This window comes from Nostoc sp. DedQUE07, assembly GCF_034530975.2.
Classification (GTDB): Bacteria; Cyanobacteriota; Cyanobacteriia; order Cyanobacteriales; family Nostocaceae; genus Nostoc.
On sequence record NZ_JAVRCC020000036.1, the window covers coordinates 1 to 57,671 of the forward strand.

At 41.4% G+C, this 57,671-nt stretch carries 43 protein-coding genes and 3 pseudogenes (1 of these 46 running past the window's edge); 37 read left to right on the forward strand and 9 right to left on the reverse strand.

The window, feature by feature from the left end; translation table 11 throughout:
* The 7 genes and pseudogenes from RMZ95_RS23635 to RMZ95_RS23665 form a co-directional block, all read left to right on the forward strand.
* Positions 1-141: pseudogene (locus tag RMZ95_RS23635) on the forward strand (photosystem II q(b) protein); the annotation flags it as partial.
* Between the two features lie 168 nt (positions 142-309).
* Entirely contained in the window at positions 310-1,398 is a 1,089-nt protein-coding gene (gene aroC, locus RMZ95_RS23640) for a chorismate synthase (RefSeq protein ID WP_322682493.1), read from the forward strand.
* A gap of 287 nt (positions 1,399-1,685) precedes the next feature.
* A complete protein-coding gene (locus tag RMZ95_RS23645; protein WP_409883618.1) occupies positions 1,686-3,389 on the forward strand; it encodes a hypothetical protein in 1,704 nt (567 codons plus the stop codon).
* 108 nt (positions 3,390-3,497) lie between these two features.
* The gene (locus RMZ95_RS23650; RefSeq protein WP_322682495.1) at positions 3,498-3,752 is read left to right on the forward strand and encodes a SemiSWEET transporter; all 255 of its coding nucleotides are present in this window, start codon (positions 3,498-3,500) and stop codon (positions 3,750-3,752) included.
* Between the two features lie 21 nt (positions 3,753-3,773).
* Positions 3,774-5,420, forward strand: coding sequence for a radical SAM protein (locus RMZ95_RS23655; RefSeq protein WP_322682496.1), 1,647 nt, complete (start codon positions 3,774-3,776; stop codon positions 5,418-5,420).
* Positions 5,421-5,431: 11 nt separating this feature from the next.
* Positions 5,432-5,620 (forward strand): CPXCG motif-containing cysteine-rich protein, encoded by a 189-nt coding sequence (locus RMZ95_RS23660; protein ID WP_012411100.1) that lies wholly within the window; start codon positions 5,432-5,434, stop codon positions 5,618-5,620.
* Between the two features lie 19 nt (positions 5,621-5,639).
* On the forward strand, positions 5,640-6,083 hold the full coding sequence (locus tag RMZ95_RS23665) for an SRPBCC family protein (RefSeq protein WP_322682497.1): 444 nt from the start codon (positions 5,640-5,642) through the stop codon (positions 6,081-6,083).
* Between the two features lie 28 nt (positions 6,084-6,111).
* Here RMZ95_RS23665 and RMZ95_RS23670 read toward each other — a convergent pair whose 3' ends face one another.
* Positions 6,112-6,930 carry an SDR family oxidoreductase gene (locus RMZ95_RS23670; RefSeq protein WP_322682498.1) on the reverse strand — a complete coding sequence of 273 codons (819 nt, stop codon included), beginning with the start codon at positions 6,928-6,930 and terminating at the stop codon, positions 6,112-6,114.
* 350 nt (positions 6,931-7,280) lie between these two features.
* On the opposite strand from RMZ95_RS23670, the gene RMZ95_RS23675 reads away from it, so the two are divergent.
* The 10 genes and pseudogenes from RMZ95_RS23675 to gshB all read left to right on the forward strand — a co-directional run bounded on the left by RMZ95_RS23675 (position 7,281) and on the right by gshB (position 19,938).
* Positions 7,281-7,472: a chlorophyll a/b-binding protein gene (locus tag RMZ95_RS23675; protein ID WP_322682499.1), complete on the forward strand. Its 192-nt coding sequence runs from the start codon at positions 7,281-7,283 to the stop codon at positions 7,470-7,472.
* Positions 7,473-7,801: 329 nt separating this feature from the next.
* Positions 7,802-8,563 (forward strand): beta-carotene ketolase CrtW, encoded by a 762-nt coding sequence (crtW, locus tag RMZ95_RS23680; RefSeq protein ID WP_322674389.1) that lies wholly within the window; start codon positions 7,802-7,804, stop codon positions 8,561-8,563.
* 112 nt (positions 8,564-8,675) lie between these two features.
* Positions 8,676-9,656, forward strand: coding sequence for a 7,8-didemethyl-8-hydroxy-5-deazariboflavin synthase subunit CofG (gene cofG, locus RMZ95_RS23685; protein WP_322682500.1), 981 nt, complete (start codon positions 8,676-8,678; stop codon positions 9,654-9,656).
* Between the two features lie 310 nt (positions 9,657-9,966).
* Positions 9,967-11,328: pseudogene (locus tag RMZ95_RS23690) on the forward strand (ATP-binding protein).
* A complete protein-coding gene (locus RMZ95_RS23695; RefSeq protein WP_322682501.1) occupies positions 11,309-12,778 on the forward strand; it encodes a tetratricopeptide repeat protein in 1,470 nt (489 codons plus the stop codon). Before RMZ95_RS23690 ends, RMZ95_RS23695 begins: the two are co-directional and overlap by 20 nt.
* A gap of 226 nt (positions 12,779-13,004) precedes the next feature.
* Positions 13,005-14,750, forward strand: coding sequence for a GTPase HflX (gene hflX, locus RMZ95_RS23700; protein WP_322682526.1), 1,746 nt, complete (start codon positions 13,005-13,007; stop codon positions 14,748-14,750).
* 434 nt (positions 14,751-15,184) lie between these two features.
* Positions 15,185-16,066: a 2OG-Fe(II) oxygenase gene (locus RMZ95_RS23705; protein ID WP_322682502.1), complete on the forward strand. Its 882-nt coding sequence runs from the start codon at positions 15,185-15,187 to the stop codon at positions 16,064-16,066.
* A gap of 447 nt (positions 16,067-16,513) precedes the next feature.
* Positions 16,514-17,938: an XDD4 family exosortase-dependent surface protein gene (locus RMZ95_RS23710; RefSeq protein ID WP_409883624.1), complete on the forward strand. Its 1,425-nt coding sequence runs from the start codon at positions 16,514-16,516 to the stop codon at positions 17,936-17,938.
* Positions 17,939-18,459: 521 nt separating this feature from the next.
* The gene (gene grxC / locus RMZ95_RS23715; RefSeq protein WP_190893995.1) at positions 18,460-18,732 is read left to right on the forward strand and encodes a glutaredoxin 3; all 273 of its coding nucleotides are present in this window, start codon (positions 18,460-18,462) and stop codon (positions 18,730-18,732) included.
* Positions 18,733-18,963: 231 nt separating this feature from the next.
* Positions 18,964-19,938, forward strand: coding sequence for a glutathione synthase (gshB, locus tag RMZ95_RS23720; protein WP_322682503.1), 975 nt, complete (start codon positions 18,964-18,966; stop codon positions 19,936-19,938).
* A gap of 524 nt (positions 19,939-20,462) precedes the next feature.
* Here the strand turns inward: gshB and ftsZ are convergent.
* The 3 genes from ftsZ to RMZ95_RS23735 all read right to left on the reverse strand — a co-directional run bounded on the left by ftsZ (position 20,463) and on the right by RMZ95_RS23735 (position 23,689).
* A complete protein-coding gene (gene ftsZ / locus RMZ95_RS23725) occupies positions 20,463-21,779 on the reverse strand; it encodes a cell division protein FtsZ (RefSeq protein WP_322674396.1) in 1,317 nt (438 codons plus the stop codon).
* Positions 21,780-21,839: 60 nt separating this feature from the next.
* Positions 21,840-22,127 carry a hypothetical protein gene (locus tag RMZ95_RS23730; protein WP_322682504.1) on the reverse strand — a complete coding sequence of 96 codons (288 nt, stop codon included), beginning with the start codon at positions 22,125-22,127 and terminating at the stop codon, positions 21,840-21,842.
* A 728-nt stretch (positions 22,128-22,855) separates the two neighbouring features.
* Positions 22,856-23,689, reverse strand: a complete 834-nt coding sequence (locus RMZ95_RS23735; RefSeq protein WP_322682505.1) for a cell division protein FtsQ/DivIB — start codon at positions 23,687-23,689, stop codon at positions 22,856-22,858.
* A gap of 881 nt (positions 23,690-24,570) precedes the next feature.
* Between RMZ95_RS23735 and RMZ95_RS23740 the strand changes: the two genes are divergently transcribed.
* Together RMZ95_RS23740 and RMZ95_RS23745 are read left to right on the forward strand one after the other, a co-directional pair.
* On the forward strand, positions 24,571-25,902 hold the full coding sequence (locus RMZ95_RS23740; protein ID WP_322674399.1) for a P-loop NTPase fold protein: 1,332 nt from the start codon (positions 24,571-24,573) through the stop codon (positions 25,900-25,902).
* Between the two features lie 91 nt (positions 25,903-25,993).
* Complete coding sequence (locus RMZ95_RS23745; protein WP_322682506.1) at positions 25,994-31,042, forward strand: hypothetical protein; 5,049 nt, start codon at positions 25,994-25,996, stop codon at positions 31,040-31,042.
* Positions 31,043-31,152: 110 nt separating this feature from the next.
* Here the strand turns inward: RMZ95_RS23745 and RMZ95_RS23750 are convergent, their stop codons facing one another.
* Entirely contained in the window at positions 31,153-31,500 is a 348-nt protein-coding gene (locus RMZ95_RS23750; protein ID WP_322682507.1) for a hypothetical protein, read from the reverse strand.
* A gap of 787 nt (positions 31,501-32,287) precedes the next feature.
* Between RMZ95_RS23750 and RMZ95_RS23755 the strand changes: the two genes are divergently transcribed.
* From RMZ95_RS23755 to RMZ95_RS23820, 14 genes and pseudogenes are all read left to right on the forward strand, one after another.
* Positions 32,288-33,124: a photosystem II manganese-stabilizing polypeptide gene (locus RMZ95_RS23755; RefSeq protein ID WP_322674402.1), complete on the forward strand. Its 837-nt coding sequence runs from the start codon at positions 32,288-32,290 to the stop codon at positions 33,122-33,124.
* A gap of 768 nt (positions 33,125-33,892) precedes the next feature.
* Positions 33,893-34,669: an RNA polymerase sigma factor SigF gene (locus RMZ95_RS23760; protein ID WP_322674403.1), complete on the forward strand. Its 777-nt coding sequence runs from the start codon at positions 33,893-33,895 to the stop codon at positions 34,667-34,669.
* A 163-nt stretch (positions 34,670-34,832) separates the two neighbouring features.
* The gene (locus RMZ95_RS23765; RefSeq protein WP_322682508.1) at positions 34,833-35,720 is read left to right on the forward strand and encodes a hypothetical protein; all 888 of its coding nucleotides are present in this window, start codon (positions 34,833-34,835) and stop codon (positions 35,718-35,720) included.
* Between the two features lie 2 nt (positions 35,721-35,722).
* Complete coding sequence (locus RMZ95_RS23770; RefSeq protein ID WP_322682509.1) at positions 35,723-35,971, forward strand: hypothetical protein; 249 nt, start codon at positions 35,723-35,725, stop codon at positions 35,969-35,971.
* A gap of 396 nt (positions 35,972-36,367) precedes the next feature.
* Positions 36,368-37,651 (forward strand): serine hydroxymethyltransferase, encoded by a 1,284-nt coding sequence (gene glyA, locus RMZ95_RS23775; RefSeq protein WP_322682510.1) that lies wholly within the window; start codon positions 36,368-36,370, stop codon positions 37,649-37,651.
* Positions 37,652-37,768: 117 nt separating this feature from the next.
* Entirely contained in the window at positions 37,769-39,019 is a 1,251-nt protein-coding gene (locus tag RMZ95_RS23780) for a competence/damage-inducible protein A (RefSeq protein WP_322682511.1), read from the forward strand.
* Between the two features lie 49 nt (positions 39,020-39,068).
* The gene (locus RMZ95_RS23785; RefSeq protein ID WP_322682512.1) at positions 39,069-39,317 is read left to right on the forward strand and encodes a CopG family transcriptional regulator; all 249 of its coding nucleotides are present in this window, start codon (positions 39,069-39,071) and stop codon (positions 39,315-39,317) included.
* Between the two features lie 386 nt (positions 39,318-39,703).
* Positions 39,704-40,147 carry a hypothetical protein gene (locus RMZ95_RS23790; RefSeq protein WP_322674408.1) on the forward strand — a complete coding sequence of 148 codons (444 nt, stop codon included), beginning with the start codon at positions 39,704-39,706 and terminating at the stop codon, positions 40,145-40,147.
* Between the two features lie 737 nt (positions 40,148-40,884).
* Positions 40,885-42,792, forward strand: a complete 1,908-nt coding sequence (dxs, locus tag RMZ95_RS23795) for a 1-deoxy-D-xylulose-5-phosphate synthase (RefSeq protein WP_322682513.1) — start codon at positions 40,885-40,887, stop codon at positions 42,790-42,792.
* Positions 42,793-44,208: 1,416 nt separating this feature from the next.
* Positions 44,209-44,741: pseudogene (locus tag RMZ95_RS23800) on the forward strand (GAF domain-containing protein).
* An 82-nt stretch (positions 44,742-44,823) separates the two neighbouring features.
* Positions 44,824-45,213 carry a VOC family protein gene (locus RMZ95_RS23805; protein WP_322682514.1) on the forward strand — a complete coding sequence of 130 codons (390 nt, stop codon included), beginning with the start codon at positions 44,824-44,826 and terminating at the stop codon, positions 45,211-45,213.
* Between the two features lie 83 nt (positions 45,214-45,296).
* Positions 45,297-45,611, forward strand: a complete 315-nt coding sequence (locus RMZ95_RS23810; RefSeq protein ID WP_322682515.1) for a DUF5615 family PIN-like protein — start codon at positions 45,297-45,299, stop codon at positions 45,609-45,611.
* Positions 45,612-45,749: 138 nt separating this feature from the next.
* Positions 45,750-46,958 carry a class I SAM-dependent methyltransferase gene (locus tag RMZ95_RS23815; protein WP_322682516.1) on the forward strand — a complete coding sequence of 403 codons (1,209 nt, stop codon included), beginning with the start codon at positions 45,750-45,752 and terminating at the stop codon, positions 46,956-46,958.
* A 424-nt stretch (positions 46,959-47,382) separates the two neighbouring features.
* Positions 47,383-48,261 carry an NAD(P)-dependent oxidoreductase gene (locus RMZ95_RS23820; protein ID WP_322674413.1) on the forward strand — a complete coding sequence of 293 codons (879 nt, stop codon included), beginning with the start codon at positions 47,383-47,385 and terminating at the stop codon, positions 48,259-48,261.
* Between the two features lie 356 nt (positions 48,262-48,617).
* Here RMZ95_RS23820 and RMZ95_RS23825 read toward each other — a convergent pair whose 3' ends face one another.
* Together RMZ95_RS23825 and hslO are read right to left on the reverse strand one after the other, a co-directional pair.
* Positions 48,618-50,693: a chromosome segregation ATPase gene (locus tag RMZ95_RS23825; protein ID WP_322682517.1), complete on the reverse strand. Its 2,076-nt coding sequence runs from the start codon at positions 50,691-50,693 to the stop codon at positions 48,618-48,620.
* Positions 50,694-50,853: 160 nt separating this feature from the next.
* Entirely contained in the window at positions 50,854-51,753 is a 900-nt protein-coding gene (hslO, locus tag RMZ95_RS23830; RefSeq protein WP_322682518.1) for an Hsp33 family molecular chaperone HslO, read from the reverse strand.
* A 240-nt stretch (positions 51,754-51,993) separates the two neighbouring features.
* On the opposite strand from hslO, the gene RMZ95_RS23835 reads away from it, so the two are divergent.
* Positions 51,994-52,389, forward strand: coding sequence for a hypothetical protein (locus tag RMZ95_RS23835; RefSeq protein ID WP_322682527.1), 396 nt, complete (start codon positions 51,994-51,996; stop codon positions 52,387-52,389).
* A 341-nt stretch (positions 52,390-52,730) separates the two neighbouring features.
* On the opposite strand, the gene RMZ95_RS23840 is transcribed toward RMZ95_RS23835, so the two are convergent.
* Both RMZ95_RS23840 and hisD read right to left on the reverse strand, forming a co-directional pair.
* Positions 52,731-53,156, reverse strand: coding sequence for a universal stress protein (locus tag RMZ95_RS23840; RefSeq protein WP_322674420.1), 426 nt, complete (start codon positions 53,154-53,156; stop codon positions 52,731-52,733).
* 365 nt (positions 53,157-53,521) lie between these two features.
* On the reverse strand, positions 53,522-54,820 hold the full coding sequence (hisD, locus tag RMZ95_RS23845; protein ID WP_322682519.1) for a histidinol dehydrogenase: 1,299 nt from the start codon (positions 54,818-54,820) through the stop codon (positions 53,522-53,524).
* A 745-nt stretch (positions 54,821-55,565) separates the two neighbouring features.
* Here hisD and rpsT point away from each other — a divergent pair.
* The 3 genes from rpsT to rpoB all read left to right on the forward strand — a co-directional run.
* Entirely contained in the window at positions 55,566-55,862 is a 297-nt protein-coding gene (rpsT, locus tag RMZ95_RS23850) for a 30S ribosomal protein S20 (RefSeq protein WP_322666272.1), read from the forward strand.
* Between the two features lie 111 nt (positions 55,863-55,973).
* Complete coding sequence (locus RMZ95_RS23855; protein WP_322682520.1) at positions 55,974-56,771, forward strand: TatD family hydrolase; 798 nt, start codon at positions 55,974-55,976, stop codon at positions 56,769-56,771.
* 889 nt (positions 56,772-57,660) lie between these two features.
* A protein-coding gene (gene rpoB / locus RMZ95_RS23860; protein WP_322674423.1) for a DNA-directed RNA polymerase subunit beta crosses the window boundary here: on the forward strand, positions 57,661-57,671 show its beginning. The gene runs 3,289 nt beyond the window's last position; 11 of the gene's 3,300 nt are visible here — the first part of the coding sequence; it begins with the start codon at positions 57,661-57,663; the stop codon falls past the right edge of the window.

The window sequence follows — 57,671 nt, forward strand, 5'->3', positions numbered from 1 at the left end:
TCAACTTGGGCGGATGTAATCAACCGCGCTAACCTGGGTATGGAAGTAATGCACGAGCGTAACGCTCACAACTTCCCGCTTGATTTGGCTGCTGGCGATTCTGCTCCTGTAGCAATAAGCGCTCCTGCTATCAACGGTTAATTCTGAAGTTTAGTTAAATAAGAAAGCGCCCTCTGGTAACGGAGGGCGCTTTCTTATTTGTATAGGTAAAGGCTATACGTCAAACATTCCAAGTGCCAAAGCATAAAAATTAACTTTTGCACAAACTCTAGGTAAAATACATAAGCCTCATCCTTTTTCTTTAAGATCATGGGCAACACTTTTGGTCATCTATTTCGTATAACTACTTTTGGTGAATCTCACGGTGGCGGTGTGGGGGTTGTGATTGATGGTTGTCCTCCACAACTAGAAATTTCGGCAGAAGAAATCCAAGTAGAATTAGATAGAAGGCGTCCAGGACAAAGTAAAATTACGACACCTCGCAAAGAAGCCGATACCTGCGAGATTTTATCGGGTGTATTTGAAGGCAAAACACTAGGAACGCCTATAGGGATTTTGGTACGGAACAAGGACACTCGATCGCAAGACTACGACGAAATGGCCGAGAAGTATCGCCCTTCTCATGCGGATGCAACTTATGATGCAAAATATGGCATTCGCAATTGGCAAGGCGGGGGCAGGTCGTCAGCGCGTGAGACAATTGGCAGAGTAGCAGCAGGTGCGATCGCTAAAAAAATTCTCCGTCAAGTTGCCAATGTCGAAGTTATCGCTTACGTCAAGCGCATCAAAGACTTGGAAGGTATAGTCGATCCAAATACTGTCACCTTAGAACAAGTGGAAAGCAACATCGTGCGCTGTCCCGATGCTGAATGTAGCGATCGCATGATTGAATTAATTGAGCAAGTTGGGAGGCTTGGTGATTCTATCGGCGGTGTCGTAGAATGTGTAGCTCGTAATGTGCCGAAAGGTTTGGGCGAACCAGTATTTGATAAATTGGAAGCTGATATCGCTAAAGGTGTGATGTCTCTCCCTGCTAGCAAAGGCTTTGAAATCGGTTCCGGTTTTGGCGGGACGCTGTTAACCGGAATTGAGCATAACGACGAATATTATATTGATGAAAATGGTGAAATTCGCACTATAACTAACCGTTCTGGTGGTATTCAGGGGGGAATTTCCAATGGTGAAAATCTCATTTTACGAGTTGCATTTAAGCCAACGGCGACAATTAGAAAAGAGCAAAAAACAGTAACTCGTGAAGGAGAAGAAACCTTATTAGCGGCAAAAGGACGACACGATCCTTGTGTGTTACCGCGTGCAGTTCCAATGGTGGAGGCAATGGTGGCGCTGGTGTTGTGTGACCATTTGTTGCGGCATCATGGACAGTGTAAGGTGTTGTAGGGATTATACTTGGACTTTCATAAAATATTTATGCTTCGGGGGTGAGTGTCTGACTCGCCCTTTTTTATCTGTATTGTTATAGTAGCGGATAACACATTTAAGTACGTGCGATCGCATCTACTCTCAATATGGATAAAGAGTCTCCAAATCGCTTAGAACACTTTGCTGCTTTAAAGTCCAAATACCAAGCGACTCAATATGAAGATTCATTACCTGCTAGTTTGCTGTATCTCATACTACGAAAACTTGACTTAGGAATTGAACTCCTTGACTTAGAATCTACTTGGTTGGGAGAATCTAAGCTTGAGGAGACTTTAGAAGCTATCAAGCAAGAGCAGAAATTTAAAGTACAAGAATTCAGAAATCTAGAATCTGAATTCTCTAAATTAAAGTCTAAGTACAAAGCCACAAATTATAACGTTTCCTGGCAATCTAGTCATCTCTATTTCATTCTTTTGAAACTTGAATCAGGAAATTTACTCACTGATTTAGAAGTTCAATGGCTGAGAAGAACTGGTTTATATGAAACAAATCAAATTGCTCAAGAAGTAAAGCGATTTACTCAACTTAAATCTCAGTACAAAGCTAGTCAATATCAAGACTCATATCCTGATAGTTTACTGTATCAAATACTAAAAAAGTTAGAGGTTACAGAACGTTTAAGTGATTCTGAATATAATTGGCTGCTCAATAACCAACTTTTGGAAACAGCAGAAATTTTTAAGCAACAGGAATTAGAAAAAGAAGCTCAATTTGCTAAGTTAAGAGATAAATATCAAGCGAATATACACTCTGATTTATCATTATCAAGTCCACTATATCCAATACTGCAAAATATTGATGCCAAAAATAATTTGAGTGATTCCGAGATTAACTGGTTGAAACAGCAAGAACTTAGCGAAACAATTGCCATTGCTCAAGAGTTGCAACAAACACGAGAATTTGCCGCTTTGAGACTTAAGTATAAAGTAACTGAGTATCAGGATTCATCGCCCAAGAGTCACCTGTATAAAATTCTTAAAAGACTCGAGTTGTCCAATCAGTTAGGTGAACAGGATATTAACTTCCTCAAAAAACGCAAACTGACTAATATTATAGAAGTTGCAAATGAAAAATATGTCTCCAGCCTAAAATCTAAAATAGATTCAGGAGAACTACTTAATGAGTCAGAAATTGAGTGGTTGAAAAATAATAAACGTGAAGATATCATTATCTTTGCTAAACAGAAGCACTTCGCAGCTTTGAAATCAAAATATGATGTTTTACGCTATCAAGATAAATCACACACCAGTCTTTTATACACAATTTTGCAAAAGCTGGAGTTAAAAGAGCGACTTGAAGCAACAGATGTTGCTTGGCTTCAAGAGACTAAAATTGAAGTGCCTCAAGCAACATATAGTTATGATAGGTGGCAACAAGAACTTCAGCATCAAGGGACTAAATTATTTTCTGGTAAGATTTGGATTACTTACCACACAATTGAAGCAAATTTTTATGAGCAGGAGTTTCAGCGCACTGATAACAAATGGAACTTAGCAAATGCCAGCAGTCATTGGCGCAAAGCAGATGAACCAGAACAGGCATTGCAACTGACGAATAATTTACAACTCGACAAAATTAAAGAAAATAAACTCAAATCAGCTTTGCTAACTACCAGAGGTGGAGCTTTTCGAGATTTTGGAAAATTAGATGAAGCAGAAAATTGCGCCCGTCAAGCTATTAAATATCAACCAAAAAGCCATCATCCGTACACCTTAATGGGAGCTATTTGTTTTGAACGACATCAATATTCAGATGGTGAGTATTGGTTTCAGGAAGCAATTAAACGTGGTGCTAATCCTAGAGATATGGATTCTGAAATAAAGCGAGTAGTGAAAAATGCTAAGGATGAAAATAAGCGTCGGCAAGTGATAAACTACCTACTAAACAAAGATCCACAACGGTATGCTTGGGCGAAGTCTTATATCAAAAAGCCAAAGGATAATATCTGAATTAAAAAAATCACATCATAAAACTAAAAGAGAAACTAGGTAAAATTTAATGTAATGCAAGTGTTTCTCTAGCGTTACACTACAAATAAATTGCTCTGGTTACATCGCATGGATTTTCTGACAATTATAGGATTAGCTGCCGCCACAATAACCACAATCTCTTTTTTGCCACAGATGTTTAAAACTTGGCAAACAAAATCAGCAAAAGATGTTTCTTTAGTTACCCTGATTACATTCATAAGTGGTGTTTTTTTGTGGCTAATCTATGGAATTTATTTACAATCCTTGCCAATTATTCTTGCTAACGCCATAACATTGGTTTTTAACTTAATTATTCTATGGCTTAAAATTAAATATAGATAAACTTGCCTCTAAGAAACACCTGTGACATCATCTGTATTTGACTCTGAACGCCTTCTCTTTACACCTACTACCCCAGACACCAACGCTATTCCCATAATCTTCGCCTTTCCCAACGAGTACAGCGTAGGTATCACTAGCCTTGGCTATCAGGTAGTGTGGGCAACCTTGGCAATGCGTGATGATGTGCAGGTGAGTCGCCTGTTTACAGATACTCACGAACAACTCCCTAGAACGCCAGAAATTGTGGGATTTTCTATTTCGTGGGAACTGGATTATGTAAATATTCTAAATTTGCTGGAATCTTTAGAAATTCCGATTTGGGCAACCTCTCGTGATGATTCTCATCCGATAATTTTTGGTGGTGGCCCAGTTCTCACTGCTAATCCCGAACCTTTTGCAGATTTTTTTGATGTCATTTTACTGGGAGATGGCGAAACCCTGTTAGGGAATTTTATTGAGGCTTATAAAGAAGTCAGAAATGCCTCAAGACAAACTCAACTAAAAAGACTTGCACAAATACCAGGAATTTATGTACCCAGTTTGTACGAGGTGGAATATCACACAAGAGATGGTGAAGTAAAGTCTATTAAACCAATTTCTCCCGAAATTCCCGCAGTGGTGCAAAAGCAAACTTATAGAGGAAATACCCTATCGGCTTCTACTGTAGTCACCGAAAAAGCGGCATGGGAAAATATTTATATGGTGGAAGTGGTGAGAAGCTGTCCAGAAATGTGCCGCTTTTGTTTGGCGAGTTATCTCACACTGCCTTTTAGAACAGCCAGTCTGGAAGATTCATTAATTCCAGCGATCGCCAAAGGTTTAGAAGTCACAAATCGGCTAGGATTATTAGGGGCTTCAGTAACTCAACATCCAGAATTTGAGGCGTTGCTAGATTATATCAGTCAGCCAAAGTACGATGATGTCCGTCTCAGTATTGCCTCAGTGCGAACCAATACTGTGACAGTCCAATTAGCAGAAACTTTGACTAAACGAGACACGCGATCGCTTACCATTGCTGTAGAAAGTGGTTCCGAAAAAATTCGGCAAATCGTCAACAAAAAGCTGCATAACGACGAAATTATCCAAGCAGCGATAAATGCCAAAGCAGGCGGCTTAAAAAGCTTGAAACTCTACGGAATGGCAGGAATTCCTGGTGAAGAAGCAGAAGATTTAGAGCAAACCGTGGCAATGATGCGTAATATCAAAAAAGCTGCGCCGGGATTGCGGTTAACATACGGATGCAGCACCTTTGTACCCAAAGCACACACACCGTTTCAATGGTTTGGGGTGAATCGTCAAGCAGAAAAACGGTTGCAGTTTTTGCAAAAACAGTTAAAACCGCAGGGGATAGAATTTCGCCCAGAAAGCTATAATTGGTCGATTATACAGGCTTTGTTATCGAGAGGCGATCGCAGACTCTCCCAACTCCTAGAACTTACTCGTGACTTTGGCGATTCCTTGGGTAGTTACAAACGTGCTTTCAAGAAACTCAAAGGACAAATCCCCGACTTAGATTTCTACGTCCATACCGAGTGGTCAACAGAACAAGTATTACCCTGGAGCCACTTGCAAGGGCCTCTGCCACAGTCTACACTACTAAAGCATTTGGCTGATGCTAAAAGTTATATCAATCCATCTCCAAAAGAATTACAGCCATTGAATTCATAGCTGAAAACTTGATGCAAAACACAGCTGAGTATTACTGCGCCTATTGCGGCGAACCGAACTTAACTTTTATTGATTTGAGTGCTGGAGGACAGCAATCTTATGTAGAAGATTGTCAAGTTTGCTGTAACCCAAATATTTTGTATGTGCGGGTTGATGAAGATACCCTAGATATCGAGATAGATACTGAATCTGAAAGCTGAATTTTAGGTTTTTCTTTCCATGCTGCACTTTAAACATTCTTCAATCATTAATGCCTCACCAGAAGTAGTTTGGAAATTTCACGAAAGGCCAGATATTTTGCAACTGTTGAATCCACCTTGGCAGCCAGTCCAAGTGGTTCGTCGTGAAGGAGGGCTGAACGTGAATGCTATCACCGAATTTCGCTTGTTTCTCGGCCCATTACCCTTAACTTGGTTAGCCCGTCATACTGAATGTGAAAAATATCGCCTGTTTACTGACGAACAAATATCTGGCCCCTTTGAATCTTGGGTACATCGACATGAATTTGAACCGGAAAATGGCAAAACCAGATTAACTGACGCTATTTCCTTCTCTATGCCTGGTGGAGGAACAGTTGAATTTATCAGTGGTTGGTTAGTGCAAGTGCAACTAGAAGCTATGTTTCGCTATCGCCACTATGTAACGAAACGAGAATGTGAGTAACAATAGCAGAATGTGCTGGCAGCAAAAATTAATTATCCTGATTTTTCAACCCTTGCCGCGAAACCCACTTTATCAAACCAGGAAACAAGCGATACAAAGCTTGCGAGAAATTCGCCGAACCAACCATCACTTCCGATTTATTATTCTTGACTGCATCCCAGATAGCATTTGCCACATCTTCAGGCTTCTCCACTACCGGATTTTTCAGCACAACCTCAAGCTGTCCACGACGAGTTTCAGCATCTTGCTTATCCTTGCCCCGAAAAACTGCCCGTTCCATTAAAGTACTCTTAATTAAATTCGGATAAATCCCACAAACATGAATCCCCTTTGGCTGTAGTTCTGCTTGTAACGCTTCTGTCAACCCTGTCACCCCAAACTTACTAGCGCAATAGGGTACTAAGTAAGCAGTTGGTACCTTACCGCCAATGGAACTTAAATTAACTATAGTTCCACTACCCCGCTGGAGGAAATGAGGTAGAAGGGCATTAATTGTGTGGATATATCCCCATAAATTAGTGTCTATAATTTGATGCCAATCACTGAGAGAAAACTGTTCTACGGGCCCTGATGCGAAGATGCCTGCATTGTTTATCAACACATCGATATAACCATAATGCTCCAATGCCTTTTGTACCAAGGTGTGTACTTGAGATGCGTCAGTGACATCACAAGTAACAGTCAATGGTGCTGCACGACCAAGGCTTTGTAACTCCTGCGCTACAGCTTCCAAACGGTCAGCATGACGAGCTGTAATTACAAGGTCATATCCTTGCCGAGAAAATAAAAGAGCTGTTGCTTTACCAATACCTTCAGAAGCACCTGTAATCAATACCGTAGGAGCCATACTATTATATATAAGTAGTAAATTTAAAAATATTATTTGCTCTTTCTTTATTATTATTTTGAGCAATAACATTCCAGAAACCTTCTAACTTTCGTTAGATTTTTTATGATATCCAAAATAGTTATTTAGCGAGATTATAAGTTTTTATTCGCAGTTGTTTGGTAAAAATACCTCTACTCTAAAGGGTAATAAAAACTATTATTGAACTTTTGCTAGATAAGTATTTCCTAAACATCTTCAAAATCTCATTCTTTAGAGTTGTTTCTACTTTAGGACTAGAGACAGATAGCGTCACATGGGTAATTTAAGTAATATGAACAATGTAATTAGCTTCTTAAGGAAACTTCACAATGGCACCTTATCCTAGCGATCAAACTGAAACTGCATACAATGGCAAAGACCGCAATGCTGGTGAACTTGGGCTAACTCCTCAGTCTGAACTTTGGAACGGTCGCTTGGCTATGATCGGTTTTCTAGCTTACCTACTTTGGGATCTAAATGGTTATAGCGTAGTCCGGGACGTACTTCACCTGATTTCTTAAACTCCCGTTAATTATTGAGTGTTTTTGTTGCAGGCTTAGATTCTGTCCAAAGTATCAAATACAAGGCACTGGTTATAATAAATACTAATCTTACCAGTGTCTTCACCCATAACACGCAACCTTTTAACCGAAAACGGTTTTTAAAATAGCATCTAGTTATGTAATAATAGTTCAAGTATCTTAATATTTCTATATATTTTTGTTTGTCGGCATTGTCCAGTGTAAAACATTTACCACTAACACAGTTTTCCGGCTAGTAGTTAGTAGTTTATGTAATTACTATATTTTATTTTTTGAATTTTCATCTGAATGTTAGGCGGAGTAAAAGTGTGATCGAGTTAGAACAACCACCCAGTCATCAAACAAAATTGACTTCAGTAGTGAAAAGTAAATCTCACTTTAAAGGACTTTTCATTGCTATTGTCATTGTTAGCGCATGGGTCATTAGCCTGAGTTTATTGCTTTCCCTTGATATCTCCAAGTTAAAATTTTGGATGCTATTGCCCGTTATACTATGGCAAACATTTTTATATACGGGATTATTTATTACATCTCATGATGCCATGCATGGGGTAGTGTTTTCCCAAAACAATAAGATTAATCATTTTATTGGGACATTAACTCTATCTCTTTATGGTCTTTTACCATATAAAAAATTATTAAAAAAGCATTGGTTACACCACCAAAATCCAGCAACTCAAATCGACCCAGATTTTCATAATGGTATACACAAAAACTTCTTTGCTTGGTATTTCCATTTTATGAAAGGTTACTGGAGTTGGGGACAAGTTATTGCTTTAACTCTTATATATCAGTTTGCTAATCGCATCCTTCATATACCCCATGCTAATCTAATAACTTTTTGGGTACTTCCTTCGCTTTTAAGTTCATTCCAATTATTTTATTTTGGTACTTTCCTTCCACATAGCGAACCAATTGCAGGGTATATTCAGCCTCATTGTGCCCAAACGATTAGCCGTCCAATTTGGTGGTCATTTCTCACGTGCTATCATTTCGGCTATCACGAAGAACATCACGAGTATCCTCATGTTTCTTGGTGGCAGTTACCAGAAATTTACAAAGCAAAATAGTTCTTGTTTATCTAATAAATAAGTGGGCGTGAATAATTAAAGGTTTGTAGTTAGCATCTCCAGCCCCTAAAATAAGTCTGGGGCTGCTTACTAGAGCAAATTTATTCTGCTTATGCCAATTAATAATTCTCGTCTTGTCACTTATAGCCCTGCTTATACAATCGTTCCCACTTACGAGTGCTTTAATCAGTGTAGTTACTGCAACTTTCGCAGCGAACCGGGTAAAAGTCCCTGGATGAGTATTTCAGATGCAGACAGTATTTTAAAACCACTTCAAAGCGAAAAAGTCTGTGAAATTCTTATACTCAGTGGTGAAGTGCATCCTCATTCGCCAAAGCGCCAGGCGTGGTTTACACGGATTTATGATTTGTGTAAATTAGCGCTTTCAATGGGGTTTTTACCTCATACAAACGCGGGGCCACTGAGTTTTGAAGAAATGCAAAAGCTCAAGCATGTGAATGTTTCGATGGGGCTGATGTTGGAACAGTTAACACCAACATTGTTAAATAGTGTACATCGGCACGCACCGAGTAAATTACCAGAAGTCCGTTTACAGCAATTGCAATGGGCGGGAGAGTTGCAGATCCCTTTTACAACTGGGTTACTGTTAGGAATTGGGGAAACAGTTGATGATTGGTGGGAAACATTAACAGCTATATCTGAACTGCATCAACGTTATCACCACATTCAAGAAGTTATTTTACAACCTCATAGTCCAGGACATCAGCAAACCTTTGATGCACCACCTTTTGACCCTCATCAGTTACCAGAAGTAATTGCTAAAGCACGTCAGATTTTACCGCCAGATATTACTATTCAAATTCCGCCGAATTTAGTTAAAGATGACCGATGGTTACTCGCTTGTATCGAAGCTGGTGCGCGAGATTTGGGCGGAATCGGGCCAAAAGATGAGGTAAATCCTAATTATCCTCATGTTCAGGAGCAAACATTGAGAGGAATTTTACAGCCTGCGGGGTGGGAGTTGATGGCGCGTTTACCAGTATATCCCCAGTTTGATGGCTGGTTGTCGGGGGAGTTGCAAAAATTGGTGAATCGGTGGCGAAAAACTTTAACTCCGGCTTTTCTTGTGTAATGACAAACAAGTAAAGATTTTTTCCTTCCCTGTTAAGCTGCTCTACATTTAAATTGCATATACTGGGCGGGCAAGATGCCCACCCCACAAGAGTTATACTTAACTCGATTATAGAAGTTAGATGTTTTTTAGCTTAGTGTTTTTGTTAATGAGTCTTTGATACTCGCCGACGAGTCTTTTTTACTCGTGAATGAGTCTTTGATACTCGCCGACGAGTCTTTGAGCTTCATTAATGAATTTTAGGGCTGCTGATTACCCAATCCCTATGTAAACTTGCGTTATTATCGCACTAATCTAGTAAATTCTACCTATGGCTCAGGATTTCGCAACTTTAAAAAAGATATACAACGCTTTTGACCCATTTCGACCTTTGCCCGCAGGAGATCCGGTTTATGTCGATTGTCAGGAAGTGCGAGGAGATGGCGACATTTTGGTAGAGGTGGGTAGAGAGATTTTGTACTCAGACAGAAAGACTTGTCAACTTTATGCAGGTCATCGTGGTGCAGGTAAATCAACAGAATTGCTGCGTCTTCAGAAATATTTAAACGAGGAAGGTTGTTTTGTTGTCTATTTTGCGGCTGATGAACAAGATATCGAGCCAGAAGATGCCCAATATACAGATATTCTCCTTGCTTGTACACGACGTTTATTAGAAGCATTAAAAGATAACGCTAATCCTGAACCTTTGGTGTCATGGTTGAAAAGCCGCTGGCATGATTTAAAAGATTTGCTACCTGACGTATCTTTAGAAGGTCTGGAGGTAGAGAAGGAAATTCCTCTTTTTGCCAAAATCACAGCCAAATTGAGAACTGAACCCAGTCTCCGCCACAAAATCCGCGAAAGAGTTAACCCGCACACCACAACTTTGATTTTGGCTTTGAATCAATTTATTGAAGATGCAAAAAAACGCTTACCTTCGGAATATTCTCAACTAGTAGTCATCGCTGATAATCTAGATCGGATTGTACCCATACCCCAAGAAGATGGACGCAGCAATCACGAACATATTTTTTTAGATCGTAGCGAACAACTCAAAGCTTTAAATTGCCATCTAATTTATACAGTACCGATTTCATTGGTGTTCTCTAACCGCGCTACAGATTTACGAGATATCTATGGTAGTGATGCTCAAGTTTTACCAATGATTATGGTGCAAACTCCTGAAAATAAAAGTTATGAACGAGGAATTAATAAAGTCCAGGAATTGTTGCAAAAGCGGGTGAGTCAGATTGACTCTAACCTTTCTATCAGAAATATGTTTGAGCAGCCAGAAGCTTTACAGCAACTATGCTTAATGAGTGGAGGTCATGTGCGGAATTTGCTATTATTAATGAAAGAAGCAATTAAATATACTAATAATCTACCGATTACGACTAGAGCTTTACAACGGTCAATTAGCGAAACTAGAATTACCTACCGCAATACAGTTTATGCAAATGAATGGTAAGCACTAGCCAAAGTTTATTATTCTAAACAAATAGTAAATGATGAACAACACCGTAACTTATTATTCAATCGCTGTATTTTGGAATATCGCCATCGCGATAAAGAAGAACAAATTCAATGTTGGTATGATATTCATCCTTTAATTAAAGGAATTAAAGAATTTCAAGATGCTTTTGCTAGTTTGAACCTTAGTGAGACACAGCTTGATGAAACTGGAACTGACTGATTGGGATAAAGATTTACCAACAGAACCAAATGAAGAATATCAAGCCTTAGTCCGTACTCTGAACTTTACAGAAGGCTTTGGCTTGTTATTTGCTCGTTGTTCTCCGGCTGAGGGTGAGCAGTTAATTGGCAAAGTTAAAGAAGAAATTACAAATAAAAATATTGAAGTTTTGCGATTAAAGCAAGCTGTTATTAATTTATATGAAATTCTAGACAAATTAGATAATAAAGAACAAATAGATATTTTATTTATTACAGGTTTAGAGTATTCATTTTATGAATATGAAGAGTCTAAAAGATTGACAGACTGGAATAGTAGAGATATTTATTCATATAGTTGGAAGAGTGTACCGCCTGTTTTAATTAATCTGAATCAACAGCGAGAACGTTTTAGAGATAGTTTTAATATTTGTTTTGTTTTCTTTTTACCTCTATTTGCTATTAAATATTTTATTCAACGCGCTCCAGACTTATTTGACTGGCGTTCGGGGTTGTTTGACTTTCCTATAGATGCAGAAACTCTCAAGCAGGAATCATCACGTATACTTCAGGATGGAGACTATGAAAAATATCTCACGCTAACACCAGAAGAAAGAACTCAAGAAATACTAGCAATTCAAGAATTAATTGCAGCAGATTATCAAAGAACTAGTAGCCAAGCAGAATTACTAATTAAACTGGGAGATTTGCAGCTTGCTGGACAAGATTACAAAGAAGCGATCGCATCCTACGACCAAGCACTGAAATTTAAACCTGATAAAGACAAAGCTTGGTACAATCGCGGCAATGCGCTAAGAAATTTAGGACGCACTGAAGAAGCGATCGCATCCTTCGACCAAGCACTGAAATTTAAACCAGATTTACACGAAGCTTGGTACAATCGCGGCATTGCGCTAGATGATTTAGGACGCACTGAAGAAGCGATCGCATCCTACGACCAAGCACTGAAATTTAAACCAGATTACCACGAAGCTTGGTACAATCGCGGCAATGCGCTAGATGATTTAGGACGCACTGAAGAAGCGATCGCATCCTACGATCAAGCACTGAAATTTAAACCAGATTTACACCAAGCTTGGTACAATCGCGGCTATGCGCTAGATGATTTAGAACGCACTGAAGAAGCGATCGCATCCTACGACCAAGCACTGAAATTTAAACCAGATTTACACCAAGCTTGGAACAATCGCGGCTATGCGCTAAGAAATTTAGGACGCACTGAAGAAGCGATCGCATCCTACGACCAAGCACTGAAATTTAAACCAGATTTACACCAAGCTTGGTACAACAAAGCTTGCTGTTATGCCGTTCAAGGTAATATTGAGCAGGCGCTGGAAAATCTACAACAAGCAATTAATCTAAGTCCTGATGAATGCCGTGAATGGGCAAAAACCAACTCAGATTTTGATAGTATCCGCGAAGATGAACGCTTTCAAGCTTTAATTCAATAACCGCTAGAAAGACTAAACTAATGTAGCGATTAATCTAGCGATCGCCTTCACACCTTCACTGAAAATACTAACTGAAATTAAAAGCGATGCCGATACATTACTAAATATATTCCCTCGCGAACTAATTACTAATGCATCCCTCAAAGGAGAGAGATAGGAGCCTAAACCCTGTTGTAAAATAGACTTATAAGAATTCGGGGGGCCATTTCACTGGTCATAAACGCCTATAGAAACTATTTTTGGAAATCTCCAAGGTCTGAAGTCCAGCCAGCTGAAACAACTACAGCGGCTGTATCACCAGCGCATACCAGGCGATCGCATCACCACGCCTGAGTTTTCCCAGCGTCTGGCAGCAATTAGCACAGAAGTCAATCAGCCTGTGTGCGCCTACATCAACCGTCGCGGACAAGTGATTCGCGTCGGGGTAGGCACACCACGCCAAACGCAAATACCACCGATGGAATTGCCCCGTTACGGTGCAGAACGACTCAGTGGTATTCGTTGTATTGCCACTCATCTAAAGCCAGAACCTCCCAACGAAGCGACACTCACGGCTATGGCACTGCAACGCTTAGATGCCCTAGTTGTCCTAAATATTACCGGAACCGGCTTTACACGGCGGGGAGGCGGTTCGACTGGATATGTCAAAGAAGCTTATCTAGCTCATCTGACACCGCAAGAGTCTCGCACCCTGATTACTAGTCCTGCGGCTCCCAAGATAGGCGAAAGCCAAATCCAATCCCCAAGTTGGAATATATCGCCACCTTTGGATTTAGACGATCTGGCAGACCAGGATTTAGTAGACTTGGTAGAAAATCTGGAAGCGGAATTCCAGCGTGAATTTATCGCCCAGGAAGTAGATGCTGACCACGATCGCGTGCTGATTGTGGGGCTGATGACTAGTGAAATGACTCCCCTACAATTCCAAGACACTCTAGTAGAATTGGCACGTTTAGTTGATACTGCTGGGGGAGATGTATTACAGACAATACAACAAAAGCGATCGCGCGTTCATCCCCAAACCGTAGTTGGCGAAGGTAAGGTGCAAGAAATTGCCCTAACTGCCCAAACACTAGGAGTCAATCTCGTTGTCTTTGACCGCGACCTCTCACCCTCCCAAGTCCGCAACTTAGAAATGCAAATTGGTATCCGGGTGGTTGACCGCACCGAAGTAATTTTGGATATTTTTGCCCAACGCGCTCAGTCCCGTGCCGGTAAGTTGCAAGTAGAACTAGCACAGTTAGAATACATGCAACCGCGACTAGCTGGTAGAGGTCGCACCATGTCCCGATTGGGTGGTGGTATTGGGACTCGTGGCCCTGGTGAAACCAAACTGGAAACTGAGCGCCGTGCAATTGGGCAGCGCATTTCTCGACTGCAAAAAGAAGTAACTCAGTTGCAAGCTCATCGTTCGCGGTTACGGCAACGAAGACAGCATCGAGAAGTTCCTTCAGTTGCTTTAGTTGGATATACCAACGCTGGTAAGTCCACTTTGCTGAATGCTCTCACTAATGCAGAAGTTTATACAGCCGACCAGTTATTTGCCACTCTCGATCCGACTACCCGCCGTTTGGCGATTCCTTATGGCGAAACTAATGAACATCAGGAAATTCTGATTACAGATACAGTAGGGTTTATACACGAACTGCCTGCATCGTTAATGGATGCCTTCCGTGCCACTTTAGAGGAAGTCACAGAAGCCGATGCCCTACTACATTTGGTGGACTTATCTCACCCTGCTTGGTTGCGTCATATTCGCTCAGTCAGGGAAATTTTGGCACAAATGCCAATAACTCCTGGTCCGGCGCTAGTGATTTTTAATAAGATCGATCAAGCCAATAGTGAGACACTAGCCCTAGCTAGAGAAGAATTCCCTCTCGCGGTATTTATTTCTGCGAGTCAGCGTTTGGGATTAGAAACCCTACGTCAACGCCTTGCCAAGCTCATTGAATACGCCGTTGATTCCCAGTAAATACTGAAATAAATTTTTAATTTCTAATTGAAAATGCCGTAGTTAATAGTAACTATGGCATTTTTTATTGAAATAATAGATATTTATACTTTACTAAAGCTTTATCGGTTTATGTGGAATTTGCTGAATGACAATATTATAAAAGACGTGCTAGAACAATTGATTAATGGTATTTTTCTGTTTCGTAGCTGATACAGTAATTGAATTTATCACTAAATAAACTCAATTACATATAAAGATTTAAGCATTGAACTTGTTCTTACTTAATTTTATACAGCAGAATTTAGAATTTAGGAGTAAAACATGCTTTATATCTGGGTAACAGATTTAGCTTGTCTATCTCACAACTTTAAATCTGCTATAAGTACTCTATTAACCTTTCAGTATGACTTTTAGAGTTATCTCATTTATCAACATTATAGAAAGAGAGGTATATGCAATTAGCTTCACAGCAATTTGAGTCAAAAGATGTCAAAGTACAGGTTCTTTTAACTGGAGGACATCAATACACCGTTTATTTAAAATCAGATGCACCTATACTGCATAGCCTTTTAACAACAGTTGTGGCTCGTGCTTACAAACAAGAATCTGAGTTACAGAATTTATTCCAAATTCCCATCAATGAAGGTCGCTCGGTTTTGTGTTTTCCTAGCGAACATCTTATAGGCGTGGTTACAGAACCCCCAATTTTTGTACAGCAATCAGATAAAATACAACTGCAAAATGATTATATTTTGGCTTCTGATTATATACAAATAGATAATTTTCTTAAACCAGAAGAACACAAGAATTTAGTTGAATACATCTTTAAAAAAGAGTCGGATTTTTTGCCAAGCAATACTTCTACCAACGACATTAATTATCGCCAATCAATGGTTATCTACTCATTCCCTGAATTTTCAGAACTGATATTAAAGAGAATTCAAGCAATGATTCCTGATATCTTGAGCAAATTAAACTTACCATCATTTTCTGTATCACAAATTGAAAGTCAACTCACTGCACATAATGATGGTAACTATTACAAACTTCATAATGATAATGGCAGTTCAGATACTGCTACTAGAGAGCTAACATACGTTTATTACTTTTATCAAGAACCAAAATCATTTTCTGGTGGAGAGTTGCTGATCTACGACAGCAAAATTGAAAATAACGTATATGTAAATGCTGAGACGTTCAAAACAGTTGAACCTCGCAACAACAGCATTGTATTCTTTCTCAGCCGTTATATGCACGAAGTACTGCCTGTGAATTGTCCCTCTCAAGCTTTTGGAGATAGTCGATTTACTATCAATGGCTGGTTGCGTCGATAAGCGAATTCAGTATAATCACTATACACTACCACAATGAATATTTAACTTTAGGGAAGGCGATCGCCTTCCCTAATTTCTTACAACCTCATAGCTAATCGATTTTCTAAGTAATATCTTTCATTGACTTATAAATAGTTTATCAATATTGATTAAGTAATTTATTTATTATTTTTAAATAAAGATTTAATTCTCTAATTAAAACTAGAATTATTACGTAATTATAATAAAATTTTTCTCGTAGTATAAATACTTAATAAGTATAATTAGTTAAAAATAAGTCATTTTTTGATCGTGTATTAAATTTTTGATAAAGCTTAAAAAAAGCAGTACTAAATCTTTTTTTTCTATGTCAATTTAGATAAGAAAATGATGTCCATGATGCTCGTATAAACATCATTATTAGGAAGCTTTTTCATATCTTGTTTAAGACAAAGAGGTTTAATTTACATGTCTCAAGCTTATTCAAAAAAAGTAATTGGTTATATAAGTTGTGGTCTATTATCATTCACCTTAGCTTTAGGGTCACAACTACCCCAAGCACAGGCTGGCAACGGTAACGGTAATGGTAACGGCAACGGCAACAAAAATACACCAGCACCTGCTCCAGCACCAGCACCTGCGCCAGCGCCAGCACCTGCTCCTGCGCCAGCACCTGCTCCAGCACCAGCGCCAGCGCCAGCGCCAGCACCTGCTCCAGCACCTGCTCCAGCACCTGCTCCAGCACCTGCACCCAAGAGTTTGGGTTCTATAAGTTTTTCAGCTACAGGAACCAATACCTACGACAAATCTAACGATCCTCTGGCAGCGTCGGTTCTTTTTAATTACCTAGACAATGGTTTATTGTCACTGACCCTGACTAACAAATCTTCTGTAGGAATCTCAAATCCTTCTGATGTTCTGACCTCAGTTTTCTGGGACTATGCTGGTTCTGCCCTAAACAACTTATCGCTAGTTTCGGCTCTAGCTCCGACAGTAACCTCAAGCGCAGGCTCTACCACTACAAAGAATGTTGATCTTCTAGCTCTAAAGGAATGGAAATTGCCAAACACGAGTAATACTGGAGGACTTCCTGGCATTGACCAACACTACGGTCTGGGTACAGCTGGCTTAGGCATTTTCCAAGGTGGCGGTGGACAGCAATTCAATTACGGCATCATCAGTGGTTACGCTAATGATGCAAATCCAGCCGTGAGTTCGGGGACTTTTGTTCAAAGTTCAGCTACTTTCCTGCTATCAGGGCTAGCCTCCGACTTTGACATCACTAAGATTGGCAACATCCGTTTTCAGTACGGTACATCACTAAGCGAAACTAGTATACAACCTGCCACAGCACCTGCTCCAGCACCTGCGCCAGCACCCGCGCCAGCACCTGCACCTGCTCCAGCACCTGCGCCTGCTCCTGCACCTGCTCCTGCACCTGCACCCGCTCCTGCCCCTGCACCCGCGCCCGCGCCTGCGCCAGCACCTGCTCCAGCACCCGCACCTGCTCCAGCACCTGCACCTGCTCCAGCACCTGCGCCAGCACCTGCACCCGCACCTGCACCTGCTCCAGCACCTGCTCCAGCACCTGCACCTGCACCCGCACCAGCACCTGCACCTGCACCCACACCAGCACCTGCACCTGCTCCAGCACCCGCACCTGCACCTGCTCCAGCACCCGCACCTGCACCTGCTCCAGCACCTGCACCTGCGCCAGCACCTGCACCCGCACCTGCTCCAACACCTGTACCATCAGTACCGCCTTACTATCAACCCCCTGCACCTCAACCGAAAAAAGTACCTGAACCCAGTACAACCGCAGCATTAGGATTATTTGCCTTGGGTGTTTTCAGACTCAAGAAGAAAAACAAAAAAAATATTTCCCAAAATTAAACCACACTGTTGAGTTTTAGTAGGAGAAAGCTTAAATATGGGTTTAGAAATGCTTATGCTCTTCTAGACCCATTTTTGTTAGAGGTAAGAAACGCTAAACTAGAACTCACCTCAATAATTCCTGCTTTTTAATTAGCGCTTAGTAGCGAAAAAATTTGAGCGACAGAAACAATCTAAATATAATTACTGCTATTGCTAGCATTTAAACTGAAATATTATTAGCTGGTTAGGTCAGATGCAAAATAAAAATAATCTACATAATAGTTGGCTAGCTTAACCTTGGAGTTTAAATAAAGCTGCGTAAATAATTCAAGGTTTGTAGACGCTACGTGTAGCTTGCTTTCCCAAAGAGATACACTACAAATTAATCTCAATATTTTTACATTACTTAACATTACTTTTATTTATTTTTGCCTACTTACATCAGCGCCTTCTGTAGATTAGGTTATGAATGAATAAAGCAGTCACAGTCAGTGGCAAAGCTCTAAAATTAAAAAGTATTAAATCAAGTTGAGGATATCATGGCTGCAAAAGTAGAAATTTACACTTGGAGGACTTGCCCGTTTTGCATTCGTGCTAAAAGTTTGCTGAAAAACAAGGGTGTTGAATTTATCGAATACAGCATTGATGGGGATGAAGCAGCCAGAAATAAAATGGCTCAAAGAGCAAATGGACGCCGTTCTTTACCGCAAATTTTCATCAATGACGATCATATTGGTGGTTGTGATGATATCCACGCTTTAGATAGTCAAGGCAAGCTGGATGAGCTACTAACTTCTAGCAATAGCGTATAGGTTCAGAAGGTATTGCGATAGCGACAAACCACTGCAATTACACGGTAGTCGCTACAATTCTAGAAAAATAACACGCTGCCTTGTCTACAGGTTTCCTCACAAAACCAATCTGTCCACAAGACTTTACCCTCCAGATTCTACTCAGCAGTACATATGTACGTCAATTGGTGAGAGCATCAAGAGATAATAATTGAATAACCATTTAATTTCTTGGTGATTGAGGTATAAAGGGTGAAACTGGCTTTTATCATTGATCCCATCCATCTACTTGACCCGTGTCATGATACTAGTGTTGCCCTAATTGAAGCAGCGCAAATCCTGGGACACGAAGTTTGGGTGACTCAAGCAAATTTGCTGAGTGTGGCGGAGGGCAAAGCTTTGGCTGTTCTACAGCGAGTTGAAGTTGTACCAGTACAGTTGGTAGAGGGACGCTGGGTAGCGGCGAATCTTTGGTATAAGTTAAGCGATTCCTCCTTAACTTCTTTAGAGACAATGGACGCCGTATTTATGCGGACAGATCCACCTGTCAATGATTCCTACCTCTATGCCACCTACATTCTGGATTATATCGATCAAAATAAAACCTTGGTGATTAACAGTGCCAGTGGCATCCGAGGGGCAAATGAAAAAATGTACGCCCTCCAGTTTACCAAAGCGATTCCTGAAACGATTGTCAGTGCTGATAAGCAATTTATCCGGCAATTCGTGGAAGCAAAGGGGGCAGCAGTTCTCAAACCGTTGGGTAATAAAGCTGGCGAAGGAATTTTGTTTTTGCAATCAGGCGATCGCAATTTTAACTCTATTGTTGAACTCAGTACCCTCCAAGGTAAAGTACCAGTAATGGTACAAACCTATTTACCAGAGGCGAAAGAAGGAGATAAGCGAATTATCTTGCTCAATGGTGAACCAATTGGTGCGCTCAATCGCCTCTCTAGTGGAACTGATTTTCGCAATAATATGGCAACTGGTGGTACAGTTGCTCAAACCGAAATTACCCCAAGAGAGTATGAAATTTGTACCCAAGTAGCCGAACGCTTACGTCAAGACGGCTTAATTTTTGTGGGTATTGACGTTATCGGTGGCTACCTAACTGAAGTTAACGTCACTAGTCCTACCGGAATTCGTGAGATTGACCGTCTAGATGGTACTCGCCTTGGTCATCAGGTTATTCAATGGATTGAACAGAGACTAAAAATCCAAAAATAATTTACATTTATTTTTTTGTTTCATGTCCTAACTTTCCAGCAAACAGACTTCTTTTGGACACTTGCGTGGGCTTGTTTCCTACGCTACTTGTTTTAAGTAAATATATTTACTTGTACGGAATATGAGTTTAGTAGATCGTAAAGGGTAGATGCATTCATGTCTACGATCGCCTGTAACGCTCGTGACGCTTAATGACTCGCTAACGCTGTGCTATCGCCTTTCTTTGGGAGAAGACTGAAGACTTGCTAACACTGCGCTATCAGTGATGCATCCATAGTTGGGCAGGTATTCCTATTGTTTTGTTCTGAAAGCATAGCTGGACATGCAAGCCAGTAGACTCCTGCCCAAATTCATTCTATAAAGTAGCCTTGACAAGTTTTTTTACCAATTGGCAAAATTGGGTATGGCAAAAGATTGCTTATCCCTGCCCTTGGTAAAACCCTGGTGGCAGTAGCAGATTTTATACAGCGTTCAGCCTGACCGGAGACTGCTAAGTTAATCTAAAATCCCAAATTCCAAATCTTTTAATTCCTTGGTGTACGTCGGTTTCTCAGAAAATCAGGGATATCTAATCCAGGTTTTTCCTTTGGTTCTGGAATTGGAGTTGGGGTTGGAGTTGAACTTGGAGTTGAGGTTGGGGTATTAACTGTCGGTTGCTGTGTTGTTGGACGCTTCGAGGTATTAGGTGCTACTCGAACGTTAGCCACGCTTTGTTGTACCGCAGCTTGCACTTCACCTGTAAATCCAGTGGCAATTACAGTAATTCTTACCTCACCTTGGAGCCTGTCATCAATTACAGCCCCAAAAATAATATTGGCGTTGGGATCGACTACTTCATAGATTGCTTCTGCCGCTGCATTAACTTCATGCAAAGTCAGGTCAGTACCACCTGTAATATTAAATACAACTCCTCTAGCGCCTTCAATAGAACACTCTAGTAATGGTGAAGAAATAGCTGCGATCGCAGCTTCTCTGGCTCTAGATTTTCCAGAACTAACGCCAATTCCCATCAATGCCGATCCCGCATCTGCCATAACTGCTCGGACATCAGCAAAATCAACGTTTACCAAACCGGGGATTGTGATGATATCAGAAATACCTTGCACCCCTTGCCGCAGTACATCATCTGCATAACGAAAAGCCTCTTGCACAGGCGTTTGTTCGGGGATCACTTCCAGCAGTTTGTTGTTGGGGATAATGATCAGTGTATCTACTCTACTTTTTAGTCCTTCAATACCTTGTTCTGCTTGACTAGTGCGGCGGCGTCCCTCAAAAACAAATGGACGTGTGACTACACCAACAGTGAGGGCACCCATTTCTTTGGCCACTTCTGCCACGATTGGTGCTGCACCCGTCCCAGTACCACCCCCCATACCAGCAGTGATAAATACTAAATCTGCACCCTCTAAAGCCGTAGCAATTTCGTCCCGTGATTCCTCAGCTGCCTTTTGACCAATAGCAGGATTACCACCTGCTCCTAAACCCCTCGTTAGCTTCTGCCCAATTTGCAATCGACTTGGAGCGCCAGCTAAGGTAAGAGCTTGGGCATCAGTATTAATTGACCAAAACTCTACGCCAGAGACATCAGACTCGATCATGCGGTTAACAGCATTGCCACCACCACCACCGACACCAATCACTTTGATGTTGGCGACCCGACCAGGAACAATCTCACCAATTCGGCTATTTTCCGGAGAAATTTTTTTATTATCGTGATTTTGCCCGAAGTTCAGCCCAGAGTTATTAAAGGGATTGGTCGAGTTAACTGCCAGAGAGAACCCCGGCTGTCCCGTAGATTGGGAATTTTTATAGTTAAGTCCTTGGTTATTATCAAGTGTCATTGGATTTGTGAAAGGGTAGATAAACGACTTTTTCAGGTGTTATTCACCTAAGAGTCAACTTTAGTTTGACAATGCCACAATAATATGGCGTTGTTCTTTATTGTTTTCACTACTGCCAAGCCTAACAGAATTGGCAGTGCGAAAATTTGCTATGGGATGAGCTTTTAACACAGCCGATCGCACAGCCAATTCTAGAGAAGTATACCTATATTTATCTAAAACTGACCTGTATAACTTCAACCAGACATTAATCTCTTGATTATTCTCAGCGGCGGGCATAACTGGTAAAGACACACTACAGCGTATCTTCTCTGTCTCAATAATAATATTGTTAATAAGTTTTACCATTGGGCATAATTGCAGCTTTAGACACAAAATTTACCTTCTACTTACTTATGCTTAAGTTAAACTAAGCAAGAATTTACTTGTCAGACTATACCTGATTAATTTGTTGTTTGGGTGGTCTCAATGGACACTTTGTTGAAGCAATAGTCTATCTTACAAGAACCCTCACTAGTGCGGCCAACAAATCAAGATTTCCTAAGAGATTTCGTCACCTAATAGGAATTACAGCACAGAACAGTCCAAACTTATTGCCCAGAAGCAATGCTTACGCAATTTTGGCTGGCATTTTTCGTTACAGATTGAAACTTCGGTAAACTGTCTTTGGAAGTGTCCTCAACAGACCAAAGCCAGAGCCTTTTTGCTTCTGCACTTGGATGGCGGCATAAACCGTTCCATCAGTGACTTCTGCTCACGAGTCTGAATCTGAATGAAAAGCTCAAGCAATGTTCTCTTTTTTGCACTGGGTTTAGTCAAGGAATGTATGGGCAGAAGGCGTTTTATACGCGATAGGCCATCATTAGACTGTCTGACATTTTGCACCCTACTATTAGATGTTAGGGTAACAATTGAGGGTCTGTTACTCGCAATAGAGATTTTATGATTGATTTTCTCATTTTAATTAGAAGTTAATGCCGATTTTCGGGCGATTTGCTGGAAAACTGAAAATAATAAATATATTTATCAGCATAAAGCTTCTTAATTTACTAGGAACTATCAAAATAATAAACACGCTAGATGTTTTTAGGAATTTTGGCAGTTAATTTTTGATCTTTTTGGTTCATTTGTACTAATGGAAGTTCAGGATTTTTCAGATCGATATACTCTATTTGACCAGAATTAAATTTTGTTGCTAAATGACGCATTTGGGCGAGTACCTTAAATTGTTCAGACAATTGGGGACTTGGTACACCGAGATGCACGTTTCCTAATTCTGTTTTCAAAATTAAATTTGTTGGATTTTGGCAATCAATTTCTATAACTTTCACGGGACTTTGACTCACAGCTTCATGGAGTTGAGTCCAGTAAAGGCAATATTGATTTGGCGAACCAATTACTCTGAGATTTGGTAATTTTTTAGTAGGATTCAGTGATGTATATTTTTCTAAAGGCATCCAGGCCCCACTTGCATCTAGTAAGCCGATTGTTACTTTTTTGTTGCCACGTGTTTGAGTTACCGCTACAGGTACTCGTTCTTGGATTTCAATGATTAATCCAGGAGGAAATAGGCGGCGTCTGACGATCGCTTGGGCAATAGTTGGCTGTTTTTTCAAAGAGTTAGCGATCGCTGACGGTTCAATCCGCCACAAAGACTGAGGGTAAGACAGCACCAACAATGACTGAGTTGTTTGATCTGACAGCAATTTATTGCCTGATTTCATCACTATTTGTTTGGGAGCCTTTAGCGTCCACATCGGTTGGACTGCCACCCACAACAATCCACCCGCTAAACCAGTAATGGCAAAGGTTCGCCAAATAGCTTGAATAATTTTCATCTGCCGCTGCCGACGCAATTTCTGGCGACGCTGGGCTAGATGCGTGCGGGAAACTGATATTATGCCAGCCATTCACACCCCTTTTTGGTTGCAATCTAAATTCCTTAACAAGCTCGTATCATTATTAATTTCAGTAAACACTGTTGGCATCTTTTAGCCGCTCTCCTCAAGACTTTTTTTATTTTTAGTAACACTTTACAGTAACTACACAATGATTATGGCGCTAGTAATTAGTTCTATTAAAGTTTCCGGTGTCCATTTTTAACTGACTGTAGTCTTTTTGACAAGTTATTTTTGAAGATTTTTCCTTAAAGATTACAAAATATTAATTGAGATGTGTGGAATTTGGCTTTCTTGACAAATAGAATGTGAAATGATACATGAGTATTCCTGGATCTCTGTATACCTTGCTATAATTCATACCAGTTACACCCATCAGCCATCCAAACTGAGAACCATGAAAATTTGTAGTTTTTTTTACTTGCTCCCTAAACCATATAATTTTGTGGCATGTCAAACACAAGGGAGAGATTGTCAAAACTTCAATAGCAGGTGTAAAAAGGACAGATATGCTTAAGACCTGACAGGTAGAGCGTCACCAATAAAAGATGAAATCCTTGCCAGGTAAGGGTATAGGAAATAGAGTGTAGGTTCTGAAAAATCAAGAAAAGTAAAAATAAGTGCGAACATAAATAAAGTTATTCGTCACTATACCCCACACCCTACACCCCACACCCAAAAGCTTTGTAGATAATGGGTTTGCATTATCTTAGTGCCATTTGCTATTAGGATCGATTAAATCTCTACCATACTACTGACAGTAATCTGGCGACAAGTACTGTCTTTTGCAAGACACTACCACCTTGCGAGTCAATCCTCTATCTACATCCTAGATAGGGATTAATTGTATAAAGAATTCAAACTAAACTGCATCTACATAAACCTCTACATACATGAAAACGACATTAAATTTGTCACGTTTTTATAAAGCATGTAACCCTAGCTACACGCTAAATATAAGTAACGTACTAGATCGGCAGTATTACATAGATTTTGCTGATGTACGTGGTTGCAAGATTGTCGAAGAATTGCAGCGAACTATTATTCGGATTTCTCCTGATGAGCCAACCTGCCAGTTATTTACGGGTCACATTGGCTGCGGTAAGTCAACGGAATTGCAGCGCCTCAAGACAGAACTAGAATTGGCGGGATTTCATGTGGTTTATTTTGAGTCCAGTCAAGACTTAGATATGGCGGATATTGATGTCAGCGATATTTTGCTGAGTGTAGCCCGTCAAGTCAGTGCCAGTTTAGAAGGGATTAGCATTAAACTCAAACCTGGTTACTTTACCAATTTGTTTAAAGAAGTAGGCGATTTTTTGCAAAGCCCTATAGAACTTTCTGGACAAGCAGAGTTGTCCTTGGGTATTGCCAAAATTACCGCCAAAACCAAAGATAGCACCCAGATGCGGAATCAACTGAGGCAATATCTGGAACCACGTACCAATAGTATTTTGCAGGCGATTAACGAAGAGATTTTAGAAAAGGCTGTTGAACAGCTAAAGCTAAGGGGTCAAAAAGGACTGGTAGTGATTGTAGATAATTTGGATCGAGTAGATATGCGTCCCTTAGCATCCGGGCGATCGCAACCAGAATATCTCTTCATTGACCGAGGCGAACAGTTACGCCGACTTAAATGCCACCTAGTTTACACAATTCCTCTAACGTTAATTTTCTCCAATGAGTATGAGACACTGAAAAATCGTCTGGGGGGAGGGATTGCACCAAAAGTACTACCGATGGTATTAGTGCGGCAAAGAGATGGCAGTGACTACGAACCAGGAATGTCACTAGTGCGCCAGTTAGTTCTAGCTAGAGCTTTTCCAGAAGTTCCTTTGAATAGCAGACTTTCATTAATTACAGAATTATTCGATCGCTCCGAAACCTTGGATCGTCTATGTCGCGTTAGTGGTGGTCACATTCGTAACTTATTAGGCTTACTTTATAGCTGCCTGCAACGACAAGATCCGCCTTTTTCTAGGGACTGCTTAGAAGCCGTGATTAAGGACTACCGCGACGATTTGCTATTAGCTATTGATGAATCCCAGTGGGAATTATTGTTTGAAGTAGTACAGCAGCAGAGAGTTAAAGGTGAGTCTGACTATCAGAGCTTACTAAGAAGTATGTATTTGTTTGAATATCGAGATCCTGTGGGGCGCTGGTTTGGCATCAGTCCAGCCTTGGCAGAAACAGAAAAAGTTTTGGCTTGGCAACAAAATAAGTAACAGTCAATTGTCATTTGTTATTGGTCATTAGTTCACTAACAAATGACCAATGCCTCATATCCAATGCCCCATATCCAATGCCCCATATCCAATGACTAATGACAAACAGCTACGCGTCTACACCAAAGAAAATCAGCATACTTTACAAAGATTGATTAGAGCGATCGCACTTTCCGAAGGTCAATTTGCTCTGATTTTAGTTCGATGCAACTATGGGCGATTACGCGAGCAAATGTTAGAGAATATTCGCTCGAACACTAAAGAAATTTATATCAGAGAAATCGTTCTCAATCCATCAACTACTTCTTTACACAGCACAATAATTTCAGAACTATCTTTAGATAATCCTGCCGTCCTTACAGACTCTTTACCGTCTGCTGTAATGATTTTCGGTATTGAATCAACTACCGACCTAGAAAACTTACTTACAGGTATCAACCAAGCACGAGATATCTATGCTGCTACTTTTCCATTTCCAGTCGTGTTGTGGCTACAGGATGAAGTAGCATCATTGCTTTCAAGATTAGCGCCTGATTTCAAAAGCTGGGCTGCAACCACTATCAAATTTGAAATGGCCAAAGCAGATTTAATTGCTTTGATATCTCAAGAGGAAGAATCTTTATTTGAAAAAGTTTTAGAAGCAGGTGCTGAAACGTTTTTATCTAATGCCTTCCTAGATTTAGATCCTAAGTCGCAACACCGCCACGAAATAGAATCAGCACGTAATGATTTACTACGCCTATATAACGTTAAATTAACACCAGGATTAGAAGCTAGTTTAGAATTTGTGTTGGGGCGAGATAAATACGCCAACGATCAAATTAATGGTGCTTTAGCCAATTATCAAAGAAGCCTAGCATTATGGCAGCAAGAAGCTAGGAGAATAGCAGAGTGGGAGAGTAATTCTTCTTTGCCCTTCTCATGTCCTCATCCTATGCCCCCCTCATCTTTACTCAAGCAAGCAATAGTACTATTCCACTTGGGGCTTTGTTATCACCGAATGGCAGATTTATATCAGAATACTAGTAGCTATTGCGAACATGCTCTGCTGTGGTTTAAACAATGCTTAGAGCTATTGGAGGAGGTACAAAGAGAAGACTTAGTTGCTAAATTCATTTTGCCTGCTTGTGAAATGCTGCAACGCTTACAAGCTTGGGATGACTTAAAAGAATTAGCTCAAAAGTCATTAAACCTACATAAAACTTATGGAACTCCCGCACAAGTTGCTCAAAATTATGGATTTTTGGCAAATGTGGCGGCTTCGGAATCGAATTGGGTACTGGCTCATGAATTAGCAAATACAGCACTTTCTATTTCCGAAGAAGTAACACAAGTCTCTCTGCGAGACGCTTTGCGAAGACGACGACAAGAAAGTTGGTATCTTCTGTTGCTAGCACGCACACAACGGCATTTGGGTGAGTGCGAGGAAGCTATCAATAACTTGGAATGGGCAAGGGTAGTTTGTGAGCTACAACATCAGCCATTACTATACTTAGAGATTTTAGAGGAACTGCGATCGCTTTACTTTTTTGAGTGTCATAACTATACAGAAGCCTTTAAGCTGAAGCAAGAAAAAATTAAAATAGAACATCAGTATGGCTTTCGTGCCTTTATCGGAGCAAGTCAATTACAGCCACAACGCCCTAGAATTAACCCAGTACTAGAACCTCACAAAATACCGTTTATTCCTGAAGAAATTGCTCAAGAAATATCTGCTTCTGGACGGCAACAAGATGTCAATCGCTTAATTGAAAGAATTGCCCGCGCTGACTACAAACTCACAGTTATTTATGGGCCATCTGGTGTAGGGAAAAGTTCAATTCTCAAAGCTGGTTTAGTCCCAGCACTCAAGGGAAAAGTTATTGGTGAACGTATTCCTATACCGATTGTTTTGTCTGTTTATACTGATTGGATAACAATCTTGAGTAGCAGTATCAACCAAGCATTAGCATACACAGGAATATCGGTTAATATTGACTCTACACCTACCATAATACTAGAAAGAATTCGGCTAGCATCTGAGCGCAATTATACAATAGTTATCATATTAGATCAGTTTGAAGAATTTTTCTTTGTTAATAATCCTCCTACACAAAGAATAGAATTTTATAAATTTTTTAGTGAATGTTTAAATATTTCTTATGTAAAAATTATTCTTTCATTACGAGAAGATTATTTACATCATTTGTTAGAGTTTGAACGTTTGAGTCAGAAAAATAGTACTGGCTTATATGATTTAGGAGTAATTAATAAAAATATCCTTGATAAGGATATTCGCTACTATTTAGGAAAATTCTCTAGCCGAGATGCCAAAGCCATAATTCACAGCCTTACTCAACGTTCACATTATGAACTAAGTGAAGAATTGATTAACCGATTAGTCCAGGATTTGACAGGAGAACTAGACGAAGTACATCCAATTGAATTACAAATAGTCGGCGCTCAACTACAAATAGAAAACATTACGACACTTGCAGAATATAAGCTTTGTGGTGGCTCGGCAAAATTAGTGGAACGCTGGTTAGGGGAAGTTATCAAAGACTGCGGTCAAGAGAACGAAGATTTAAGTTGGAAATTATTATTTGAATTAACAGATGAAAAGGGGACGCGACCTTTAAAAACTAAAGCTGATTTAGCAGCTGCATTAGTTAATAATTATGATATAGATACGATATCAAGCTTTGACAAAGTTGGAGAACTGATTTTAGAAATATTGGTGGGTTCAGGCTTGGTATTGCGAGTCAGAGAAGAGTTAGGCGATCGCTACCAGTTGGTTCACGATTATTTAGTTGAACCAATTCGCCAAAAGAACAACTATGGTATGCTCGCCGAATTAGAAAAAATAAAACTTGAAAAAACTAGAGCCGAAGCAGCCCAACAACTTAGTCAAAAGCAACTAAATTTGGTATTGCAACGACGACTGCGGGAAGCACGGATAGCAGGTGCAATCCTAGCAATTATGGGAGGAACAATAGCAGCGTTATGGTGGCAAGCCGACTTACAAAAAAGAGCAGCAATCCGCCAAACTCTACGAGCTGAACGTAGTGAAACCAACTTGAAAATTAGTGGAATCGCTGCTGCTAGCGAAGCTCTGTTTGCATCTAATAAAGAATTTGATGCCTTATTAGAAGGTTTGCGGGCTTGGAGAAAACTGAAACAAGCAGAGATCGTGCAGCCAGATACCCGAATGCGGGTGGTAACAGCCTTACAACAAGCAGTTTACGGGGTAACTGAGGTTAACCGTCTGGAAGGGCACACTGATGTTGTCTGGGGAGTAACTTTTAGCCCAGATGGTCAGTTGCTAGCATCAGGCAGTAAAGATAAAACAGTGAAACTTTGGCGTCCTGACGGTACCTTACTCCAAACCCTTAAAGGTCACACTGGTGCTGTTACCTGTGTAAGTTTCAGCCCTGATGGTCAAACTCTAGCATCCGCCAGCATTGACAAAACAGTGCAAATCTGGCAAAAAAACCCGGTTACAGATGAATTTGACCCTAAACCATATAAAACCCTGAAAGGATACGGAGATTCGGTTGACAGCGTTAATTTCAGTCCTGATGGTGAGTTGTTAGCTACTGGCGGTAAGGATACAACTGTAAAACTCTGGCACAAAGACGGTAGCCTAGTAAAAATACTGAGAGGACATCGAGGGTGGGTTAACTGGGTAAACTTTAGTCCCGATGGTCAATTCATCGCCTCGGCCAGCGACGATAAAACAGTAAAAATCTGGCGACGGGACGGTAGCCTTGTTACAACTTTGCAGGGACATCAACAAGCTGTGATGATAGCTGTTTTCAGCCCAGACGGTAAATTCTTGGCCTCAACAGGTCGAGATAAAACAGTGAAACTTTGGCTCAGGGAAAGTAACAGCACTAAACACAGTTTTGACTTTCGTCCTTACAAAACTTTACGGCAGCATCGCAGTACAGTGTGGAGTTTGAGCTTTAGTTCCGATAGTAAAAAGTTAGCTTCTGCAGGTGAAGATAAAACCATAAACCTCTGGAGTATTACTGGTACTTTACTCAAAACCTTCAAAGGACACAGCGATGATGTTGTCAGTTTAGCTTTCAGCCCAAAAAACAAATTGCTAGCTTCAGGAAGTTTCGACAAAAGTATAAAACTATGGAGTTTAGATGCTCCAAGACCGTCTATTCTTCAAGGGCATCGGAAGCGAGTTTTGAGCGTTGCTTGGAGTCCGGATGGCCGGATGCTAGCTTCTGGTAGTCGCGATCGCACTGTCAAACTTTGGCAACGATACACCAGCAGTGGCGAGGTCAAAACTCGACTTTACAAAACTTTGGTGGGGCACAAAAATGAAGTTACTAGTGTCAGTTTTGACCCCCAAGGTGAAATGCTGGCTTCAGGAAGTTTTGACAAAACAGTGAAACTTTGGCGGTTAGACGGTACTTTAATCATGACTCTCCACGGGCATAGTAATAGTGTGATGAGCGTGAATTTCAGTCCTGATGGTCAGTTTTTGGCTTCAGCTAGCAAAGATAAAACAGTGAAACTTTGGGACCGTGAGGGCAAGTTGCTCAAAACCTTAGTGGGGCATCAAGATGCTGTAAATAGTGTAAACTTCAGCCATAATAGTCAAGTTTTAGCCTCTGCCAGTGATGACCAAACTGTTAAACTTTGGCAACGGGATGGTACATTGTTAAAAACTTTCTCACCCCATAACAGCTGGGTGACAGGTGTCAGCTTTAGTCCCACTGACGAGTTACTGGCTTCTGCCAGCTGGGATAACACCGTAAAACTGTGGCGACGGGATGGGACGTTATTAAAAACCTTATTAAAAGGGTACAGCGATAGCGTCAATGCCGTGACTTTCAGCCCCAATGGTGAATTACTCGCCGCCGCCAATTGGGACAGTACAGTGAAACTCTGGAGTCCTGAAGGCAAGTTAATTAAAAGTCTTAATGGACATCGCGCTGGGGTATTAAGTGTCAGTTTTAGCCCAGATGGTCAAACACTAGCATCAGCAAGTACTGACAACACGATAATTCTGTGGAATTTAAATCTTGACGACCTGCTTGTTCGTGGTTGCGATTGGGTGGGTGATTACCTTAAGCACAACCGCAATCTTGAAGAGCGCGATCGCCTTCTTTGCGATGGGATAATCCGTACAAACCGTTTTTAATTACAAATTATGAATTAGGTTGAAGCCTCAATGAGCAACCGCTTTTAGTTTAGCGGTTGATGAGGCGATCGGAGTTATTAATTCAAAGCTAGAAATAAATTTCGAGCTAATCAGCTAAAAGAGCGATCGCTCTCCAAAACTTCATGGCTATTTTCTTCGGGAGCCTCTTGTGGCAAATTCATTAAAAAGGCTTGTAGCCTCATGCGCTCAATGTAGGGCCAGCCTCCCTCAGACTCAATATCTTTCAGCAGTGAGTAAAGTTGGCGGCGGTTAACAGGCAAACTCTCTTGAAAAATCCCATCCCGGATCTCTCGGTGTAACTGCTCTAATTGCCGCAGCAAAGCCAAAAGAGCTACAGTATCGCCTTCACAACCTGTAGCGGCATCATACACCACAGTTGCAATCGCTTGCAGTTTACCAGACAACTTCTCTGATTCAATATTTTTGCGATCGTTCATGCCACCTTTTCCGTATAAATGAGGCCAACTCAAATTTACCGGAGATTTTTAATTTTCCCTAGTTTGTCAGTTGTCTCCATGTTACCGCATCTCCTGAGTTGCCCTAATTAGGGGTGAATATAACTAGATTTGTATCTTTATCAAAAGCAATTGCGATCGCTCCAAAAAGAGCGTAGTAACCTTTAGCATAGGCTTTACAGAAGCTAGATGCGATCGAGACGAGACTTTCTTGGATTTTGAGAACTTTGATTTTGAGTTAAAAAAAATCGTATGATCTGGCTGATTTACCCATCCAACAATGGGCTGTATGTAGTGGCGTCACATACATGATACAAAAAGACTTGGGCGACGACGCTTTTGCAATAAGCAAGAGCAAAGTGCGAAGCAGACACCCCTGTTTGCACTTTTCAAGGCACAAGCATTTATGCTTCTCTGTGTGAGGCTTACTCATACACTCGCCCAACTCCAAACAAATGCCACCAACAGTAAAACTGCTGGTTTTTTGCTCCCCTAGTAACACACATCCAAAATGGATGCAGTGTTCTACTTAGTCTGGGGTTTACACTCCAAGCTCAAGAGAGCGACACGTTTAACTACGTTTAGCAGAGAAAAGTTTGAGCAGCGTCTGACAACTAGACACCCGAACACTTGCTTCAACTCTCTTAATCAGAGCAAAGCCGTGTCCGAACAAAAGTAGCTTTTTGCAGAGTAGCGGCTTCTCATCAGAGATCAAAGCTTCGATGCAGTTTTACAACTTAGATATTAATTTTTGAGATTGAGGTTGACCATGAGGTATCGCGCTTTAATTGTTGCATTCTTGGCTTTGTGCCTGGGGCTAATAACCGCTTGTAGTGATGCTCCTACTACCAGTAGTGGTAGAGATGTACTCACTTACGATCAAATTCGCGGCACTGGCTTGGCTAACAAATGCCCCCAACTAGGAGAAACACGCCGTGGCTCCATTCCCATTGATTCTAGCCAGTCTTATACCATCAAAGAACTTTGCTTGGAACCAACTAGCTTCTTCATCAAAGAAGAACCTGCTAATAAACGCCAAGAAGCAGAATTTGTTGCCGGCAAATTGTTGACCAGATACACTTCCACTATTGACCAGGTGCAAGGTAATCTAAAAGTTAACGCAGATAATAGCCTGACCTTTACGGAAACTGATGGTCTTGACTTCCAAGCCATCACTGTGCAACTTCCTGGTGGTGAGCGAGTACCTTTCCTCTTTACCATCAAAAATTTGGTTGCTCAAAGCCAACCCAGCTTGACCAGTATTAACACCTCTACGGACTTTGAAGGCAGCTTTAAAGTCCCTTCCTATCGTGGTGCTGCCTTCCTAGATCCTAAAGGTCGTGGTGTCGTCAGTGGCTACGATAATGCTGTTGCTCTCCCCGCCCAAGCAGATGATGAACAACTTACCCGCACTAACGTCAAGCGTGCTGAAAATCTCAATGGCAAGATTTCTCTGCAAATCGCTAAAATAGACGGTTCTAGCGGTGAAATTGCTGGCACTTTCGAGAGCGAACAGCCATCTGATACAGATTTAGGTGCTGGCGAACCTAAAGAAGTCAAGATTCGCGGTCTATTTTATGGACGGGTTGAATCGATTCGTGGCTAAATCCTTGAAAGTAAGGTAACTGACTGGCACTCAAAACGACAATTCTGTAACTATTCAGACTTGATCGCAAAAGTTAAACTATCCACCCTCTTGAAAAAAGAGGGTAGATAGATTTTAAAAAAAATGGGGATAAAGGTAAATCTGAGTAAAATTATGGGCAAAATAGCCCTGGCAATTGAAAAAATTTTTATTCCTCAGTCTTATGGGTCACTTGATTTATCCCTTTAACCTTTTTCCTTTCATTAAAACACTATAGACTTAAGTACAAAAAAGGGTGAGATGCCCTTTTTTTATTGGCTTGCGTAAATATACATAATTTTTTTTTAAATTATTAGTAATTTTTAATTATTGGATAAATTTTAGTGGAATGAGCACGTAATTTTACTGTGAATCCAACTTTTGCTTGTGAAATAAAAGCTGGACTACTGTTGTTTCGTTTATCTAAATTAACTTCATGATTAATTAACTCAAGTTAAGTACAATCTCGGTTTGATATTTAGTGATTAATTTTATATTTTATTTCTATGTGGTTCTAAAAAAGCTACAAGTCATATCAAAGATAAATAACCAACTAAATAATGATTTCGCCCATTTAAATTTTGCTCGATTGTCAAGTAACCTATGGAATTTTAATAGAAAGTCTTTATTATCTACCATAGTATTTGCTAGGAAATATATCGCAATATTTCATTTGATATCGTGCGATCGCAGCTGAATTTAAAAAGCGAATAATAATTGATTCTTTATTTGCTCAATAAACCCGGTGCTATGCCTACCACAGTCACCAATGAACTAAAGCACGAAATTTGGCAGTTGTTGCGAGAATATCAGCAATCTCCGTCAGAAAACATCCGCAATCAACTGGTAAAACTCAATTTTGGACTTGTGAGAAAAGAAGCTCACTATTGGACAAATCAATGTCATGAAACCTACGATGATTTGCTCCAGGTTGGATGTTTGGGTTTAATCAGAGCTATTGAAAGATTTGAAATTTCTAAGGGACATGCCTTCAGTTCCTACGCTCTTCCCTATATTCGGGGTGAAATTCAACACTATCTCCGAGATAAAGGTGTCACCGTGCGAATTCCTCGGAAATGGTTAGCGCTCCAACAGCAAGCAATAGGAGTATCACGTTCTTGGCGTGAAAAACACAATCGTCAACCAACCGACTCGGAATTAGCAGCAGCACTGGAAATTTCTCCAAACGAATGGCAAGAAATTAAATTAGCATGGGTCAATCGCGCTCCCTTGAGTCTTGATGTGCCAATCCAAGATGGAGAAGAAGGTTCTACCTGCTTAGGAGAATTGGTTCCAGATCCTCACTATCGCAGCTTTCAACTGGCACAAGAAGACCAACTTCGCTTACAACAAGCGTTGGTTCAGCTAGAAAAACGCACCCGCGATGTGTTGGAATGTGTGTTTTTGCAAGATTTGACCCAAAAACAAGTTGCAGAACATCTGGGCATCAGTGTAGTAACGGTTTCCCGTCGAGTCAAGAAAGGACTGGATTTGATGAAAGAGCTTATGGGTGTGACAGAAGATTGACTGCAAAAAACAAACCGCAGTTATACTGGGTATGCAGTGCTAAAAATAACCCTTGAAATGTAAAAAATTAGGTTATAAAGGGAACATACTTTGCCTTTGATCCAAATTTTAGGCATTGTTTATTTTCACTTTTCAATTTTCCAATGGCTTTTGAGAAAGGCTCATGGGCATAACTTCAAAAATTACAATTGCAGCTATTCTAACTTTGGCGCTCGCCGGATGTGCTTCTGAAGATACACCACAAGCCATCAATCCTGTGCCAGTTCCCAAAATAGCAAAAAAGTCGCCACCAGCGGCTCAATCCTTTAAGAATCCAGTGATACCGGCTAAACAGGTCTCACAAGTTAATCTTGCATCTGTTAACTTGATTCAATCCACGAATGCTACAGAGCGGACACGGGAACTTGTGGTATCAAAAGCTCGAAGCGATCCTTTTGCACAACTTTTCGGGCAGACTATTCCCGGAATGGCTAAAACATCTGGAAGACCAGTTCCCGTGGTTCCTAAACTACCTACTGCATCACTAGCAGTACGAAAACTTCCAACACGCAGAATCGCTTTAAATCCAAAGAAAAACAACGTTTCTTCTGTACCAAAAAAAATCAATCCTACTTTGACTTCAGTTGTACCAAAAAAAGTCAATCCAACTTTGACTTCAGTGTTGCCTAAAGTTTTGCCTCAAGTTGTTCCCAACCCCACTTTAGTCTCTGTATTACCACCACCAGCACAGCCTGAGTTAGCAAGGGCAGTAGTTGTGACTGGTGTAGTTCTAATTAGTAAAGAACCACAAGCAATTATCAAGGTACCGGATGAGCCGACAAGTCGGTATGTACAAGCGGGACAGCGATTAGCAAATGGCGTACTGATTAAACGTATTGAAATGAATCAGGGCTACAACCCCATCGTGATTTTGGAACAATATGGTATTGAAGTTGCCAAAATGGTAGGGGAAGGGACTGTCAAATCAACGTCGTCAGCTGCATCTGCTAGCGGCAACGCTATTTCAGTGACAACGCCCCCCCAAAATACGTTTAATGTGGGAGCTTCATAAAGATGGAGACTAAGGAAATTGAATTCGCTGGTTTGCCTTTAGCTGTTTATAGAGAAATAGCAGCTCATTTACGTCAAGTCGAAGGGGTGGAAGTGGATTTAATTCCCCAGTCATCCCAACAGTTTGATTACAATCAAAGTCAAATTGCTGGCTTGAGCCTCTCGTGGACAGCAAACTCTAGCTTAGAAAGTCGGCAACGAGTTAACCAGATTTTGGCTTACTATCAAAATCGCTATATGAATTCTATTTGATTTTTTGATTTGTGAGAATTGCAACCCGCGGAACCCCGACTTATTAAAGAAGTCGGGGTTCTTGTTGTTCATGAATCATGCTACAGAGCAGCGATGTCTCCGACGGGCTACGCCTACGCACTAAGCATTATTTAACATAGGTTCATAAACAATACTGTCTAACGACCTCACAACACCCAGCAAGGTGAGGATTTCAAAAAGCAACGTTATGATAATTAATGCATTAATCGAGCTTGGGTCTAATAATAAATAAGTTGGCACAAATAAACCTCCAGAGTACGGAGACGATTAATTGCCTCTGTACAGCAGTCAAAAACCATTGCTCTTGACTGTATATTTAGGGGCTGCGCCTAACCAAAATCAGCCGTTGTACAAATTTCCATAAGGATAATTCAAGTGACTAGGACTAATTCAGACTTTCTTTCTTCCAGCGATCCGGCGATCGCAGGGTTAATCAACGACGAACTACAGCGTCAGCAAGATCACTTGGAATTGATTGCTAGTGAAAACTTTACGTCTGCTGCTGTACTGGCGGCTCAAGGTTCGGTACTGACAAATAAATATGCTGAGGGATTACCTGGCAAACGCTACTATGGCGGTTGTGAGTTTATCGACAAAATCGAGCAACTAGCGATCGACCGTGCTAAACAGATATTTGGTGCGGCTCATGCGAATGTACAACCCCATTCTGGCGCACAAGCCAATTTTGCAGTATTTCTATCGCTGCTGGAACCAGGGGACAAAATTATGGGGATGGATTTGTCTCATGGGGGACATCTTACCCACGGTTCTCCTGTAAATTTTTCAGGTAAGTGGTTCCAAGTTAGCCACTACGGTGTCAGTCAACAAACAGAACAACTTGACTACGATCAAATTCGCGAGCTGGCGCTGAGGGAGCGTCCTAAGCTCTTGATTTGTGGTTATTCGGCTTATCCACGTGTAATTGACTTTGAAAAATTCCGTAGTATTGCTGATGAAATCGGCGCTTACTTACTTGCTGATATTGCTCACATTGCTGGTTTAGTTGCCACTGGTCTTCATCCCGACCCCATTCCTCACTGTCACGTGGTAACAACAACTACCCATAAGACTCTACGCGGCCCTAGAGGGGGTTTAATCTTGACTAGCGACGCAGAACTAGGTAAAAAGCTAGATAAATCTGTTTTTCCTGGCAGCCAAGGCGGGCCATTGGAACACGTGATTGCTGCCAAGGCAGTAGCTTTTGGAGAAGCCCTCAAACCTGAGTTTAAAACCTATTCTGCACAAGTGATTGAAAATGCTCGTGCTTTGGCCGAACAACTGCAAAACCGTGGTTTAAAGTTAGTATCTAACGGCACTGACAATCATTTAATTTTGGTAGATTTACGCTCTGTAAGTCTAACTGGTAAGCAGGCAGATCGGCTAGTCAGTAACGTGAATATTACTGCTAATAAGAATACTATTCCCTTCGATCCGCAGTCGCCATTTGTTACTAGCGGTCTGAGGTTAGGTTCGCCAGCAATGACCACACGGGGCTTAGGAGTAGCAGAATTTACCGAGATTGCCAATATTATTAGCGATCGCTTACTTTCTCCAGATTCCGACGTAGTAACCCAAGATTGTCGTCAACGGGTAGCGGCATTGTGCGATCGCTTCCCCTTATATCCTCATCTGGAAATTCCTGTACCAGCATTAGCCTGAGATGATAGTTAGGAGTTAAGAGTTAAGAGTGATGAGTTTTAAGTTTTGAACTTTTAACTCTAACTCCTAACTCCAAACTCCTAACTCCTAATTCCAAACTCCTAACTATTCCTTCCAATGAGTGCAGAAATTATTTGTGTTGGTACTGAACTATTGCTAGGAGATATCCTCAACGGCAATGCTCAATTTTTGGCGCAACAATTAGCGCAACTAGGTATTCCCCACTACTATCAAACAGTGGTTGGGGATAATCCAGAACGGTTGAAGCAAGTTATAGAAATTGCTATTTCCAGAGCGCAAATTCTCATGTTCACTGGTGGACTCGGTCCCACACCAGACGATCTCACCTGTGAAACCATCGCCGATTTTTTTAAAGTCCCTTTGATAGAACGTTCTGACATTATTGAAGACATAACGCAGAAATTTGCCCAACGTGGTCGGGTTATGTCACCAAGTAACCGCAAGCAGGCTTTGATTCCCCAAGGTGCAGAAATTCTCCCCAACCCTACTGGAACAGCACCCGGTATCATTTGGCAACCTCGTCCTGAAATCACGATTTTTACCTTTCCCGGTGTTCCCAGTGAAATGCATGTGATGTGGGAAGAAACAGCTGTGCCATTTCTCAAAAGTCAAGGTTGGGGTAAAGAAATTATTTACAGTCGGAGTTTAAAGTTTTGGGGTATTGGTGAATCTGCTTTAGCGGAAAAGGTTGCTTCGTATTTAAAGTTGCCAAATCCCACAGTCGCCCCTTATGCAGGTAAAGGGGAAGTTAGATTGCGAGTTTCTGCAAAAGCAAATTCAGAAGCAGCCTCAGAAGCTCTAATTGCGCCCATTGAAAAACAACTTAAAGAAATTGCCGGACTGGATTTTTATGGCGTTAATAATGATACTCTCGCTTCTGTAGTTGGTCAGTTGTTACGGGCATCAAAAGAAACGCTTTCAGTGGCAGAATCTTGTACTGGTGGCGGTTTAGGGCAAATGTTGACTGAAATTTCTGGGAGTTCTGATTACTTTTGGGGTGGAGTAATTTCTTATGACAATTCTGTGAAGGTTAGGCTGTTGGGGGTTAATCAGGAAGATTTAGATAAATTTGGAGCGGTAAGTGCTACTGTTGCACAGCAAATGGCTGTTGGAGTCAAAACCCGCCTTGCAACAACTTGGGGACTGAGTATTACTGGAATTGCTGGCCCAACTGGAGGGACAGATACAAAGCCAGTGGGTTTAGTTTACATTGGTTTAGCCGGGCCAAACGATGAAGTGACAAGTTTTGAGTATCAGTTTGGTACTGTGCGAGGTCGAGCTTTAATTCGTCATGTGAGTGCAAATGCAGCGTTGGATAATTTGCGCCGGAAGTTGTTGACGAGGTAGCAGATATATTATGTTTGTCATACAATCTGTATGACAAACGAACCTAACGATGCGAATTAATGCACGATTAGATGACGAGTATGCCGATCGACTAGCCTTTATTCAACAGCAGACTAATCAAGCAGTAACGAATGTGATTAAGTCTGCTATTGAGTTGTATTACCAGCAGCTTCAGCAGGAACAAAAAAATACGTTGTTGATCCTGACCCAAACAGGTTTTATTGATTGCGGTTATACAGATTCGGATCTGTCTGTAAATTACAAGTCAATTCTGAGAGATGCCTTGAAAGCTAAGTAGATTTGTGTGATTTCTGCACCCCGGTTTCAAAGAATTTCTATTGAAACTCAGCATTGGCTTTGTAGTAGGTGTACTACCGATCGGATGTTGGATTGGACTGAAGAAAAAATCAGAATGCAAACGCTCCAATCGTAAAAATTCAATTGCGATGGCGTAATCGGCCCTTGGAAGCGATCGCAAGTCAATTAACTCAAGGGCGATCGCGGATGTTCAAAAACTGTAAACTGTTTAATTTCCAAGAAATAATCTTTACTCAAAATTCAATCTATCAAAATAGTGAATTCATTTCATAACTATTGATGCCAGAACTTCTATCTAGGGATCGATATCGCTAACAAGCTAAATGAAGTAGAAATAGTATACTAAATCACATGAGATTGTATTGTATGAAATCCAATTATGTTGCAAAACAGCTTTCCACGGTAAAACGCTGGATGGCCACAGCGCTGTTTTGTATGTTAGCGATCGCTTTCGTTTGGCAAGGTGCATTTTTCTCGAACACCTCAGCAATGGCCGATCCTGCTGGAACCTTGATTGCATATGATGATGCAGATCGCGCTCAAGAGAAAGCTAGTAGAGATGCTGGACGAACCAAAAATTTCATTGATGATACAGCAGATAAAGTTAAGGACGCTGCCAAGAGCAATGCCAGTAAAGTTGACCAAGCAACAGACAATGGTAGCTTTATTGAGCGCAAAGCCAAAAAAGATGCCGCTACAATTCAGAAGAGAGCAAATGAAGATGCATCTCGGACTAAAGAAGCAGTAGACAATACCAAAAATGTTGTTGAACGTACTGTTGAAAACATTAAGGATGCTTTTGGTAAATAGAGATATAGCAATCCTATTGGATTTGTAAAAATCGAAAACTTTAAATTTCCGACTTCTTAAAGGGGTCGGAAATATTGTTGTTTGCTAGTAATTTCGGAAAATCTTAAGGTTACATCAGCAATTTACAGGTAGTTAAACATTATGTTAGGGTAACACAGATAGCTCTGCATCCCCATAAGGTATTGTAATTAATGCCTCTTTTCCAGTTGCAGACTTTTAACGAGATATATACTAATAATAAATGAAGTTAGATAAAGTAATTAAGTAGCTTTAGATACATATTTATCACAGTTATAAGAATTAGCGATCGCTGATAAAATTAGCTGCTGTCACCGAAGAAGAGTAGAAACTCTAGTTAAATATTTACTAGCAATTATGCTAGATATATAGCTGTAAACAAAATATTTGATTTTCTTTTGTACTAACTTAAGATGGCAAAAGTGAGTAATCTGCTTAATGAACTTCCGCAAATTGCTCTTCAAAAACTTGTTTTTATATACGCATCGCAGGCATTTTATAAGTAGCATTACCCACGGAAAAATGTGTTATAAATTTAACTTATTGCAATCTTATTTGACGAATTGTTAATGGTTAACAAATTTTTCACTATCATCAATTAAGAAGTTATACTTTCCACTACAACTTAGTAACAATGTAAGAGTTTGATTCTGTAGACAACCCGACCGTGGGAAAATCAAAATACCGAGACTCGAAGTTAGAGAGGAAAACCTTATAATATGCATCTGAGCGAAATCACCCATCCTAATCAGTTGCACGGTTTATCTGTTCGCCAACTGCAACAGATTGCCCGTCAGATTCGAGATAAGCATCTTCAAACAGTAGCAGTTAATGGTGGACACTTGGGTCCAGGGTTGGGTGTTGTCGAATTAACACTAGGACTTTACCAAACACTGGACTTAGATCGGGATAAAGTGATTTGGGATGTAGGACACCAGGCTTATCCCCACAAACTGCTTACAGGACGTTATGATCGCTTCCACACCCTCAGACAAAAGGACGGAGTTGCAGGCTATCTGAAACGGGGTGAAAACAAGTTTGACCACTTTGGGGCTGGACACGCTTCTACAAGTATTTCAGCAGCTTTGGGTATGGCTTTAGCGCGAGACTTGAAAGGAGAAAAATTTAAAGCCGTTGCTGTGATTGGGGATGGGGCACTAACTGGCGGCATGGCTTTAGAAGCCATCAACCATGCCGGACACATGCCGAAAACCAACCTGTTGGTTGTTCTCAATGACAACGACATGTCCATATCTCGCAACGTCGGCGCGATTCCCCGCTATCTCAACAAAATGCGCCTCAGCCAACCGGTGCAATTTATTAAAGATAATCTTGAGGAACAGTTTAAGCAAATTCCCTTCGTGGGCGAATCCCTTTCACCCGAACTCGGACGCATCAAAGAAGGTATGAAGCGTTTGGCTGTTCCGAAGGTAGGTGCAGTTTTTGAAGAACTCGGCTTTACTTACATTGGGCCAGTGGATGGGCATAATCTCGAAGAATTGATTGCCACCTTCCAACAAGCACATCAGATACCAGGCCCAGTTTTGGTACATGTAGCAACAGTAAAAGGCAAAGGTTATGAAATTGCCGAACTAGATCAAGTTGGCTACCACGCCCAAAGCCCCTTCAACGTCGCAACTGGCAAAGCCATTCCTTCTAATAAACCCAAACCTCCGGCTTATGCCAAAGTCTTTTCTCACACTCTGGTAAAACTTGCCGAACAAAACCCGAAAATCATCGGCATTACTGCGGCTATGGCAACGGGGACAGGTTTAGATAAACTTCAAGCAAAACTGCCAAATCAATATGTCGATGTCGGCATTGCGGAACAACATGCAATTACCTTAGCAGCAGGACTTGCAACCGAAGGGATGCGCCCCGTTGCAGCTATTTATTCCACCTTCTTGCAGCGCGCCTACGATCAGATAATTCATGATGTCTGCATCCAAAACCTGCCAGTATTCTTCTGCTTGGATCGGGCGGGAATCGTCGGATCTGATGGCCCCACCCATCAAGGTATGTATGATATTGCCTATCTGCGTTGCATTCCTAACATGGTAATCATGGCCCCCAAAGACGAGGCAGAACTGCAAAGCATGGTAGTAACTGGCGTTAATCATACCAGTGGCCCGATCGCAATGCGCTACCCTCGTGGCAATGGCTACGGCGTTCCCTTGATGGAGGAAGGCTGGGAACCTTTGGAAATCGGCAAAGGTGAGATTCTGCGTACAGGCGATGATGTGTTAATTGTTGCTTATGGCACAATGGTCTATCCAGGAATGCAAGCTGCGGAAATTCTCAGCGAACACGGTATTGAAGCAACTGTAATTAATGCCCGTTTCGTTAAGCCGTTGGATACAGAGTTGATTTTACCTTTAGCGAAGAAAATCGGCCGCGTTGTCACCTTAGAAGAAGGCTGTGTAATGGGTGGCTTTGGTAGTGCGATCGCCGAGGCTTTACTAGATGCAGATATTCTCGTTCCTGTCAAGCGATTTGGTGTACCAGATGTATTGGTAGATCACGCTGAACCCAATGAATCTAAGACAGAACTAGGTTTAACTAGTCATCAAATAGCAGAGAGAGTATTGCAAGCTTTCTTTAAACGGCAACTATCTGCTGTGGTTTAGTTTACTGATCAATAGTATTATCTAAAAATAACCCCTGTTATAGGGGTTATTTTTGTGAGAATATTAGCGATCGCTATTTCTACTCACTCTTCACCAATTGCAATAATTTGATAATTACATCGTTTTCTGTGTCTGGGGATTGAACATCAAATCTTTCCCCACCTTGTTTTATCCAGACGCAAACAATAGCTGATTTTACGGTAGGGGCAATTCATGAATTGCCCCTACCTGGAAAAAATTTTTACATATATAACAGATGTACGAATATTTATAGAGTTTTAAATAATGCCCCGGATTTTTGACAATATTGATTTATCATTGCTACCGATTTTACGAGAAACCCACAAACATTGTCTGCTCTTTCCAGTTCTTCTGTCATCAGTTTATTGCTATACCATTTAGAAATCCTAAATCATTTGTGAACAACAAAATACTCGACTTATTGCAGAAGCTCTAAAGGGCGGTTAGAAACGGCATCTACACAGACAAAACCCACCTTTGTGAATTTCAAAGCCTCAATTGTTCTTTAGTCTAAGTTCGCGTAGCATTCCGCAGTAAAAGTAGACTTGCTTTGTATAACTGCGAATTCTATTTGCTTTGGCTCTAAGTTGACTTTTGCTTCTGGAAAATACTGAAATAAGAAAGCAAACTGGGGCTTGAGAAAGTAAAAGCTGATTTGACTTGCGGAAAACACCAAAATGAGAAAGCAAACTGGGGTTTGAGAAAGCAAAAGCTACTTTTGCTTGCGGAAAACACCAAAATGAGAAAGCAAACTGGAGTTTGAATAAGTAAAAGCTGATTTGACTTGCGGAAAACACCAAAATGAGAAAGCAAAAGCTTCTTTTGAGTAAGTCAAAGCTTCTTTTGAGAAAGCATTTCAGTATTTTGAGAAAGCAAACGGGCATTTTTGTAAAGCAATTAGGCATTTTGGTAAAGTAATCAGCAAATCTACCTGATAATTCAAAATTACGGCTGTACAAATCAAGCCAACATTTAGAGAAATTTATAACTTTTCCGTATAATTTATCAGCTTAATTAAATATCAGGGATTTATAAAGTATAAAAAGCATGGGTAAAAATTTAACTCGTATAAAGAGGGTTTATTAAAGTCTGCTAGCGCAGACTTAATTTTTATAGCCACAGATTTATTTTCTGAATATAAATACTCAGCATATTTTTTGGAAATTTAAAAAACTTTAACTTTAACTTTAAATTTATAATTTTAAATTTTTGGGGTGCAAATTAAAACAATTGAATTTCTTTATAATTTATTTGAAATTCACCGCAGAGCTTGAATAGTATTATGTTCCGTTAAAATGGCATTACTGCTATAAATACAACAATGTATTTAAATAAAGTCTAATAAATTACTATATATAAATCCGGTAGCATTTACTTAGTAGTAATTTTAGAACCGTGCAAATTCATTCTCACTCAAAATTTAATCATAGCTGCGATCGCCGCGAGCAGGGTTTGCAAAAATTGCTCGATCGCCTTGTCATATCAATAGAGCGAAATGAGTTAGTCCGGCAAACAACAAATCAACTCTGAGAATCGCTTCAGGTCGATCGGGTGTGTTGTATTATTTTTATGGGCAGTGGGAAGGACAGGTGACTTTTGAATCTTTGAGTTCTAAAGAATTCTCAATACTGGGTTCCACTGGCCCAGATGATTGTTTTAACAACGAGTATGCTGCTTTATACTTAGCAGAACGTATAAAAGCGATCGCTAATATTGAATTAAAGCCAATCGAGGCTTGTCACTGAGATTTTCTCCGCAGTATGCAGGTTCGCGCCAACTTGGTTGCACCAATTATCATCCCTAAAGGATTATGGGGATTACTAGTAGCACACCACTGTCAAAGGCCTCATGATTAGTCGCCATTAGAGATAGAAATGATGCAAATAGGGGCACAAATAGCAACAGATCGTAATATTCTGGAGAGTTAAGTAACTGTGTATTCAAATCGCCTACAGTTAAGTAGCAGAGATATTTGCTAGCACTGATTTTTCTAGAAAAGGAGAAAAAACTGTGAAATTTGGTTACACGGTAATCTGGGTAGACGATGTAGTTAAAACAGTTGAGTTTTACGAAAAAGCTTTTGGTTTAGTTCGTCGCACTCTCCTGGAAAAGGGGCAGTCTATCTGGGCCGAAATCGAAACCGGAAACACTACACTAGCTTTCTCTTCTAGTAACGAAGCACAGAAATTATTTCCTGGTGGCTGCCATCCCAACCACGCTACACAACCACCGGCTTCAATCCAGATATCATTTATTACTCCTGATGTTGGCAGTGCTTATATGAGAGCGATCGGGGCTGGTGCAAAAACACTAGATGCTCCTAAAACCCAGCCTGGGGGACACACTATTGCTCGTGTCCGCGATCCCAATGGTGTGCTGGTATCGTTGGTGAGTGCCTAAGTAGCAAATTGCCTTCTATCGATCTAGATGGCTATGGGCAGCGCGATCGCCTTTTAGCAAGACGCAACCCACAAGGGTAAATTATGATGCTGCGTTTCTTGGCTGATGAGAACTTTAACAATCAGGTTATTCGTCGCGTTCTGCGTCGTAACTGTAATATTGATATTGTCCGTGTTCAGGATGTTGGATTGACTGAAGCAGACGAGCCAACTGTATTAGAATGGGCAGTGCAAAACAGGCGTGTAGTCCTAACTCATGGTGTCGCGACGATGATAACTTTTGCTTATGAACGATTACAAGCAGGCTTGGCAATGCCTGGTTTATTTGAGATCGGTCGTCGTGTTTGGGTTGGTTTAGCGATCGCAGAAATTTTGTTGCTAGATAAATGTAGCTTATAAGGAGAATAGGAAGGATAAGTCCGGTTCTTGCCTTTGCGTTAACGATTGAAGGCGATTAATTTGACTGACGTTGGCGTAGCCTGTCGTCGTTGATAAGCATTTGTTTTTTGTAGTCCCCAATCTAAAATTTGAAATTTTATGGATTCCAATGCTTTGCTGTGTGCAGCGATCGCCAATCACATTACCACCAATCCTCAAAAACGAATTACTTTTGCCCAATTCATGGACATGGCATTATACCACCCTGAATACGGCTACTATTCCAGCGATGCAGTCAAAATAGGCTTTAAAGATAGTGATTTTTTTACCTCTCCCAATCTCTGTTCTGACTTTGGCGAGTTACTCGCAGAACAATTTTTGCAAATGTGGGAGATTTTAGGAAAACCTGTACCCTTTTCTCTGGTAGAAATGGGAGCAGGTCAAGGATTGCTTGCATTGCATATCCTTAAATATCATCAGCTACACTACCCAGATTTTTTTACCGCCCTAGAGTACATAATTGTTGAAAAGTCTCCAACTTTAAGACAAGAACAGCAGCAACGCTTGCAAGATTTCCCTGTGCGTTGGTGTAATTTAGAGGAGATACCACCAAATGCGATCGCTGGTTGCTTTTTCTCTAACGAGTTAGTAGATGCCTTCCCCGTGCATCAATTCATCCTAGAAACGGGCGAACTCCGAGAAATTTATGTGACAACAGATAAGAATGAGAAAGAAACCAATGCCCCATGCCCCATGCCCCATGCCCCATACCCATCATTTATAGAAGTCACAGGGGAACCTTCAACGCCCCAACTAGCTGAATATTTAGACTTAGTGGAAATGAACTTTACCCAAAGTGCATATCCAGATGGCTACCGTAGTGAAATTAATTTAGCGGCTGGTGACTGGTTGAGTATAGTAGCAGACCGCTTGCAGCGCGGCTATGTGTTAACAATTGATTATGGCTACCCCGCCAGCCGTTACTACAATCCCAGGCGATCGCAAGGAACGTTACAGTGCTATTATCACCACCGTTTCCATAACAACCCTTATATTAATATTGGGCGACAAGATATAACTGCCCATGTTGACTTTACAGCTTTGGAACGCTGGGGCCAGAAGTGTAATTTAAAGAAAGTTGGTTTTATTCAGCAGGGATTATTTTTGATGGCACTGGGGTTAGGCGATCGGATTGCAGCCCTTTCCCAGCAAAAGCAACCTCTTTCGCAGCTACTACAGCATCGGGATGCACTACACCAACTTCTAGACCCCACAGGACTCGGCGGTTTTGGAGTTTTAATTCAGAGCAAAGGTCTGGACAATACAGAAATTTCTCAACGATTAAAAGGATTGATTTTGCCAGAGTAAGTGTAAAGTTGAAAAGTTAAAACTCTATTTAAGAATGCAGTATCAGTCTTATTTAGACTAGCATAACAGTGATTACTGTAAAGTTAAACACACTACCAAAGTAATAATTATGTCCACTCATGACCTGTTAATGCTAGTAACACTACTTACCCCTGGTATATTACTGTCAGTGATAATTATGTTAACTTTTGCTGCCGGTGGTTGATTGCCAGAGTCAGGAAGTAAGAAAACTGGGATTTAGGATTGTATTTTAAATTTCAAATAACTACTTCCCAACTAAATTTGAATCAAACAATGCGATGTTCACGATGAGCTATAACGCTCAATGACTCGCTCTAAGCGTTGGCGCAGCCTCTTTAAGAGTTGCTATGCCAAAAGCTTTACGCAACGCTTACGGTGACGCTGTACTAAAGGAACGTAAAAAATGAAGGTGGCATTTCTGGGAACTGGACTGATGGGACTACCAATGGCTCAAAGGTTATTAGCCGCAGATATACAGCTAGTGGCCTACAATCGTACCCCAGAAAAATTAGCATCACTACAAGCCGCTGGGGCTGAAATTGCTACACATCCCCGCCATGCCATTCGTGCTGCTGAGTGCGTAATTCTTATGCTGACTAATGCTCCAGCTATTTACAATGTGTTGCTTTCAGATACTGCTTGGCAAACTCTGGAAGGGCGCACGATTATCCAAATGGGAACAATTACGCCCACAGAAAGCCAGGAAATTAGAGATGCAGTTGTTGGGGGTGGTGGTGAGTACTTAGAAGCGCCCGTATTAGGGAGTATCCCAGAAGCAAAAGCTGGCAAGTTGAGTGTTATGGTAGGGGCCGAGCCAGAACAATACGAACGCCACTTGAAGTTACTCCAAAATTTTGGGACAGAACCTTTACTTATCGGGCCAGTAGGATCTGCGGCGGCGCTTAAATTAGCACTAAATCAACTAATAGCTTCTCTAACAACTAGCTTTGCTTTGAGTCTAGCTTTTGTCCAGCGTCAAGGTGTCGATGTAGATGTGTTTATGCAAATCTTGCGCGACAGTCCCCTCTACGCAGCTACCTTTGACAAAAAGCTACAACGGATGTTAGATGGCAATTATGCCGATCCCAATTTCCCCACAAAACACTTACTTAAAGATACGGAGTTATTTATCTCGGAAGCGAAATCTCGGAGTTTGGATCTCAGCAGTATTAAAGGAGTGCGGCAAATCTTGCAAACAGCCGTAAAAATGTCATTTGCTGATGATGATTATTCATCACTATTTTCAGTCATTAAGGAATGGGGAGAAGCGATCGGGGAATAAAGAATTTAAGCTTCATCTCACGCCTGAAGGCAGGGGAAACTAGGCGTTAACAGCCACGTATAAAGGGTTTTTACTCAAGCTTGAAGCATTCATTTTTGCATTTACTGTTCAATAAGCATTTATTGAATGAGCAAATTATGATACTCTAAACGATTCAGTAATTGTCTTTTTGATTAAGTCGAAGTTAGGGTTGTGCGTAGTGCAACCCCAACTTGTGGTGCGCGTAGGCGTAGCCCGCACTTCTCTGCGAGACGCTGCGCGAACTACAAAGCTCAGTGACCACCGCAGGCATCGCATGAATCGACAGATGCAAAAAACTTACAATTTGATAACCTGCAACTTGGATTAATAAACGATCACTGACCATTAATAGTAGTTGAGCGAGGAAATGGTAGAGATTCAGGCGCAGACGAAGGCTGAGGTTCAGGTTGGGGATTGAGAAAATCCTGCCAAGTCTTAATTTGCTCTTGCGCTGCACTGTAAGCAGCACTACCGCGTGGAACCGATTTGGCAATGTCAATGCCTCTAGCAATATCAGACTGACCTTGAGTGCGTGCTATTTCTAACAATTGCTGACTCCATTGGTCAATAGCCTGATTTGCATCCATACGTAAGATGCTATTGTTTGAAACTCGATCCGCCAGTCGTATTGCCTCAACCAAGGCTTCTGGAGTACCGGCGGCCCCCACTTCTTGGGCTTTTCTCCAGTTTTCTCTAGTGCGAATTTGCCCTTCCCAGTCATCGATCGCAGCTTGTGCTTCTTGTGAAAGCGCCCTTCCCGATGAAGCTATTTGTTGAGCTGTGCTAATGGCGGCGGTGAGATTGCCACTTTGGGCCAGTTCTTGTGCTCGATCTAAGTAAGGCTGATCTTGAATTCGCTCAATCTTTCCTGCCCAAGTACGAATTTTTTTGCGTGCTTCTGGATATAATGCACGACCTCGACGAATTTCGCTGGCCTGGGCGATCGCAGCTTGCAAGGAGTTAATATCCTCGAATATTGCGATCTGTTCGGCGCGGTCTAAGTAAGGTTGGTCTTCAATGGTCTCTACTTGGGCATTCCAGCGACCTATCTCTTGTCTAGCTTCTGCGCCTCTAGGGTTACTTGCAGGAATAAGCTGTACTTGGGCGATCGCTGCGTTTAAATTAGGGACTGTTCCCTGGCTAGCCAATATTCTTGCTTTTTCCAAATGGGCAACATCTTCAATTTCCAACTGCCAACGAGCAATTAGTTGCTGTGCTTCGTTATACACTGGTCTGGAAGGATCGATTTGTTGTGCTTGAGCGATCGCTGCCTCTAAACCAGAAACATTACCGAGCCAAGCACTTCTTTTTGCGTCAGCTATGGCAATAAAATCATCAGTTTCGCCTTGTAGTTTCGTACTTTCCGGTATTTGCCTAGCAATATTTAGCGCTTCATCCGCATCCTTTTTATCTAGTTTCGCCTGTGCCAATTCCAGCATTTTGCGTCCAAATGCCGGAACCGCTTCCTGAGCTTTTTGATAAATATAACTTTCTTGCCCAATGGACTCGGCTAACTTGATCGCTTCTAGGATGTTATCAACTACTTTACTGTTTGCTAAACTTTCGGCTTTTCCTAACTTATCGCCATCTTCCCGTGCTGTAGCAATCAGACGATTCAATTGGTCGTATTTAGTACCCGCCCAGTACTGGTTGTCTACGCGCAGCATTTTAGCGGATAACATGAACGCTGATTGCCAGCGCCGTTCCTTTACTTCGGCGATCGCACCATTGTATGTGGCTTCAGCCTTTGACCAAATTGACTGCCATTTGTCAACTTGTTCATCGACTAATTTATAAGCTGCTACATCTTCGGGTATTTTACGAGCAGTCGCGATCGCTTCCTCTAAATTACCAGTTTGGAAACTTTGATCGGCTAGCTTCAAAATATCCCGCGACCATTCTTCGATGAAACGATCGATTTCTCCATGCAACGGGTGATTTTGTGGTAGTTGCTTCACCAGAGCGATCGCTTGTAATAGGTCGTTCACTGTTTGCTTAGAAGCCGCTAACTGAGCGCAATGTAGCCGCACAGAAGCACTAGCTAGCGGCCAGAAAATCGAAGGGCAATTAGGGGCAGATGGCAACTTTAGCAGCATTGCCATTGCCAAGAATCCCACACTGCTGGGAATCAACATTAGTAGTACTAGCCACAATGTCCAGCTTTTCATCCAGCGTGGCCATTTTCCAGAAGTACTATTGAGTTGGGCAGTTTCCTCTGAATTACTATTTATAGGTAATCCTTTCTTATGGTTTTTTTTTCGCCGCTTCACTGACTTGGAGGTAGAACCAGTAGCTGGGACATCAAATGGCTGAGTTTCACCGAATTGTTCTGTTCGGGATAATCTTTTGCTTTGATCTGGCTCTCTTCCACTGGCTGAAGACCAACTGTCTGGAATATCCCGCTCTGTCATCTCTCACACCAAAATAATTGAATAGCGCTCTGTTTTAGGTTGATAATTCCATTGTTGACATAGTAACTTTCTCGTCATTAAAAAGCTACTTTTTTGATTATCTCTCTCCACAGAGTACCATTATCAATCTCAAAAATCAGTGCTATTTTATACTTTATCCTCAAACAGCAGATTCGGCTTGCAAATCGGAAATTAGTTGAGCTAACTGATCGCTACTTGCCTGGTAGACGTTGCCGCAAAAGTCGCAAGTTGCTTCGGCACCATCATCCTTGATAATCATATCTTGCAGTTCAGCTTCTCCCAAAATCTTTAGTGCCCCCAAAACGCGATCGAAAGAGCAACCACAGTGGAAGCGCAACATTTGGCGTTCGGAAAAGATTTCCAACCCCATATCTCCCAATAAGTCATCAAAGATTTCAGGTAACGTCTTCCCAGCTTGCAACAATGGCGTAAATCCAGCTAGACCAGCAACCCGTGATTCTAACGTTTCTACTAAGGCTTCGTCTCTGGCGGCTTTGGGCAATACTTGTATCAGTAACCCTCCAGCAGCAGTTACTCCCGCTGCTCCTACAAACACACCTAAAACTAAAGCCGAAGGTGTTTGTTCGGAATTCACCAGATAATGAGCGACATCATCACCAATTTCGCCAGAAACTAGTTCTACCGTACTAGAGTAAGGATAACCATAACCGATATCCCGCACAACGTAGAGGTAGCCGCTACCCACAGCACCACCAACATCTAATTTACCTTTAGCATTAGGAGGCAATTCTATAGATGGATTGCCGACATATCCGCGTACTGTACCATCTAAACCTGCGTCTACTAATATGCCACCCAAAGGCCCATCGCCCTTCACCCGAACATTCACCCTCGATCCAGTCCGCTTCATACTAGAGGCCATTAACAAGCCCGCCGTCATAGTCCGACCCAGTGCTGCCGTTGCCACATAAGAAAGCTTGTGGCGCTGCCGTGCTTCTTCTGTTAAACGTGTGGCGATCGCACCTACGGCACGAATTCCACCTTCGGCTGCTGTTGCACGAATTAACTGATCCGCCATGAATAACCTTACATTTCTTAACAAGTTCACTTTTTCTATTCTAAGTTCTTAGCTGCAAGAAAAGTAACGTAGTCGGGTGTTACGCAAATAAACGGCTGTCATTGGTCATTGGTCATTAGTTATTTGCAAAGGACATAGACGCGCTAGCGGCTTCCCGCAGGGTAGGACTGATAACTAATGACAAAAACTATTTGCAATATTAGAAATAGCGATGTCTTATCTTTAGGTAATCCAAGAAAAATGCTGGGTAATTTTCAACAAAGCCAACTACGGATTGAAATTGAAGCATCAACAGATGCAATTCGTGATAGTCTGCTGCATCCCGTGCAACTAAAAAAATGGCTTTTAGGACAACGTTTTGCGCCAGGAATGCCAGAAGAACTACTTCCCGGATTCCAGTTTACAACCTGGACTGGGCCAATCGCGATTCATCATCAAGTAAAGGTTGTCAAATCCAATTGCCTTCGCTTACTACTCAGCGGAGGCATTGACGGGTTCCACGAATGGTACTGGGGAGAAGGTTGGGTACAGTCCCGCTTGGAAGGAGTTTCAATTTTGCCCTTGAATTTGGGTCAAACACTCAGCTTGTTGAGCTTGCGTCAGTTTTTAGCAACTCAAGAACGTTTAATTGACTGAACGTAGAAAAGGGGTTTTCCTTGTCTCTATGGCTAGCCTTTTCAAGGTGACTTCCAAAAATCTCTTTTTTGTTTCTGTGCCACGGACACTTTGCTCAAGTAGGGAAACCCGCTTATGCAAGTGTCCTCTCTGTGGCTCTGCTGTTTAAAAATAATTTATTTAAAGACTCTAGACGCAGAGAACACAGAATTGCATAGATTAAAATTTTTAAACTCCTTGTGCACCATGTTGTCCACTTTCTAAACTCATGGTAGTTAGCTATCAGTGCCATTATTATATTTCAGGTATTCTTCAAAGGCTAGTTTTGGGGTGGCTATAGTCATGATTCCCCTTTTAAATTTTTACCTTGGTTTGACGACTAACACTGAACAATTAGCCTCTTCTACAACTTGACTGCTAACAGAACCCTGAACAATTCGTTTCATCCCCATTAAGCCCCGACTGCCAATTACGATCAAGTCAGTTTTATAAATATTGGCAAGACGAATAATTTCTTCAGCGGGATCGCCAGTTACTAACTCTAACTCACTTCTGGCTGATAACTTTTCCTGATATAATTGCAGTTGCTTTTCAATATGAAAATAAGAAAACGTTGGGGACTCTGGCTGAGGGCGATCGGCAGGTAGTTCCATTTCTGACTCTGGTGTGAGAAACACATGACACAGAATAACCTTGGCGTCTTTTGAAAACACCAAACTATCTAAAGCTTGAATTACTCGTTCTGAAATATCCGAACCATCCAGAGCTACCAAAACACTATTTAGCACTGCTCTCGTCTCCTAAAGAGTAGACCCCTTACATACATAAGTATCTAGCAAAATTAGTCGGCAGTGACACTAAACTAATTTTTTATTTGACAACTTAAGTTTAGATATTTGAGGCTACGCCATAGGTCAGCTAGTTTTACGCCACTTTCATCATACGAACGGGTTGTAGCAACTTTTCTGGAGAAGCTTTTCACGAGTTTTTGAGAGAGGAAAACCCTCTCCCAGCAACTACTGTCGGCAATGCCCCACTCGTGCTTAAAAAATAGCTGAAGGTAGGATAGCAAATGGTGTGCTTTAGCGTAGCTTACCGTAGGTATCGTTATCCAAACTTCCAGTTATTAGAAAAAATTAAGCATTCCAAATCACTATTCTTGCTGAATTCGGCGTCGGACTGAATCAGCATGGGAAGGTAAACCTTCTGCTGTTGCTAGCACATCTATGGCACCAGCCACATTTTGCAGTGCGATTTGGGAGTATTGAATAATACTAGAGTGTTTAAGGAAAGTTTCCACCCCCAATGCCGAAGCATAACGGGCAGCACCAGAAGTTGGCAAGGTATGATTAGGACCTGCCAAATAGTCTCCTACAGCTTCTGGTGTTGAGTAACCCAAAAAGATTGCCCCAGCGTGGCGAATCTGTGGTAAAAGTGCCCAAGGGTCTTTGACTTCTAATTCCAGGTGTTCGGGGGCAAATTCATTTGAGAGTTCTGCTGCGGCTTGGAGCGATTCCACAAGGATAATCAAACCGTAGTGAGCGATCGCTTTTTCTGTATCTATTCGCCGTGGATGATCGACTAGCTGTCTTTCCAAAGCTAATTGCACATTTTTCGCCAAAGCCGCATCTGTCGTCAGCAAAATTGCTGCCGCCATTGGATCGTGTTCGGCTTGGGCTAGCAAGTCAGCAGCTACATGCACCGGATTTGCGGTTTCATCGGCAATCACTAGCACTTCGCTAGGGCCTGCTAAAGAATCAATGCCAACGGTGCCATAGACAAGTTTTTTCGCTAGGGTGACATAAATGTTACCAGGGCCAGTAATCACATCCACTTTTGGAATTGTTTCTGTACCATAAGCTAAAGCGGCGATCGCTTGTGCGCCCCCAATACGATAAATTTCTTGCACCCCTGCTTCTTGGGCAGCTACCAAGACTGCTGGGTTAATAGCACCCCCTGGGCCTGGTGGTGTTACCATCACCACGTGCGGTACAGCAGCAACATGAGCCGGAATTGCATTCATTAGCACTGTACTGGGATAGGCGGCACGGCCACCAGGCACATACAACCCGGCTCGGTCTACAGGGGTGTAGCGTTTGCCCAGTACTACTTCATCGTCACCAAAGTGTACCCAGCTTTTTGGTACTCGCTGACGATGAAACGCTTCAATTTGGCGGCAAGCTAGCCGAACTGCATTCAACAACTCTTTTGATACCTGTTGATAGGCTGCATCCAATTCCGAGCCTGTAACTCTGAGTTCTTCTGCTTTCAGGGTTTGTTTGTCAAATTCGTCCGTGTAATGCAATACAGCTTTGTCGCCTTGGCGCTTCACTGCTTGCAAAATTTCCCGCACCGTCGCTTCTTTGTGAAGTACCTGTTCGTCATGGGTGCGATCGCAGATCCGTTGTAGTTCTGCTCTAACGTCTGCCTGCTGAGTAATAATTCGCAGCATGGAGTAAGGACAATGCCAAAATTATAATATTGCCACCTGAGATTTAGTATTGCTCTTGACCCACTGGGGTGTGCAAGCTGACTCTAATTCTCTTCTCTAGCTTAACCTGGATTTTTTTGATACTCTCAAGGCTACCAGCGTATAGTTTGCTTGAGAAGGCGACTTAATTGCTCAATCCGACAAGCCTTGACTGGCTAGCGGTAGGAAGCAGGTGTGCCATTTCCCACTCCCCTTACACCATTTCCCTCAATCCTTGGGGATGCAGATGGTATGTTTACACATCCAATCCTCTGAATTTACAGGGCTTATGGTTGGAGTATAATTTTTACTTATTTCCCTAACTTTTACTAGTTAATGTGTGTACAGGCACGATATATCGGTTCTATACTTGACAACCCCTGAGATTTAGCTCTTTACAGTTCCTGCCTCTAAATCATACATTTGGTTTACGGACAAATTATATTTATTGGCAATCACATTGCTTAATCAGGTTGTGATCGGTTAGGGTGAAATTTATTTAGATGTATTTTAGTTTAACGCATTTCCTCAATTGACGAAATACTGAATTGGCGAGTATAGACTATAGAACTAACTACTAATAATGTAATGACGATCTTCATTCATGCCCACCAATACCTAATTCCATAATTTTTTTAGGAAATTATAATATTGGCAATTTGAATGCTATATTAGTAAGTCTAGTAGTGTGTGTACATAATTAATAATCGTATTTTTGGAATTGACTGTGGCGAATACAAAGTCTGCTCTTAAGCGTGCCCAAATCGCAGAACGTAACCGACTGCGTAATAAATCTTACAAATCAGCAGTCAAGACGCTGATGAAAAAATATCTCAATGCTGTAGCTGCTTATACAGCTAATCCTACCCCAGAATTAAAACAAGAAGCACAGGCTCGGTTATCCGAGGCTTATGGGAAAATTGATAAGGCGATCAAACGAGGTGTTCTTCACCCAAATAATGGGGCAAGGAAAAAATCCAGATTGGCTCACAGACTAAAACCCCTCACACAAACAGCTGAGTAGTTATTGGTAATTTGTCCTTAGTCATTAGTCATTGGTAACAAAACAAACGACAAATGACGAAGGACAAACAACATAGACGCGCCAGCGGCTTGCCGCAGGGTAGGACAAAAGATGCAACTGATAGACACGCACGTACATCTCAACTTTGATAGTTTTCAGCCGGATTTAGCAATAGTGCGATCGCGGTGGCAAGAAGCAGGTGTAGTGCGTTTAGTGCATTCCTGTGTTCACCCGGAGGAGTTTTCCAGTATTCAATCTATAACCCAAGAGTTTCCTGAGATTAGTTTTGCTGTAGGATTACATCCTTTAGATGCTGATAAATGGAATAGCGAGACAGCTGAGAAAATCAAAACTTTAGCGAGTTCTGACTCAAAAGTGGTAGCAATTGGGGAAATGGGTCTGGATTTTTACAAAGCTGATAACTATGAGCAACAGTATCTGGTGTTTGAGTCCCAGTTGGCGATCGCATCTGAACTAAACTTACCAGTGATTATCCACTGCCGTGATGCTGCGGTGGCAACCAAAGAAGTGTTGCAAAAATGGCGGCAACTCAAAGGAGAAAGAGTGCGGGGTGTGATGCATTGCTGGGGAGGAACACCTGAAGAAACTCAATGGTTTCTCGATTTAGGCTTTTATATCAGCTTTAGCGGAACAGTAACGTTTAAAAATGCCAAAGCGATCCAATCTTCTGCGGCGATGGTGAGTAGCGATCGCCTACTGATTGAAACAGACTGCCCATTTCTCGCTCCAGTTCCGAAACGGGGCGAGAGGCGCAACGAGCCTGCCTACGTACTTTATGTAGCCGAGCAAGTAGCTAAACTGCGTCAGGAAACGGTAGAGGCGATCGCTCATCAAACCACCCAAAATGCTTGTGAATTATTCGGTCTGTCAATATCAAGTGTGTCCTAGTATCTTTTGTTAAGTTGTGTTAAAAAAATAAAACTAGAGAGGGACAAAAATATGCTAATATTATTGCCTCAAAAAGATTTTGCTTGCGCCATAATAATAGAGGAAGGAGCATAAAACTTTTCATCTTAAATTTACCATACTGTTATGGCTTGCCCATCCTCAAAATCTCTACAAGCGGATGCTCTCCAGGCATTACTAACCGTACCAACCTAAATTGAGCTAGACTTTTGCACAACATCTGTTTAGTGTGTATTGAACCTATTCAAAATCGTTAAAGAAAAATTGCCTTGTGAGTATAATCCAGCAAAATGAAGTTATTCTGATTCAAAATCGACAAGGTGCGGATCGTTCCCTCAGTCTTAGGATATCTAAGAATATCACTGAGAGTATCAACAGCGGGGTGGATTTCAAACACACTGTGTAGAGCTGCGTCAGCAAATTAACGCGCTTTTTGGAGGGGAAGTGAAGAAAGTAAATCAAATTCAGGAATATTTTAACTGGATATTCTTTTTGAAATGGGCATTGGGAAGCCAGTGCTTTGAGTGGCTTTGGCAACTTGTACCGCTTCGAGGAAGTAAGCTATGCATAGCGTCTGCGGCCAGACAAGCAACTGGCGTCATTCGGTATGAGATGCAGGAGGAAAAGACTTTCAGCAAGTTTTCCCCCGATTTCATAGTACCGAGTGCCTATCACTTAGTCCCTATTAGGGGTGATTGCTTCCTTGTCAAAATTGCTCATTCCAGCCAGATTTAATCGCTGGAGTCTACACCCATAAATTACAAGTGTCTAAGAAAAAGTTCCCAAACAGCTAAGGACACTGGCTAGCAGTGGGAAGCGTCAAAAAGCAGTGTCCAAGGGAAAATTGTACCAGGTTGACAAAGGAAGAGGCATGACTAAAGA

What these genes read in the sequence shown, in the direction of transcription:
- aroC (WP_322682493.1), top strand. Translation starts at nt 310, where the DNA reads ATGGGCAACACTTTTGGTCATCTATTTCGTATAACTACTTTTGGTGAA.
- RMZ95_RS23650 (WP_322682495.1), top strand. Translation starts at nt 3,498, where the DNA reads ATGGATTTTCTGACAATTATAGGATTAGCTGCCGCCACAATAACCACA.
- RMZ95_RS23660 (WP_012411100.1), top strand. Translation starts at nt 5,432, where the DNA reads ATGCAAAACACAGCTGAGTATTACTGCGCCTATTGCGGCGAACCGAAC.
- RMZ95_RS23665 (WP_322682497.1), top strand. Translation starts at nt 5,640, where the DNA reads ATGCTGCACTTTAAACATTCTTCAATCATTAATGCCTCACCAGAAGTA.
- RMZ95_RS23670 (WP_322682498.1), bottom strand. Translation starts at nt 6,930, where the DNA reads ATGGCTCCTACGGTATTGATTACAGGTGCTTCTGAAGGTATTGGTAAA.
- RMZ95_RS23675 (WP_322682499.1), top strand. Translation starts at nt 7,281, where the DNA reads ATGGCACCTTATCCTAGCGATCAAACTGAAACTGCATACAATGGCAAA.
- cofG (WP_322682500.1), top strand. Translation starts at nt 8,676, where the DNA reads ATGCCAATTAATAATTCTCGTCTTGTCACTTATAGCCCTGCTTATACA.
- RMZ95_RS23695 (WP_322682501.1), top strand. Translation starts at nt 11,309, where the DNA reads ATGAAACTGGAACTGACTGATTGGGATAAAGATTTACCAACAGAACCA.
- RMZ95_RS23705 (WP_322682502.1), top strand. Translation starts at nt 15,185, where the DNA reads ATGCAATTAGCTTCACAGCAATTTGAGTCAAAAGATGTCAAAGTACAG.
- RMZ95_RS23710 (WP_409883624.1), top strand. Translation starts at nt 16,514, where the DNA reads ATGTCTCAAGCTTATTCAAAAAAAGTAATTGGTTATATAAGTTGTGGT.
- grxC (WP_190893995.1), top strand. Translation starts at nt 18,460, where the DNA reads ATGGCTGCAAAAGTAGAAATTTACACTTGGAGGACTTGCCCGTTTTGC.
- ftsZ (WP_322674396.1), bottom strand. Translation starts at nt 21,779, where the DNA reads ATGACACTTGATAATAACCAAGGACTTAACTATAAAAATTCCCAATCT.
- RMZ95_RS23730 (WP_322682504.1), bottom strand. Translation starts at nt 22,127, where the DNA reads ATGGTAAAACTTATTAACAATATTATTATTGAGACAGAGAAGATACGC.
- RMZ95_RS23735 (WP_322682505.1), bottom strand. Translation starts at nt 23,689, where the DNA reads ATGGCTGGCATAATATCAGTTTCCCGCACGCATCTAGCCCAGCGTCGC.
- RMZ95_RS23740 (WP_322674399.1), top strand. Translation starts at nt 24,571, where the DNA reads ATGAAAACGACATTAAATTTGTCACGTTTTTATAAAGCATGTAACCCT.
- RMZ95_RS23745 (WP_322682506.1), top strand. Translation starts at nt 25,994, where the DNA reads ATGACTAATGACAAACAGCTACGCGTCTACACCAAAGAAAATCAGCAT.
- RMZ95_RS23750 (WP_322682507.1), bottom strand. Translation starts at nt 31,500, where the DNA reads ATGAACGATCGCAAAAATATTGAATCAGAGAAGTTGTCTGGTAAACTG.
- RMZ95_RS23755 (WP_322674402.1), top strand. Translation starts at nt 32,288, where the DNA reads ATGAGGTATCGCGCTTTAATTGTTGCATTCTTGGCTTTGTGCCTGGGG.
- RMZ95_RS23760 (WP_322674403.1), top strand. Translation starts at nt 33,893, where the DNA reads ATGCCTACCACAGTCACCAATGAACTAAAGCACGAAATTTGGCAGTTG.
- RMZ95_RS23765 (WP_322682508.1), top strand. Translation starts at nt 34,833, where the DNA reads ATGGGCATAACTTCAAAAATTACAATTGCAGCTATTCTAACTTTGGCG.
- RMZ95_RS23770 (WP_322682509.1), top strand. Translation starts at nt 35,723, where the DNA reads ATGGAGACTAAGGAAATTGAATTCGCTGGTTTGCCTTTAGCTGTTTAT.
- RMZ95_RS23780 (WP_322682511.1), top strand. Translation starts at nt 37,769, where the DNA reads ATGAGTGCAGAAATTATTTGTGTTGGTACTGAACTATTGCTAGGAGAT.
- RMZ95_RS23785 (WP_322682512.1), top strand. Translation starts at nt 39,069, where the DNA reads ATGCGAATTAATGCACGATTAGATGACGAGTATGCCGATCGACTAGCC.
- RMZ95_RS23790 (WP_322674408.1), top strand. Translation starts at nt 39,704, where the DNA reads ATGAAATCCAATTATGTTGCAAAACAGCTTTCCACGGTAAAACGCTGG.
- dxs (WP_322682513.1), top strand. Translation starts at nt 40,885, where the DNA reads ATGCATCTGAGCGAAATCACCCATCCTAATCAGTTGCACGGTTTATCT.
- RMZ95_RS23810 (WP_322682515.1), top strand. Translation starts at nt 45,297, where the DNA reads ATGATGCTGCGTTTCTTGGCTGATGAGAACTTTAACAATCAGGTTATT.
- RMZ95_RS23815 (WP_322682516.1), top strand. Translation starts at nt 45,750, where the DNA reads ATGGATTCCAATGCTTTGCTGTGTGCAGCGATCGCCAATCACATTACC.
- RMZ95_RS23820 (WP_322674413.1), top strand. Translation starts at nt 47,383, where the DNA reads ATGAAGGTGGCATTTCTGGGAACTGGACTGATGGGACTACCAATGGCT.
- RMZ95_RS23825 (WP_322682517.1), bottom strand. Translation starts at nt 50,693, where the DNA reads ATGACAGAGCGGGATATTCCAGACAGTTGGTCTTCAGCCAGTGGAAGA.
- hslO (WP_322682518.1), bottom strand. Translation starts at nt 51,753, where the DNA reads ATGGCGGATCAGTTAATTCGTGCAACAGCAGCCGAAGGTGGAATTCGT.
- RMZ95_RS23835 (WP_322682527.1), top strand. Translation starts at nt 51,994, where the DNA reads ATGCTGGGTAATTTTCAACAAAGCCAACTACGGATTGAAATTGAAGCA.
- hisD (WP_322682519.1), bottom strand. Translation starts at nt 54,820, where the DNA reads ATGCTGCGAATTATTACTCAGCAGGCAGACGTTAGAGCAGAACTACAA.
- RMZ95_RS23855 (WP_322682520.1), top strand. Translation starts at nt 55,974, where the DNA reads ATGCAACTGATAGACACGCACGTACATCTCAACTTTGATAGTTTTCAG.